Genomic DNA, 57,671 nt, shown 5'->3' on the forward strand with positions numbered 1-57,671 from the left:
GCAATAGCCAAGTGGTTAAACTCAGCTTTTTTCAAAACTTCAGTCGGTTGTTCGGCAACTGAGTATTTCGCACTGTAAAGAGCAATCTGTCCTTGCGCATAGACAAAATAACTGGCTTCAATCCCCAAACCGTCTTCAATGGTTTTCAAAGGCCGACGTTCATCCGCGCCAAAAAATGCATCAAAAGGCGCGCCATTTTTGATTTGTGCATAGAGCTTTCCGGTCGGCCCAAACGAAAACTTTACTGTGTGACCAGTTTCCTGTTCAAACTTCTCGCCAATCTGCTCAATCGTTTTGGTAAAGTTCGCAGCCACCGCTATAGTCGCGGTTTCTGCCAAAGCTACTCCCGAAATGGCAACTCCTAACCACATTGCGAACGCGCTACTGAATATCTTTTTCATCACTCTCTCCTAAATAAATATATAGTAATATGTAAATTGGTATATATCGATAACTATAAAAAAACCGGACTTTACCGGCCGGTCAAGTTAGTTATGCTTTGCATAATTCTTTAACACGCGCCTTCTCATTCTTGAAAAGGAGCTTATTTTCATCAATTAATCAGCCACCGCTAACAGTACATGCGAGGCCTTAACCAGAGCACAGGCTCGGCCGCCTTTTTTCAAGCCCATCGCTTCCACAGAACCATTCGTCACAATAGCAGAAATTTTATTTCCGCCTTCTAAAGCAATCGTCACATCACTATTCACAGCACCGGCATCTAGCTGAACGATCTCTCCGCAAAATTGATTGCGTGCAGACGTTTTACAACCTTCCATTTCTTCAGCTAGCAACACCCAACTCGCTTTAATCAACGCATAAACATCAGAACCTGCTTCTAAATTTAAACGCTCCAAACTTGAAGGGGTTATTTGTGCAACCACTTCAGTCGACTTACCGACGGATAACACCACTTCACAATTAACTGAACCGGCCTGTATGCTTTTCACGGTGCCATGAAATAAATTACGAGCACTGGTTTTCATTGAAATCTTCCTCATGACATCTAATTGAGATAACACTCCCGGAGAGAGTTCTTCCAAATGACGCATCCAATGTTGCATTTGGTCTTGAAATAAAATGTAAGCATTCATTAACTGCTTGCCGGCATCCGTCAACAACATTCCCCCACCGCCAGCACCACCTTTTGAGGCATTGACTAACTTTACACCGGCAGCTTCATTCATAGCCTCAACCGCTTGCCATGCTCCCTTATAAGTCATTCCACAGGCTTTAGCCGCTTTGGACAGTGAACCCAAAGAATCAACTTTTTTGAGCAACTCTAAACGACGCTGTCCTGAGCGCGTCTGTTTGGAACCCAGTAAAAAAGATTGGACTAAATGTTCAGGAGAATCATTCACAAGCGTTATTCCATAAGATACACAACGAGATTATAGAGAGGCTTTGTATTGCTTTCAAGCCTTTTTCGGAACATCAACACCCACAATTTGGCAAAAACTTCGCATTACCAACTCCAGAAGGTGATCATTAAACTGATAATTGGGATGATGACAAGCATATTGATAGGCTTGGGCTTCTGAATCAGCCATGCCAATTAAAGCAAAAGCCCCCGGTCTTTCACGCAGATAATAACTGAAATCCTCAGAGGCCATAATCGGTACTGCCATATCGACATTTGAGAAACCTTCGCCCAATTCATTTTGTAACACTTTCCGAAAATGACCGGCCGGTAAAGCGTGATTAATCGTCGCTGGATAGTAAGGCTTAATTTTAACCTGTGCATGCACACCATAGGTTTTGGCTGTATCTTCTGCGATTTGTTCAATTAATTGCGTTAAAGGCTCATACCATTGGGGCTCTGAAAATCGTAAGCTTCCAGCCAAACGGGCTGTTTGAGGCGTAACATTGGACGCTGAGCTGTCTGTTTCAAACTGAGTAACACTCACCACTGTCGCAGCTTGCGGCGGCATTCGTCGACTAACAATCTGTTGCAAATTCAAACTAATCGCTGCACCTGCCAGCAGTGGATCACGGCAGGTTTCAGGCTGTGAAGCATGACCTCCAATTCCCTCAAGTTGAATTTCAAAAGCACCGTTACCCGACATGACCGCGCCATCGGGACAAACCGCAGTACCAAATTCCATTGCTGGCCAATTGTGCCAGCCGTAAACTTCATCGACTCCCTCCAAAGCACCGTCTTCAATCATTTTCAAGGCACCATGGCCACCTTCTTCTGCCGGTTGAAAAAGAAGCGTAACGGAGTTTGTAAGCTGTGATTCATTCTGTTTAAGCCATAATGCTGTACCAAGCAAAGCGGCCATATGTCCGTCATGGCCGCATGCATGCATTTTCCCTTCAACAGTGGAAGCGAACTCTACCTCTGATGTTTCCTCAATTGGAAGCGCATCCATATCTGCACGAAGCGCAATATTCTTCCCACCTTCTTGTTTCATATTGGGCGCAATGACACCAACTGTTCCAAACGTTGCACAAGCTCGCCATTCAATACCCCAGTCGGTTAAGACCTGACGAATACGCTCTGCGGTATTTTCTTCTTGCCAAGTCAACTCAGGGTGCTGATGAAACCAATGACGCATCTGGGTTGCAACTTTTATTATTTCCTGCCACTGCATAACTCTTCCTTAAACGATTGCTTTTCCAATACTTGCCATTGTAAAGCCTTTCTCTAAATTGAAGAACGCCATCTCAATTCAATAAACCTAAATATTAAACGAACAAAACGAATAAAACGCTTGATACATCCAGAAAAACCTTTATAATTCGCTCAAAAATAGATTAAATACTTATAAATCGAACAAAACGATTTAATTTTAAGAAAGACTTCCTTTGAGTCTGCTAGAATCTCATCAAATTACTTTGAAGCGAGTTTCTCATGAACCCTACTCATCAAAACGAGTACGTCAGCACTCAAAAAGCTTGTGAAATTCTTGGGGTTTCGAAAACCATTGTTAAACGCCTTGCGGATAGTGGTGAACTCGAAACTTGGAAAACGCCGGGGGGGCACCGTCGAATTCGTTTGGATTCGATTAAGAAAACGTTGGAAGAAAAACATGGTGTCGAAGAACATCTCTCTTCCAAAAACGCCAAACTGAGCTCTGCGCAGAAAAAAGCGGTATCAGTAATGGTGATTGATGACGATCCCGTCATCCAACAGCTGTTTATCAGCTATGAAAAAAACTTTGGGATTCCTATGCACTTGACTCAAGCATTCAATGGATACGAAGGGTTGATTAAGGCCGGAGAAAAATCGCTGTCGATTATTTTTGTCGACATCAATATGCCTTATATGAATGGCTATGAAGCAATACACGCTTTACGCCGTTTCAAAAATTTAGAGCAAGCGACACTGATAGCAATAACGGCTGAACCGATTCAAAGTATTGATCGAAATCAATTGCCTGATGACATTGTGTTACTTGATAAACCACTAAATCCTGATGTGATTAAAAAGTTTATAGATTACGAGTTTCAATTGATAAACCAGAAAAATGGTGCATAACCTACTCTAAATAGAGTGGGAGCTTGCCAGTCGAAATTCATGGTTCTGACTTTTTAAGCACACAACTTACGAATAAACAGTCATGACTCACCTTTCGACAAAAAGTTTTATGCAATCTGCTGCGCTAATCATGCTCATCTATAGCGCGCTTTTCGTAGTTTTACTCTTTATTACTCAAAACTTTAAACAACAAAATAATGTATTTAACATTTCACAACTACACTTCGAAAGCAAAGCCTCAGAACGGTTAGAAACCATCTACCGTTTTTTTAACGGTTTTAAGCCGACTTTAAAAAGCATTGAATCTAATTCTCTATTCCAAAACTACATTGTTAAGGGAACAGATAAAGCGGCTGTAACCGAAACATTTTTATCAATACAGAAATCATTAAATTGTGTCTCCCGAATTAGCTTTATTGATGCATCAGGCAACGAGCAAATCTCAGTCGTTGGGCCTGCAACTCGATACACACCCAAATTACTCAACCACTCCTATTCTATTCCTAAGTCAGAAATGAGGAACCTTGCAGACCAACCTTTTTTTCAAGAGTTCATCAAATTACCCTCAGGCGAAATTGGTATCTATAAAATAGAGAACTCGCAAGCCCCTACGAAAGGAAAAGCATCCAAACCTCCAATGACTCGGTACGGCATGCCGGTCTACTCACAACAAAAATTAAAAGGCATTTTAATCATTGATGTCTGTCTAAAAGACTTCTTAAACTTGTTTTCAAAGACGACGCTTTATCATATTTATTTAATGAATAATAAAGGTACGTTTATTCTTCACCCAGAGAACCTGCATTCTTTGAGCAAGAGTCCTAACCACCCTCTCAATGTGACCGATGTATTCGAAGAGGATATCGCCAATCAAATTCTTAAAAGCCAACAATACTTTGACAATGCAATCTATTCCCAAGCCTTTCATATCAACGATAATCAACAAGATCAATACTATTTGCTATTAAAGGCTAAGTACTCAAATGCAAGCAATTTCAGTCTTCAGTCTTACGAAGCGGTTGCGATTAGTCTGGTTTTAGCCTTATTGCTCACTCTGCCCGTCGCTTACCGCCTTACTCGTTCACAACAAACGGTCATCGAAAAATTAGACCAGTTTGCACATGTCGATCAACTGACACAACTACCTAATAAAAACAGTTTGCTTGAAGACCTTCAACACCATCAGCAAGCCGATATCATTTTGATCTCAATTGATCACTTTTTTGAACTCACCAAAGTTTACGGCTACAGCAAGATCGACGAACTAATAAAATGTTTTGCGATGCATTTGAACAATTACTGTGCCCCAAACCATTGTCATAGCTACCACATAGGCAGTGAGCAGTTTGTATTATTATTTGAATCAAAAACAGAAGTAGATGTCAGTGAAACGCTCAACTCAATAAAAATGATTCTAGAGTCAAAGCCTCTACTTGCCTCAAAGCATACTGAGCTCGATATTACACTCTCCATGGGCATTGCGCATTTTGATCATAAACACAACACCCCACTAGATACTCTGCTAGATGCTGAACGATCGCTTTTTGACGCACGAAAAATGCAATATGCATTTCTACCACCAGATAACAACTCATTATTAACCGAACAAAATGACCAGAAAAACATATGGTTGCTACAGCAAATCCGTTTAGCGGTAAAAGATAGTTCTGTAGAAGTGCATTATCAGCCGATGCAAAACGCACAAACCGGAGAGGTTTATAAATTTGAAGCATTAATGCGTCTTCGTGACGATCAAGGGAAACTGCTAATGCCATCAGAATTTATGGCATTCGCAAAAGCGACTCAATATTATCCACAACTCAGTCAACAGTTGATTTGTAAGACGATTGAAACTCTGTCACGTTTGCCAAAGTCCGTAAATATCTCAATCAACCTCTCTGCTATTGATATCAAACATCCAGAGGTGATGAATACCTTAATTGCAGAAGCAACCAATAAACAAGTGATCCAACAATTGGTACTTGAAGTTGTGGAATCAGAAGATTTAGGAGACCTTCAAGAAATACTACAAATCGCTAAGACGCTTCACAATCTTGGCTTCCAACTTGCCATTGATGATTTTGGTTCTGGTTACGCCAACTTCCAAAATATTATTCAGCTAGCCCCTTATTTCAGTTTTTTAAAACTGGATGGAACCATTGTCACACCTTGTTTGCATGACACACACTACCATCAACTCATTCAATCTATTATAAAAATGGCAAAAACTTTACAGCTAAAAACTATTGCCGAATTTGTTGAAAATGAAGCCATTCAAGATGAGTTAACGAAATTGGGAATTGATTACCATCAGGGCTACCATATTGGCAAACCCAATGCATTGATTAAAAGCACTCATGACATCTAGATAATTAAAATATGCTACCGGCCGGTAACATATTTTAATGTCATTGGAACTCTGGCAAGTGGAATCCAGTTATTTCTGAGCCTTTATCCATGCTTGCAAAGCTTCAGCATTATCAAAATACTCAACCGATTCAACATATAAGTTATTCAGTTTCATTGCAGTCACATGGTCTTCTTTTTTCGGCCAACCTTGCAACTGTGTTTCATCATTCACGACCGCCATGCGGAAGCTGTAATCTTGCATTTTCGGAATCGCGAATAATTTGGTAATGAATCCAGGCATAGCGGAGACATCGGCAATGTAAAGTCCACCAACGGCTTCTACATCGGTAATTTCCAAGGCTTCAAGCGATTCTTTTACCGCTTTACCAGCCGCTTTTTCACTGGATAACAGCACCCATTTGGTTTGTGGGGTTAGCTCAATCGTTTGCTCATTGGCGTCTTGAAACTGAGTCGCAGGTAAAGTTTGTATTTGTGCTTGTACCGCAAAAGCACTCAAACCCAGTGCGACGCCTAAAAATAAAGAACGTAATTTCATAAATACTCCAACCTTTCTAACTTGAAAACTCGCTAAGACACAGCGAAAAAGATTTTTGTCGAGAAACGTAGCGGAGTTTACTCTCAGTAAATGAACAACGTCTCGCAGAAAAAAGTCTTTTGCAGCCTACACGAGTAGAGTTTGTCTATACAAAAAAACCACAGCCTTATTGAAGACTGTGGTTTTTAATCTGCTCACAAATCCATTTGTGATAACTTTTCTAAAGCATCCAAATCGCTAATTACAGAGATTTTGTGCAGAAGTAGAAGTCTTTACACTCATACTCGCCAGATTCCATACGAGCTTTGGCTTCTTCAGCCGTCGCAGCTGGAGGAACGATGACCTTGTCACCTTTGCGCCAGTTTTCAGGCGTTGCACAAGCATTCGCATCAGAAGTTTGCATCGCTTCTACCAAACGAACAAACTCATCAATTTGACGACCGTTTGACATTGGGTAGTAAACCATTGCACGTAGAATACCTTCTGGGTCAATAATGAACGTTGCACGAACGGCTGAAGTATCTGCTGCACCAGGGTGAACCATACCGTATGCTGTTGCAACTTTCATATCAAGGTCAGCAATAATTGGGAATTCGATTTCAACACCGAAGTTTTGCTTAATGTTTAGTTCCCAAGCAATGTGAGAGTGGTGAGAATCAATTGAAAGACCTAAAAGTTCACAATTCATTGCATCAAAATCCGCTTTACGGTTTTGGAAACCAATGAATTCAGTTGTACAAACTGGAGTGAAATCCGCTGGGTGAGAGAAAAGCACTAACCACTTCCCTTTGTAATCTTCTAGTGTTTTACGACCGTGAGTAGTCACTGCGTCGAACGCTGGAGCTGGTGCATTTAATTGTGGTAGACCTGTGTTTGTCGTAACTTCCATTTATTTTCTCCTAAGAAAGATGATGGGATAAATCAAACTTCAATTGTGACTAAGCTCGCTAGTCATTGAATTAATTAAGTAATGCATAGAATAACCAAATAGCCAACTATCGTCTAATTGAACTTTTACAAGACAGTAATAGCAATTTTCTATCACACTTAAAAAATCAAAAGTTTATAACTATTTAAAAACCCTGTTTATTTACCGGCCGGTAAATTATTCGCTGGCGTGCTTGCTTAACAGTGCTTTGGAAACTTGTGGATGGACAAACTCTGAAATATCCCCCCCCAAAGCCGAAATTTCTCGAACTAAAGAGGACGAAATAAACGAATACTGTTCGGCCGGTGTCATAAACATGGTTTCCACTTCAGGCGCCAGTTTGCGATTCATCGACGCTAGTTGAAACTCATACTCAAAATCCGAGACCGCACGCAAACCACGCAACAACACGTTGCCCTTCACTTCACGTACAAAATCTACCAACAAGCCATCAAAGCCGACCACAACCACATTCGGCATATGTGCCACGACAGTACTAGCTAATGCTACTCTCTCTTCCAGAGAAAACAAAGAAGTTTTATTACGATTATTTGCCACTGCAATAATTAATTTATCGTAGAACCGCGCAGCACGTTCAATCAAATCAAAATGCCCACACGTAATCGGGTCAAAAGTTCCTGGGTAAACCGCAGTAATCGACATTTTTTCTCCTACTTAATCTTCTCTTCTTTTGAAAAACAATGACAAATTGTCACCGGCCGGTAAAAAACTAATCACTCGCTTTACAAACAAAATATCCATAGCGCACTTGCGAGGTGGTTTTCTCTTTTTGAATTTCCCAACCGGCCGGTAAACTAGGTAACTCTTGAGATTTTTCTTGTTCTAAATACAAAATACTCTTCGAATCCACATAGCCATTTTCAAACAGTTTTTGCAAAATTGAGGGCAAAAAATCTTTATGAAATGGAGGATCTAAAAAAACCAGATCAAATGCTTTAGCTATCGGCTGCTCAAGCCAATCAAGCGCATCAGCTTGGAGCATATTTACTCGTTCACCAGACACATTTAAAGTGTGTAAATTTTGCTCTAGCTGGCTGGCAACCTTCGGTGAAAACTCCACAAACTGCACAAAAGCAGCTCCTCTTGATAAAGCTTCGAGTCCCAAAGCCCCCGTGCCTGCAAACAAATCTAAACAGCGTGCGCCGGGGACATCGAATTGAAACCAGTTGAAAATCGTTTCTCGTACACGATCTGATGTCGGACGCAAGCCTTCAGACACCAGTACTGGCAATTTCCGGCCGCGCCAATCGCCACCAATCACCCTTACCTGTCCCTGAGATGAGTGAACACCCAAAACATTTTTAGTCGACCGTTTACTTTTCGATTGAGAAACCTGTTTGCTGTTGCGAGTATTCTGCCGGTTTTTTTTTCGATTCATAATCATTTAACTTATTAATTTCAAAGAGCTTATTACGACAATCGTAAAAGCATACTATTAACCTTAGCGACTCAATTTACTGCGTTTTAAGTCAGTAGCTGTCGAAAATTCTAACTCGATTCGGTATCAACTTAAAAACTCCACCGTTCAGCGGCGCCGAACCTGTTTAAGCGATTTCGAACCTAAACACCACTCTTGATTCCAGTGAATTTCTCTAAATTAAGTTTTACACCAACAAAAATTGTGTGATATTTTGTCTTAAGCTTTTAAACCCGAGATAGATTGTGACGCACTTTAACTCAGAACTTGAAAAACTCGCTCAACTTGAGACGGAAATTAAATCCAGTCAAATTCAGATAGTGTTACACAACGCAGTTCAAAGTGCTTTCGGAAATATTTTTGTTGGCCTTGTTTTTGCGCTCTTCTACACACACTATACCAACCAGTCCGTTAATATTTGGCTCTACACTTGGCTAGCAGCAATGATTGGTGTTTCCGTCACACGCTGGTTACACAGCGAACATTTACAATCCAAGTTTAGTGATCTCAAATCTGAACACGATGTGGATATAGAAACACAAACCGCTTTCCAGACACAACACAAGGCGCACCAATACCTGATTGATTCGTCTTCAAAACATTATTTGCTCATTCTGTTGACTGCTGGCCTGTGGGGTTTTGCCAGCGTTGCTTTCTTTTCAGAACATCCCATAGGGCAAACCGTTTTGATGGTCTCTATCGCAGGAATTGCTGCGGGAAGTCTCTCATCACTTTCTTCTATTAAAGAACTCTTATTCACCTTTATCGCCTTAATTCTAATTCCTTTAGAATTCCAGCTCTTTTTCTCTCATGGCGAACAGAGTCTAGCGTTTGCCATTATGTTACTGTTATTCATGGCATTTATTATTAAAACCGGATTGCAACAACATCAATTAATTCTCGAAACGCTCACGACAAACTTTGAAAATAACCAATTAATTACCGAACTGACCATTGCCAAAAACGTCGCAGAAGAAGCAGTCACCGTAAAATCGAATTTTCTGGCTACGATTTCACATGAACTACGAACACCTTTGAATGCCATTCTTGGCTTTACCAATATCCTCAAACAAAAAGAAACTGATCCACAAAAATTGTATTTTCATGAAGTCGTTGATGAATCAGGTCATCATTTGTTGAGCATTATTAATGATATTCTTGACTTAAGCAGAATTGAAAACCATCAAATCCAAACACAGCAGCAAACGTGTGATATTACTGAAGTCATCAAATCTGTACTGGATAAACACCGTAAACAATACGAACAAAAATCTATTGAGGTGTTGGTGCACAAAAACACTTCTATCCCATCAAATTTAGAATTGGATGTTGCACATTGGAAGCAGATTCTCAATAATTTGCTGTCAAATGCCCTAAAATTTTCTCACCAAAATACCAAAGTACGAATCGAATTGGAGTATATCCCAAGCACCCAAATGCTCGTCACACACGTAGTAGACCAAGGAATAGGGATTTCTAACGACCAACAAAAAAAGATTTTTGATGCTTTCACGCAAGCTGATTCAAGTTCTACTCGCCAATACGGTGGCTTGGGTCTAGGGTTAACAATTTGTCATCACCTAACTCGCTTACTTGGCGGCCACTTCTCTCTCCAGAGCCAAATCGGTCAAGGTAGCACTTTTACCTTTGATGTTCAGGCCAACGCAACTTCTGATGCACCAGAACCAGAGAAAAAACCACTTCCAAATTCAAAAATATCAGGCCACGTTCTCATCGTAGAAGACAATCTTACTAATCAACTACTTATGAAAAGTCTGATCGGTAAATTAGGCTTAACATTTGATATTGCTAATGACGGTATTGAAGCTGTCGAATATTTTGAGAACAACCACTACGATGCCATTTTAATGGATGAGAATATGCCTCGCTTGAGCGGAACTGGAGCAACCGAACAAATTCGGCAGATTGAAGCGCAAAAGTTTCTGAAACGAACGCCTGTCATTGCCGTCACCGCAAACGCCAGCGACTTGGACCGAGAACGTTTCTTCAAAGCCGATATGGATGATTTTATTGCCAAGCCTATCAATATTCCTAAATTATGTGAATCCCTTCGTGGCTTTTTAACTCCAAGTGAAGAACTTACAAACAGTAAGTCTTAAACACTCACAGCTGCACCACAAAACTCAGATTAAAATACACCACCAATTTTATTTACTGAAATCAAACGCCCCTCATCCTTACATCTATTATTGCCTGCAAGCTCGACCTCAGATTTTGTCACTTGGGTGTCAAAAGAGTTTCATGCTTCTTTCACCTAAGTTTTCAACGAATTATTGATAATCGCTAGAAATAATAAGTCAAAAACCAGAGCGTGAAAAATGATTCATATTCAAAATGCAATTGATGAAAAGTGGCCTAACCTAAAAAACAAGCCAATTTACCCGCTACTCATCAAGCTGCTTAAATCGCTCATGCATGAAAATGAAATTAACGAATTTATGCTCACACATCAACATCTGAATGGCTTTGCGTTTTTAGACCAAGTTCTCGAACATTTTGATTTCAGTTATCAGGTCAATTACAAGCAATTGCAATCCATTCCAGCAGAAGGCCGAGTAATTATCGTAGCAAACCACCCGATTGGCTCACTTGATGGACTGGCATTATTAAAACTCGTTCGCTCAGTACGCCCTGATGTCAAAATCGTTGCCAATGATTTACTGTCCAAGATTACCCCTTTGCAAGAAGTATTTTTGTCGGTCGACAATATGGGAGAGAAAGGCTATAAAAGCCAACTTAAGGCAATGCTTAGTGCCTTGCAGTCTGAAGAAGCCGTGATTATTTTCCCAGCCGGTGAAGTTTCACGAATCCGCCCAAATGGCGTTCGTGATGGCAAATGGAAAGCAGGGTTCTTAAAACTTGCTGAAAAATCCAATGCACCGATTTTACCCATCCTGATTGATGCGAAAAACTCTCAGATGTTTTATGCCCTTTCCATGCTATACAAACCGCTTGGCACCTTAATGCTGGTGCAAGAGATGTTTAATAAAAAAGCCCAGCAAATCGAGTTTCATATTGGCAAGCCAATTCCACAAAGTGCGATTGCTACTTGGCCAACGAAGGGCAAAACCCTAGCGAACCAATTTCGAAAATATCTCTATCGTTTAGCCAAACCGAAAAAACTGGCCAAAAAACCCTTTATTGCAACACTTGAAACCATTGCACACCCTGTCGAGCGAAAAGCCCTAAAGAATGCCATTCAACTGGGTCAAAAGCTTGGTGAAACTTCAGATGGGAAAATGATTTATCTATTTGACTATGATGCCCAATCGCCGGTCATGCAAGAAATTGGCCGTCTGCGCGAATTCACATTTCGCAGTGTGGAAGAAGGTACTGGAAAGCGCTTAGATTTAGACGCATTTGATGTGTTCTATCAACATTTAGTGCTTTGGGATGCACAGGATTGGGAAATCGTTGGTGCTTATCGTTTAGGTAACTGTGCAAAAATTTTACAACAACATACCCCACCTATCTCCACCGAAGAATCTTTACCGGCCGGTAGTCTTTCTTCCAATCAAGCCTTACCGTTCTACAGTGCAACACTGTTTGAGTTTCAAGAAGAGCTCCTAAAATATCTTCCAAACTCCATTGAACTCGGTCGCAGCTTTGTGCAACCCAAATATTGGGGCAAACGCAGCTTGGACTATTTATGGTACGGTATTGGCGCTTATCTAAAACAACACCCAGAAATTCACTATTTATTCGGTCCTGTCACTCTAAGCAACGCTTATCCCGTCATGGCAAAAGAGATGATTGCCAGCTTTTATTTAAAACAATTTGGTGACTACCAATCTTTGGTCAAAGCAACACGTCCATTCGATATATCAGCGAACACACATGAAATTGCAGATGCAGAATTTATTCAGGATTACAAAGAAAGTTACAAAAAGCTGAATGCCCTACTCAACTTGCAAGGCGTAAAAGTACCCACTTTATTTAAGCAGTATTCAGAATTGTGTGAAGACAAAGGTTGCCGTTTTATTGATTTTAATATCGACCCTGACTTTTCCGATTGCATTGATGCCTTTATTTTTGTTGAACTCGACAAAATCAAAGCGAAAAAACGCGAACGCTACATGGGAGAAATTTCGGTCGGTGTAGCGTAAAGAACCGTGATATGTAACTGTATTAATTCTCTGCTAAATTCACTTTCAAAAGTCGCAGAGAATTTGTTCAGCTCTACCAATAGTGCACAACTATTCTGGTTCTCCCACCATAACCGTTAGCATTTTTTCAGGTTGAATATGCTTGCGCCAAGCTTTCAAGACCTGTTCCTTGGTAACCTTTTCAACTTGTTTCGGGAACCATTCCAAATAATCCAACGGCAAATCGTAAAAACCAATCATCGAAATATAACCGATGATTTTCCCATTGGAATCAAAACGAAGCGGCCATCCACCAATAATGTTTTCTTTAATGGCCGCAAAACGCTCATTGTCAAAATCTTTTAAAAAGTTTTCCAGGGTCTCTTCAACTACTTTTCTCGCCTCAAAAGCACGAGCATTCTGCGTGGATAGCCCGATAATAAACGGGCCATTTTGTTTCATTGGTGCAAAGTAACTGTAAACACTGTACACCAAACCTCGTTTTTCACGCACTTCTTCCATTAAATAAGATCCGAAACCACTGCCACCAAACAATTGATTTCCAACAAACAGTGGAATGTAGTCTTCATTGCCACGTTCAATTCCTAGTTGCGCCAAATGATAATACGTTTGTGTCGACTTAAAATCTTTCTTTGCAAGAACCGGTTTGGATAACCCTTTAGGTTTTGGAATTGGTTGCAGTACCTTATTCGACTTTGGCAAAGCAGCACTTAACTGCTCTGCAATCTGCTGCGCCTGCGATTTGGAAATTTTACCGACAATCGCAATCACTGCATTTTTCGCGTTGTAGTGATCTTGATAAAACTGCTTAAGCTGCGCAACGTTGAGTGCTTGCAAGGATTCAGGTTTGCCGACCGTAGGATGTGCGTATGGATGATCACCATAAAGCGCCTCCCACAATAGATCGGAAGCCATACTTTGCGGCTTAACGGCCTTCTGTTTTAAAGAGGTTAAGAGGCGCTGACGCTCGCGTTCAAAAATTTTCGCATCAAACTTTGGCTTAGCGAGGACTTCCATCAGAGTGCTAACCGCTTTTTGCTGAATTTCTGGTCGAGTCAAAGTTCGTAAACTGACCGTAGCGCTGTCTCGATTAGCAGAAACAGAAAACTGTGCACCAAGTGCGTTGAAGGCTTCAGCAAGCTGGTCTTCATTCATGGTTTGAGTTTCAGTTCCCAATAAATCACTGGTAAAACTCGCCAGCCCCAAAGCCGTTCCATCACGTGCAGACCCAGCTTCAAAGGTCATTTGAATATCTAGAATCGGTAGTTGCTGCGACTCTACGAACATCACTTTTGCACCTGCTTTGGTCTGCCAAGATTCGATATTCAAACCAGCAAACGCTGAACTGGAAAACAAAAAAACTGCCACAAACGAAACATGACCGATAAATGGCGCAAAGGTTTTTTTAAGTAAACTCATTTACAGCGCTCCTTTATCAGAATTGTTTTCATCAAGCAGAGCAACCTTACCGGCCGGTGGGCTTTCAGTCTTCGGAAATAAAACGGCTACCGTTTGCTTGTCACGATGCAGGTATTTTTTTGCCACCGCTTGGACTTGTTCAGGGGTGACCTTTCTTAAATTTTCCACCCAGTTGTCCAATAAATCCGCAGGCAAACCGACACTTAACAATGATCCAAGAACCGTCGCTTGTGATTGAATTGAATCCTGATGATAGATATATTGCGCCTCACTTTGCGCCAAAACTCGCTCTAACTCTAGCTTGGTAACGGGTTGCTGTTTCAACTTCTCAATTTCGGCCCAAATCGCTTCTTCAACATCTTTCGGGGATTTACCTTCTGCTGCCGTAGCAGAAAATGTAAACAAGGTGGTTAAACGATCCGTACCGTCATAACCTGCGCCTGCACCCACAACAACGTTGGCTTTTCGAACTAGGTTCTTAGCAATACGTGACGAATCATCACCATCCAAAATAGAGGCCAAGACACTCAATGCATAGACTTCTTGTTTTTCAGTATCCGTTTTGGCTGTCACCAAGGTTGGCGTATGGAAGCCCATGTAAACTTTAGTTAATTCAGTTTTCGCTTTTAAGGTGATCCGACGTTCGCCTTCTTGAGCAATCTCTATTTGAGGCTTTGGTGGAGTAATGGCTTCGGGCTCATAAACACCATAATATTGTTTGGCCAACTCATACACTTTGTCGGGTTGCACATCTCCAACCACAACTAAAATCGCATTATTGGGTGCATACCATTTTTGATACCAAGCACGAGCATCCTCTGCCTTCCAGTTTTCGACATCACTCATCCAACCAATAATAGGATGATGTGCTGGCGAGTTCATAAAAGCGGTCGCCTTGAATTGTTCATAAAGCTTACTACCGGGCTTATCTTCCACTCGCCAGCGTCGCTCTTCTGCAACAACATCCCGCTCCTTATAAAACTCCTCATCAGAGACTACGACGTTGCGCATACGGTCAGCTTCCAACTCCATCACACGCTCAAGGTGCTGTTTACCAACGACTTGGTAGTACGCCGTATAATCGGTTGAAGTGAAGGCATTTTCCTTCCCCCCCAAACGAGCAACAATTTTTGAGAACTCTCCAGGCTCATGGGTTTCAGTGCCTTTGAACATCATGTGTTCAAGCATGTGAGAAATTCCTGTATTGCCATTTTGTTCAAAATTCGAACCGATTTTATACCAGACCTGATGCACTACAACCGGTGAGCGATGATCTTGCTTTACCACCACTTGCATGCCATTATCCAATTGGTATTGTGTGACAACTGTTTCGGCGATGTGCTGACCAGTTTTTTGTGATGCCGTCCCCGAATGAGCCATTTGCCACGGCAAACAAACCGCCGCACACATCAACGCTACCTTTGCGATCATATTGGACTCCTAATTTCTTTTATATTGGTTTGATACTTCAAAACTTTCGATGAATTCTATTTTCTACCGGCCGGTTAATTCCGATTAAATTGCTTTATAATAACCGGCATTAATTTTTTCAATATCTGTCGTGTATTGTCATTATTGTGAATTCAATACACCACAGTATTAATAAAGACTGGAATAGGATAACGGAATGTTTGGTTTTTTTCGCCGAAATAAGAAGCAAGATGAAGCAACACAAGCAGAACAGCAAGAGTCACAAGAGCTAAATGAAGCGGTAACCGAAGCACCAACGTCTGCCCCGACTGAAACCGTTACCAAAGCCCCAACACCTCCTCCGACTGAAACCGTTACTGAAGCGCCAACACCTGCGCCGACTGAAACCGTTACCGAAGCCCCAACACCTGCGCCGACTGAAACCGTTACCGAAGCGCCAACACCAGCCCCAACTGAAACCGTTACTGAAGCGCCAACACCTGCGCGGACTCAAATCGTTCCCGAAGAAGAACCAAAGAAAAAAGGCTTTTTCGCTCGTTTAAAAGAAGGCCTAAGTAAGACTCGTAAAACTTTTACCGACAGCCTTGCAAACCTAGTGCTTGGTAAAAAAGAAATCGATGACGAGTTACTCGAAGATTTAGAAATGATTCTTTTAACTGCGGATGTGGGGATTGATGCAACCGACCGCATTATTCAAAACCTGACCGATCAAGTTTCTCGCAAAGAATTAAGCGACCCTCAAACATTAATTGCCTCCCTTAAAGTACAATTAAATCAAATTCTGGAGCCAATCAATCGCCCATTGGAAATTGACGAATTCCTAAAAACGACTGGTGGCCCGTACGTGATTCTTATGGTTGGCATTAATGGCGTCGGAAAAACCACAACAATTGGTAAACTCGCCAAAAAATTCCAGAATGAAGGAAAGTCAATCATGCTAGCCGCGGGTGATACTTTCCGTGCAGCAGCGGTCGAACAATTAGAAACTTGGGGCGAACGCAACAATGTTCCAGTGATCGCTCAAAAAACCGGAGCGGATTCTGCTGCGGTAATCTTCGATGCAATGCAATCTGCCAAAGCGAAAAACATCGATGTTTTAATCGCTGACACAGCCGGCCGACTGCATACACAATCGAATTTAATGGAAGAATTGAAAAAAGTGAAGCGCGTGATTGCAAAAGTGGATGACACAGCACCGCATGAAGTGATGCTTGTCATTGATGCAGGAACGGGGCAAAACGCATTGAACCAAACCAAGCAGTTCCATGAAGCCGTTGGCGTCTCAGGAATAACCCTAACCAAACTTGATGGTACCGCGAAAGGCGGCATTGTATATGCATTAGCGGAACAGACACAGGTTCCGATTCGTTATATTGGTATTGGTGAGCAAATTGATGATTTGCGCCCATTCAACAGTGAGGACTTTACCAATGCCCTTTTCACTCAAAATGAGACGGCTTCCAAAACATAGCCGGCCGGTAAAGATGTATGCGATTGCCTGAAATTGAAAATCCGCATTATCAACACGCTTTCAAGCGTGGCTACCGTCACGCGTTGAACGGTAAAGCTGTGTTTGATATGCCAACAGATTTTCGTCAAGATCAAAAAATGCGACACTATTTTGAAATGGGTTGGCAGCAGGCAAATGACCATTTAGCAATCCAACAAAAAGCTCAAGGCAAACCGAACTGGAAAAACCGAAGTATCTGGCTCGCCTTTATGGTGATTAGCGGACTTTTAACCGCCAAGCTAATGATTGATAGCTATCAACAAGAACGAGAAGAACTTCAAGCTAGAATATCCCCTCAGACAACCGACTTCTCCTCTGAAACACCAGCCAATACTCGAGATTTAAGACTGCTCAATGAAGAAGCCTATTCTGACCTGAAAAAAACAGCAAAAACCTTCGCGCAAACGCAAACGCTCAAGCTTCAACCAATCGTTGACAGTGAATTAATCATTGAAAAATTTGAACTCACAAGCTTGGCAAACGGCAAGAGCTATCCAGAAAGTAGCCTGATTCCTAAATTTGAACGACAACTAAAAGCGAATAGCCAAATCAAATCCCCTAACGAAGCAGAAATTTTAGTGCGCTGGATTTATGGCAATCAGTTGATTGACTCTCAAACTTTTGAGCTAGTGAAAGGCCTAAATCTTATACAAACTCAACAAGCAATGAGCAGTGCTCGACAAGGTAAATGGTTTATTGAATTTCTCACAAACAATCGCGTCATTCATCGACAGGAATTCAACTATGGTTTCAATGAAATCACTCATAAAAAAGTCCAAAATGAAAACTCTTAATCGACTAATTTTGATGGTTCTAACGGTTGGAATAGGGCTACTCAGTGGCTGTACCTCTAAACCACCGGGACAATCGTCTTTTTCTACAAAACATCCTCACAAAGCCTATTCAGAAGTGAGCCGTGAAAATTATGATAACTTATGTCTAATTTATCAACGACACCCTGACTGGAAGATTGCGGCTGAAACCTCTTATAAAAACTGGGGAACGCCAGCTTGGAGTCTACTGGCAATTATTCACCAAGAATCACGTTTTAAAGCGAATGCACGTCCGTCAGATACTTCTTCAGGTGCATTTGGTTATGCACAAGCCACAGATGCCGCTTGGTACGACTATCAGAAGCACACAAAAAATTGGGGCGCCAAACGGAATAATCTAATGCATGCCATGGATTTCATCGGATGGTACAACCATCAATCTTACAAACGTTTACGCATTTCCAAACACGACCCTTTTAAGCAATATTTGGCTTATCATGAGGGGCATACAGGTTATCAAAATCGAAGTTATTTAAACGAAAAATGGTTACCTGCGGTTGCGAAAAAAGTGGCCGTACGTGCTCGAATGTATGCAAAGCAAATTTCACAATGTCGTTAATCGATTAAAAATGCACCGGCCGGTATAAATTACAGGCATAAAAAAACCGGAAGGATTTTACAATCACTTCCGGTCTCATTAAAACGCGTTTGATTTAGCAGAGATCCTTACGCTTTGTACTTTTCAAATACGACTGATGCGTTCGTTCCACCAAAACCAAAACTATTACTCATAATTCGGTTCAGTCCAGCGTTATCAATACGTTCTGTCACAATCGGCATACCTTCACACTCAGGATCAAGCGTGTCGATATTAATGGACGGCGCAATGAAATCATTTTCTAACATCATCAAACTATAAATAAATTCATGAACACCAGCAGCACCTAGAGAATGGCCTGACATTGATTTTGTCGAACTGATTTTTGGAACCTTGTCACCAAAAACATTACGAATCGCAGCGGCTTCTTTGGTATCACCAACCGGTGTAGAAGTCCCATGAGGGTTAATATAGTCAATTGTTCCGTTAACTGTAGACAAAGCCATTTGCATGCAACGTTCTGCGCCTTCACCACTCGGAGCAACCATATCGTAACCATCAGAATTAGCACCATAGCCAGTGATTTCTGCATAGATTTTTGCACCACGGGCAAGAGCATGCTCCAACTCTTCAACAACAACCATTCCACCACCGCCGGCAATTACAAAACCGTCGCGGTCAGCATCGTAGGCACGAGAGGCCTTTTCAGGTGTGTCATTGTATTTCGTCGATAAAGCACCCATGGCATCGAATAAAACAGACATCGTCCAGTGAAGTTCTTCTCCCCCACCTGCGAAAACCACATCCTGCTTACCAAGCTGGATTTGTTCAACCGCAGTGCCAATACAATGAGCAGAAGTAGAACATGCGGAGCTAATGGAATAGTTAATACCTTTAATTTTAAAAGGTGTTGCCAAACAAGCGGATACAGTTGATCCCATAGTACGGGTCACCATATAAGGGCCAACGCGACGAACCCCTCTTTCTCTTGCAGTTTCCACAGCACCGGTTGAGTTCGAATTAGAACCACCACCAGAACCAGCAATCAAACCGGTACGAGGATTAGAAATTTGCTCATCAGTTAAACCTGAGTCTTCAATTGCCTGTTTCATTGCAATGTAAGAGTATGCGGCAGCATCACCCATAAAACGCAATTGCTTACGGTCAATGTGGTCTTTAAAGTCAAGGTTCTTAACGGCACCATGAACCTGTGAACGCAGGCCATTTTCGGCATATTCTGGCGCAGAAACAATACCAGACTGTCCATTTCGTAAAGACTCTGTCACTTCCTCTTTATTGTTCCCGATACTCGAAACAATTCCAACACCTGTAATGACAACTCTTTTCATAACTTAAAAACTTTCCGTATTGGTGAACAAGCCAACTTTTAAGTCAGCAGCACTGTAAATTTCACGACCATCAACAAATAGCTTGGCATCAGCCATACCCATGTATAGTTTGCGCTTAATGACACGCTTCATATCAATGACATATTCAACTTTTTTAGCAGTTGGTAAAACTTGACCATAGAATTTAACTTCACCAGAACCCAATGCACGACCACGGCCTGGGCCACCCGTCCAGCCAAGATAGAAACCGATCAACTGCCACATAGCATCTAGCCCTAAACATCCAGGCATAACAGGGTCTTCATTAAAGTGACATTCAAAGAACCACAAATCTTGAGTGATATCTAATTCTGCTTTAATTTGTCCTTTTCCATAAGCACCACCTTCTTCAGAGATGTGTGTAATTCGATCAAACATCAACATAGGTGGTAATGGTAATTGTGCATTACCTGGACCAAATAATTCGCCACGACCACAGGCCAACAGCTCTTCACGAGTATAACTAGATTGTTGTTCCATTCGGATTCCGATTTTTTTCAAATAAACTTTTGCATTATATCAGCTTGCATTCAATCAATACAATCCGAGCTTTAGATACAAAAAAAGCCTGTAACCCAAGAGTTACAAGCTTTTAGAAACTGGTGCCGACATCAAGACTTGAACTTGAAACCTACTGATTACAAATCAGTTGCACTACCAATTGTGCTATGTCGGCGACATGTCAAAATAGACATATAAAATGGTGCCGACATCAAGACTTGAACTTGAAACCTACTGATTACAAATCAGTTGCACTACCAATTGTGCTATGTCGGCATCTGGAGGCGTATTATAGGCAAAAATTTTAACCTGTCAAACGCTTTGCAAAAAAAAATTAAAAAATTTAAGATTTCACAGAGTCAACGATTCTTAGCATCCCTTTTAGAACTAAATCTTCTTCTAAAATCACATTGGAATCGATTAAATTCACAAAGGTTTTAGCATCACCTCCGGTTAAAAAGACTTTAAACTCAGTTTGCAGTTGAGCATTTAAATCTATAATAATTTGGTTGATAAATGCCGCTGTCATATATAAGGTGCCACCAAGAATTCCAGACTCTGTATTGGTGGCTAACAATGTTGACTGTGCATCGAATTCATCACTGGACTGATTAGGTTCCAAAAATAAATTCAAATCAGCTGTGTCTTTGGCCAATGCATTTCGAAGACTTGTTAATCCCGGAACAATAAAGCCGCCTAGATGCTTACCATCCCGAACCGCATCAACGGTAACAGCCGTACCAAAATCAATGACAATAAATGGAGAGGGGTTGCTTGTAGAGGTCAAAGACATTCCACCCTGCATAGCCATCCAACGATCAGAGCCTAGCAAGTGAAAGTCATCGTAACCACACTCTAAAGAGCAGCACGATTGTTGTGAACATAATTCAATAGGAAACAATTGCCATTTCGACTGGATAATATTCTTAATCGAATCTAGATTTTTTGCGTTGGCAACACAGCAATAATAAACTTGATCTACAGAACTCTCGAAATGGGCAAAGAAATGGCTTTCAGGATCTGCTAAAAAATCCGTCAGTAAAACACCACCATAAAATTGATAATCACTATTATCAACAACTGCCCATTTAATGCGCGAGTTGCCAATATCTAAAAATACTTTTTTCATAATCTAATTCGGTCTAATTGATACCGAGCCGGAACAATAGGTCTTTATGTTTCCACCTAGCTCTATTTCGACTTCTCCGCGCATGTTAACGCCTCGGTATACACCCTTAATTGGAGTGCCGCTATCATACACAATTACCGATTGGCCATCCTTGAATTTATCAAGTTTTTTGAAACTCTCCATAAAATACTGAAAGCCGTTGCTTTCAAAATTTTGAATATAGTCAAAGATGTTTTCCAATACAGAGATAAATACCAATTCTTCTGAACGCTTACATAACTGAATCGATGAAAAGGGATAATCTTTACCGGCCGGTAACCATTTAGTTTTTTGGTAAGAAATATTCATTCCAATACCAAACACCATCCAAGTTTTATTTTTTTCAATCTTTACGGATTCTATGAGAATACCAGCCACTTTACCATCGGTATTCCAGATATCATTGGGCCACTTTATCAGTAAACCCTGCTGAATTTGTTTGGATAAAGCCTCAATAACCGCTAAACCTATTACAGAACTTAAGCCAGCACAACGTTGAATAGGAAGCTGAATCGGCAAACAAAAGCTGAATGTCCAGGATTCATTATCGGATTCCCAAGCTCGTTGTTGTTGACCATAGCCTGCAGTTTGATGCTGTGTTATACAAACACTCCGTTCGGGTAGTTTTGCGTTGAATTTTGTTTTCAGAAACCGATTGGTCGAGTCAATTTCGTCCAATAAGTATGTCTTAAATTCTGGACATGAACGCGTAAGAAGGCGCTTTAAATCGTAAAATCGCATTGTGTGTCAGACACTTAATTTATATTGATTTTATTATATGTCCCGTCCTGAAATAAGTTGACACTTTTTTCAGGTAAAAAACGCTCGATGAACTTCATCGGGCGTTTTGTATTTTAACGCCAAGTGTGGACGTTGAGTATTGTAGATTTCAATCGACTCTTTCACCATTTGTCGAGCCTGATCAACATCCTTTGGCTTGGTTAATAAAAACTCATTCTTCAGAATCCCGTTCACTCTCTCCGCCAAAGCGTTTTGATAGCAATCATAACCATCCGTCATCGAACAGATAATGCCATGTTTTTCATGGAACACTTGATAAGGTTTTGAACAGTACTGAATCCCTCTATCCGAGTGATGAATGAGTGCCCCTTTTCCTAATCTATTTTTCACTGCGTTCTTTAATGCCTGAAGGACTGGTTGAGCATGCAAAGTGTCGTGCACATGGTAGCCAACGATCTTACGAGAACAGGCATCGGTGACTAAGCTGAGATAGGCCTGGCCGTGTTGTACTGGTAAATAGGTAATGTCTGCAACCCAGAGTTTCTCTGGCGCTTTGGCTAAACGCCTTTGCCCCTGCTCTTTGATGAGATTGGGGTGCTTATAAAACCGATGATGACTGTGCGTGGTTTTATGATAGGCTCGCTTATTAGGCACTAATAAACGCTGCCAACGTAACAAGTCAAACAACTTGTCTCGTCCAATCTTCAATCCTTCTTGGGCTTTAGCTAATAGCAAGTTGTGTAGCTTTCGGGTACCAATCCGCGGCTGGCTGATACGTATCGCTTGTACAAAATCCAGAATCATCCGGTATTGCTTTTCTTTGAGCCGCTGCCTTTGTAATCCTTGGTAGTAAGCCTGACGGCTTATCTGTAAGAATCGACAAGCATTGCTTATGTTGAGCCCTTGGATCTGTTTTTGATCGATAACTCGGCTAACCGCTTTTTTGTCAAGCTAACTCCAAAGTCCTCTTTCATGACTTTGACGACGCCTTCAAAGAATTGGGCTTTGAGTTTTTCTTCGGCGAGTTCTTGTTCAAGCTCTTTAATGCGCTGCTCTGGCGTCTTTTCAGCTTTAGTCGTCGGCATAATGATTCCTCGAAGATGTCGGTTAATGGCGTTGGCGTCAGACCAATTTAACTTACCATGCTTTCTAAGCCAAACTAAAACGGTAGATCGTCCTTGGATACCATAATGTGCTTGCGCTTGTTTATAAGTCATTTCGCCTTTTTCGACTTGGTCTACAACGGACAATTTAAAAGCGAGGGAATAATCGCGCTGTGTGCGCTTAGTGTTTGAAGACATTACTTTTTCCTTTTCGGTTCAGAAAAAGTGTCAATCTTATTTAGGACGGGTCAATATGCAAAAAAAAAGCTGCTTACCCAACGAAGGATAAGCAGCTTTTAGGATATAAGCTTGGCGATGACCTACTCTCACATGGGAACTCCCACACTACCATCGGCGCTAAGACGTTTCACTTCTGAGTTCGAGAAGGGATCAGGTGGTTCCATCTTGCTATTGTCACCAAGCAATTCGGTGTGCTGTGCTGGTTCACCTAGGTGTTCCAACACTGCAAATTTGGATAACGATTTTTTATGCTTTGTATTCGGTAATACTTAATTGCGCTTACTCAAGGTATTTGCGTCTTTGCTCTGACTTTGCTTTCACTCAAAGTTCACTTTGAGTTGTATAGTTAAGCCTCACGGGTAATTAGTACTGATTAGCTTCATACATTACTGCACTTCCACACTCAGCCTATCAACGTCGTAGTCTCCAACGGCCCTTCAGAAGACTTATAGTCTAGGGAGAACTTATCTTGATGCAGGTTTCCCGCTTAGATGCTTTCAGCGGTTATCCTTTCCGATCATAGCTACCCAGCAATGCCATTGGCATGACAACTGGAACACCAGCGGATCGTCCACTCCGGTCCTCTCGTACTAGGAGCAGCCCATCTCAATTCTCCAACGCCCACGGCAGATAGGGACCGAACTGTCTCACGACGTTCTAAACCCAGCTCGCGTACCACTTTAAATGGCGAACAGCCATACCCTTGGGACCGACTTCAGCCCCAGGATGTGATGAGCCGACATCGAGGTGCCAAACACCGCCGTCGATATGAACTCTTGGGCGGTATCAGCCTGTTATCCCCGGAGTACCTTTTATCCGTTGAGCGATGGCCCTTCCACACAGAACCACCGGATCACTAGAACCTACTTTCGTACCTGCTCGACGTGTCTGTCTCGCAGTCAATCACCCTTATACTCTTGCGCTCAATGCACGATGTCCGACCGTGCTGAGGGTAACTTCGCGCTCCTCCGTTACACTTTGGGAGGAGACCGCCCCAGTCAAACTACCCACCATACACTGTCCCTGACCAGGATTCACTGGTCGAGGTTAGAACCTCAACATTACCAGGGTGGTATTTCAAGGATGGCTCCACTGCAACTGGCGTCACAGTTTCAAAGCCTCCCACCTATCCTACACAAGTAAGGTCAAAGTCCAGTGCAAAGCTGTAGTAAAGGTTCACGGGGTCTTTCCGTCTAGCCGCGGGTACGCAGCATCTTAACTGCGAGTTCAATTTCGCTGAGTCTCGGGTGGAGACAGTGTGGCCATCATTACGCCATTCGTGCAGGTCGGAACTTACCCGACAAGGAATTTCGCTACCTTAGGACCGTTATAGTTACGGCCGCCGTTTACCGGGGCTTCGATCAAGAGCTTCGCATAAGCTAACCCCATCAATTAACCTTCCGGCACCGGGCAGGCGTCACACCGTATACGTCATCTTTCGATTTTGCACAGTGCTATGTTTTTAGTAAACAGTTGCAGCCACCTGGTCTCTGCGACCCTCAACAGCTATTCACCGTCGAGGGCATACCTTCTCCCGAAGTTACGGTATCATTTTGCCTAGTTCCTTCACCCGAGTTCTCTCAAGCGCCTTGGAATTCTCATCCTGACCACCTGTGTTGGTTTGGGGTACGATTCTTTATGACCTGAAGCTTAGAAGCTTTTCTTGGAAGCATGGCATCAACCACTTCGTCCAAAAGAGGACTCGTCGTCACGTTTCAGAATTAAGAGTCCGGATTTACCTAAACTCTCTTCCTAAGCGCTTAAACTTGCAACCATCAGCAAGCTGGCCTAGCCTTCTCCGTCCCTCCATCGCAGTCATAAAAAGTGCAGGAATATTAACCTGCTTCCCATCGATTACGCCTATCGGCCTCATCTTAGGGGTCGACTAACCCTACGTCGATTAGCGTTGCGTAGGAAACCTTGGTCTTTCGGCGAGGGAGCTTTTCACTCCCTTTATCGCTACTTATGTCAGCATTCGCACTTCTGATACCTCCAGGACACTTTACAATGCCCCTTCGCAGGCTTACAGAACGCTCCTCTACCATGCGTAAAAACGCATCCGCAGCTTCGGTATACTACTTAGCCCCGTTAAATCTTCGGCGCAGGCCGACTCGAACAGTGAGCTATTACGCTTTCTTTAAAGGGTGGCTGCTTCTAAGCCAACCTCCTGTCTGTCTGTGCCTTCCCACATCCTTTCCCACTGAGTAGTATTTAGGGACCTTAGCTGGCGGTCTGGGTTGTTTCCCTCTTGACTACGGACGTTAGCACCCGCAGTCTGTCTCCCATGATTGTACTTGCTGGTATTCGGAGTTTGCAATGGGCTGCTAACCCTTGACGGGCCGCTAGACCATAACAGTGCTCTACCCCCAGCAGTAAGACATGAGGCTCTACCTAAATAGATTTCGAGGAGAACCAGCTATCTCCGGGCTTGATTAGCCTTTCACTCCGATCCACAACTCATCCCCGCATTTTTCAACATACGTGGGTTCGGTCCTCCAGTACCTGTTACGGCACCTTCAACCTGGCCATGGATAGATCGCCCGGTTTCGGGTCTACGCCCTGCAACTATTCGCCCAGTTAAGACTCGGTTTCCCTACGGCTCCCCTATTCGGTTAACCTTGCTACAGAACGTAAGTCGCTGACCCATTATACAAAAGGTACGCAGTCACCCCTAAGGGCTCCCACTGCTTGTACGTACACGGTTTCAGGTTCTATTTCACTCCCCTCCAGGGGTTCTTTTCGCCTTTCCCTCACGGTACTGGTTCACTATCGGTCGGTAGAGAGTATTTAGCCTTGGAGGGTGGTCCCCCCATGTTCAGACAGAATTTCACGTGTTCCGTCCTACTCGATTTCACAATGAATACATTTTCGTATACGGGACTATCACCCTGTATCGTTAGACTTTCCAGACTATTCTACTAATGTAATCATTGCTTAAGGGCTGGTCCCATTTCGCTCGCCGCTACTTTGGAAATCTCGGTTGATTTCTTTTCCTCCGGGTACTTAGATGTTTCAGTTCTCCGGGTTAGCTTCCTGCAAGCAGGATATCCATAAAGGATGGGTTTTCCCATTCGGAAATCGACGGGTCATAGGGTATTTGCCACCTCACCGTCGCTTATCGCAGGCTATCACGTCCTTCATCGCCTTCTACCGCCTAGGCATCCACCGTGTACGCTTAGTCACTTAACTATACAACTCAAAATATACTCTGAGTGTATGCAACTAAAATCATTTACGCTGACACAAATACGCTTGAGTAATCTCAATTAAGTATTGCGTTACCTATTACTTGAAGTGTTTAAAACACTCCAGCAATGCGAGTTGATATTGAAGTTGTATCAACTCTTATTGATATGACAAGTCGGCGTCATATCAATCGTTATCCAATTTTTTAAAGAACTTCAGTTTCGAAAAACTTAGAAGCGGAATTATATCATCTGCTTCAAAATTTCAAAATAAAACTGTTAATAAATTTTCATTTAAAAACAACTTGTCATTTTTAAACAAAACCTATTAACAGGTTTACTTTAAAGTGGTGGGTCTGGGTGGATTTGAACCACCGACCTCACCCTTATCAGGGGTGCGCTCTAACCAACTGAGCTACAGACCCAATATATGAATATGTCTCAATGAAAGTTTAAAACTTAACTCAAACACATTCAGTAATTGGTGGAGCTATGCGGGATCGAACCGCAGACCTCCTGCGTGCAAAGCAGGCGCTCTCCCAGCTGAGCTATAGCCCCTAATAGTGTAATTCAGAAAGAATTTATGTGAAAACTAACTTAAGCTCGTAACGCTTTTATCTTAAAGGAGGTGATCCAGCCCCAGCTTCCGCTAGGGCTACCTTGTTACGACTTCACCCCAGTCATGAACCACAAAGTGGTAAGCGCCCTCCGAAGTTAGGCTACCTACTTCTTTTGCAATCCACTCCCATGGTGTGACGGGCGGTGTGTACAAGGCCCGGGAACGTATTCACCGCGACATTCTGATTCGCGATTACTAGCGATTCCGACTTCATGGAGTCGAGTTGCAGACTCCAATCCGGACTACGAGAGGTTTTTTGAGATTCGCGCACTATTGCTAGCTGGCTGCTCTTTGTACCCCCCATTGTAGCACGTGTGTAGCCCATCCCATAAGGGCCATGATGACTTGACGTCGTCCCCGCCTTCCTCCGGTTTATCACCGGCAGTCTCATTAGAGTTCTCAACTAAATGGTAGCAACTAATGATAAGGGTTGCGCTCGTTGCGGGACTTAACCCAACATCTCACGACACGAGCTGACGACAGCCATGCAGCACCTGTCACTGCGTTCCCGAAGGCACCAATCTATCTCTAGAAAGTTCGCAGGATGTCAAGGGATGGTAAGGTTCTTCGCGTTGCATCGAATTAAACCACATGCTCCACCGCTTGTGCGGGCCCCCGTCAATTCCTTTGAGTTTTAATCTTGCGACCGTACTCCCCAGGCGGTCAACTTATCGCGTTAGCTACGTTACGAAACATTTTAATATGCCCCACAACTAGTTGACATCGTTTACGGCGTGGACTACCGGGGTATCTAATCCCGTTCGCTACCCACGCTTTCGCACCTCAGCGTCAGTTTTAAGCCAGGAAGGCGCCTTCGCCACTGATGTTCCTCCTAATATCTACGCATTTCACTGCTACACTAGGAATTCCCCTTCCCTCTCTTAAACTCTAGATTGCCAGTATCGGATGCAGTTCCCAGGTTGAGCCCAGGGCTTTCACAACCGACTTAACAGTCCGCCTACGCGCGCTTTACGCCCAGTAATTCCGAATAACGCTTGCACCCTCTGTATTACCGCGGCTGCTGGCACAGAGTTAGCCGGTGCTTCTTCTAAAGGTAACGTCAAGCAATATCGATATTAGCGATACTACCTTCCTCCCAATTGAAAGTGCTTTACAACCCTCGGGCCTTCTTCACACACGCGGCATGGCTGCATCAAGGTTTCCCTCATTGTGCAATATTCCCCACTGCTGCCTCCCGTAGGAGTCTGGGCCGTGTCTCAGTCCCAGTGTGGCTGATCATCCTCTCAAACCAGCTAGAGATCGTCGCCTTGGTAAGCTTTTACCTTACCAACAAGCTAATCTCACTTAGGCTCATCCAATAGCGATAGCTTACAAGTAGAGGCCACCTTTACTCCGTAGAGCACATTCGGTATTAGCATGCGTTTCCACATGTTGTCCCCAACTATTGGGTAGATTCCTAAGCATTACTCACCCGTCCGCCACTCGACGCCTAGAGAGCAAGCTCTCTATCGTTTCCGTCCGACTTGCATGTGTTAGGCCTGCCGCCAGCGTTCATTCTGAGCCAGGATCAAACTCTTCAGTTTAATCTTGCTAGATATATTTAAATTCCGTCTCCGGATATAAACACTCGGAATTGACAAGTTTGCATGATAAATAAATAAATTTATTACCAGTTACATATTTGTCAGTTTTCGAGATTTTTTATGCGTACTCACTTAAGAAGTTTCCACATAAATTATCTCTGAATTACCATATTTTTAAAGAACTTATCCACAACTTAGTCACTGTTGATTTCAAACCGTGACTCGTTGGTAGGCCGCGTATTCTAGAGAAGCTAAAATCTTTTGTCAAATGTTTTTTCAAACTTTTTTCAAAAAATTTTCATCACATTCAAACCAGAATCGCGATGGTTAACTGCTTGCTTTTAAAATTCAACCAAGAAACAAAATCCTCAATCAAATCAAACAATTAACACCAAATTTTTTTCATCTCTGAGAAGGCTTTGTTTCCGCTGCCCCTCAAGACAGGTGCGTATTCTAGGGATTTCTAAAATGAACGCAAGTCTTTTTTTACAAAAAATTGAAAAAAGTTTAAATTAATTTCAACTCCATTACTTACCCACAAAAACATCCTCTTTATACAAACTTATCCACAGATTTATTCACAAAATACGCTTTAAACTCTTTTTATTCCCCTAACCAATCCGGACCGGCCGGTAAATGAATCTATTCATTAGACTTCCATAAACCAAAAAAACCCGTTTTGAATGTTTTCAAAACGGGTTTTCTTTACATATATGACAAAAACTAAACTTAGTTAACCGTTACTCGAGCAAACTTACGCTTACCAACTTGATAAACCGAAGTTGTACCGGCCGGTATAGTTTGACGAGAATCAGAAACTTTCTCACCATTAATTTTCACAGCGCCTTGTTTTGTCATTCGATGACCATCAGAAGTGGATCCAACCAAGCCCGCTTCTTTTAATAAATTCGCAAGTGGCATTTCACCTTCTAATGAAACTTCTGGCATTTCATCCGGAATAGCGTTTTTAGAAAATTTTGTCTCAAAGTCTTTTAATGCAGATTCTGCGGCTTCTTTATTATGGAAACGCTCAATCAATTCCATTGCCAACTTCACTTTGACATTACGAGGATTTTCTCCCTCGGCTACCGCTTGCTTTAACCCTTCAATGGTTTCTAGCGATTCAAATGACAATAACTCATAGTAACGCCACATCAATTCATCTGAAACAGACATAACCTTACCAAACATGTCATTGGGTTCATCTTTAATACCGATGTAGTTCCCTAGTGATTTTGACATTTTTTGCACGCCATCTAACCCTTCAAGAATTGGCATGGTCAAAGTGCACTGTGCAGGCTTACCATAATGCTGTTGTAGTGTACGCCCCATTAGCAAGTTAAACTTCTGATCCGTTCCACCTAATTCAATATCTGCCTCCATTGCAACTGAGTCATACCCCTGAACTAATGGGTATAAAAACTCATGAATCGCAATCGGGGTATTAGAAGCATAACGATCGCCAAAATCATTTCGCTCTAGCATTCGCGCTACTGTCGTAGTTCCAGCCAATTGAATCATATCTGCTGCGGAAAGCTTGGACATCCATTCCGAATTGAAAACCACTTTGGTTTTAGCTGGATCAAGAATCTTAAACACTTGCTCTTTATAAGTTTCAGCATTACGCAGTACATCTTCTTTAGATAAAGGCGGACGTGTAACACTTTTACCTGTCGGATCACCAATCATCGCGGTGAAATCACCAATTAGAAATAAAATTTCGTGACCCAAATCTTGAAATTGTTTTAACTTATTAATTAAGACAGTATGTCCCAAATGTAGATCTGGCGCTGTTGGATCAAACCCAGCCTTCACTTTTAAAGGCTTACCCGTCTCTAGTTTTTCGATTAATTCTTTTTCGACTAGAATTTCTTCTGCACCACGTTTAATGATGGCTAATTGCTCATTTACTGTTTTCATCGTTTCTTAATAATCACTTAGTTTTTTAAATTCTAAATTATTTTTAGAAAAGAGATTTTTTGATTCAAGTTCAAGACGTAAAGTTTTTTCGAAAATCGAAGTGTATAGACAATACATAAGATTTGAGAAAAAGCCGACAACGCAGAAATTGGACAAAAAAGACTTTTCTAACCGCATAAAACGGTATCTGTATGTAACTTTAACCGGCCGGTCAACTCTGCAACGGAATTCACATTATGCTGCTTCATATATTTCGCAACACCCTTATTAACCTTTTTAACAATCAAAGGGTCTTTAGCAATTGCGGTTCCTATCGCAACCATCGAAGCACCTGCTAAGAAAAATTCAATCGCATCTTCAGCAGAGGCAATACCACCCAGCCCAATAATTGGAATATCATGCTGTTTGGCCACTTGATAGACCTGATGCACTTTTAGCAAAGCAACCGGCTTAATAGCAGGACCAGACAATCCACCTTGATTATTCCCTAAAGTAGGCATCTGTGAATGGATATCGATCTGCATACCCATTAAAGTGTTAATTGCAGACAATGCATCCGCACCCGCATCAATCACTCGACGCGCGCCTTCCGCAATATCAGTCTGATTCGGTGACAATTTAACAATTAATGGCTTTGAAGTTGCCGCACGACAAGCTTCTACAACTTTTGCGGCCATGTCAGGATCATTACCAAAAGCTGCACCACCTTTTTTCACATTCGGACACGAAATATTAATTTCAATCGCAGGCAGTGCAGTTTGATCAAACATCTCAACAACTTGAGCGTATTCTTCAATGGAAGATCCCGATACATTAATGATGTAGCGAGTGTCTTCCATATTCAGTCTTGAAATATATTGTTCGATGACTTCTTTCGCCCCTGGATTTTGCAAACCGACAGAGTTTAATAAACCACTCGGCGACTCCATGACTCGTTCAGGCTTATTCCCTAACTTAGGCTGCAAAGTTGTGCCTTTCAAAAACACCGCACCAACATCTTTATTGGAAAAGCCAGAGACTGCTTGGTATTCTATGCCGTACCCCGCATTACCCGATGCCATCGCCACCGGCGACTGAAACGTAATGCCACACAAATTAACTGACAAATCCATAAACGACTACCTATTCATTACTTTTATTTAGTCCAACTTTAATTTGGAACTTATTTATATGATTCATATTATTCTTTACGAACCTGAGATCCCTCAAAATACTGGCGCATTAATTCGCTTAAGCGCAAACATGGGGGCACACCTTCACTTAATTCACCCTATCATGTTTGATTTGAGCGAGAAAAAGGTTCGCCGAGCGGGACTTGATTATAAAGAACTCGCCAAGGTCCATGAACATGAAAACCTACAAGCTTGCTTGGATACAATAAAACCGAATCGTGTTTTTGCACTGACCACTAAAACCACACGCTATTATACCGAAGAGACATTTGAAAACGGTGACGCGTTTTTATTTGGTCCAGAAAGCCGCGGCTTACCGATGGACATTATTGAAAGCTTACCCTTTGAGCAACGCTTGACCATCCCAATGGTACCTGGCGGTCGCAGTTTAAACCTTGCCAATGCTGTATCAGTAATGGCCTATGAAGCGTGGCGCCAACTCGATTTTAATATGGAACTGAACTAAGCCAAATCGAGCACATCAAATGCTGTGCTCAGCTCGACTCCGCTTTTCCATCTCTTGCCAATAAAGCCACAGCCGCTTGTTGCGGAGTAATTTTGGCTTCAACTAAGTCATATACTTGCTGCATAATCGGCAAGTCCAACGCTAAATTATCCGCAATCTTCTTCACTGAGCGAACCGCTTTTACACCCTCAACGACCTGACCGATTTTTTCAATCACTTGATTAACTTCAGCGCCCTTCTGCGCAAGCTGATAACCAAAGCGACGATTACGAGACAAGTCATCCGTACACGTTAAAACCAAATCACCTAATCCAGCCAACCCCATCATAGTTTCAGCCTGCCCACCAAGCGCCTGACTCAAACGCATCATTTCAACTAAACCACGGGAAATTAATGCTGCACGAGCGTTCGCCCCAAGCTCCAAACCATCAGACACTCCAGTCGCTATAGCCATGATATTTTTATAGGCGCCACCTATTTCAACGCCGACCATGTCTGTTTGAGTGTACATGCGAAAGCTTTGATGATGGAATATTTGAGCCCAAAACTCCGCTTGCTTGGCATCTTTTGAAGCACTCACCATTGCTGTCGGCTTCCCCAATGCAACTTCCGCTGCAAAGGTAGGTCCTGATAATACAGAAAGATTAGCATTCTCGCCCAGAACCTGCTTGGCCACTTTATGAAGCAATAACAAAGAATCAGGTTCAAACCCTTTCGTCGCCCAAGCAACCGGAAGCTCATCAAAAACACCGGCCGGTATACTTTGTTTCAACTTTTCAAGCACTTCTCGAAAGACATGGCTTGGAACGACAACCAAAACAGCATCCACACAGGAAACCAAACTCTTCAAATTACTCGACACCTGTAAATTCTCAGGAAACTTAACTCCAGGCAAATAACGAGCATTCTCTTGTTCTGACCGCATACGGAGAACGCTCGATTCTGCATGCGCCCAAAGTCTAACGTCATGACCAACCCTAGCAAGATGAATTGCCAAAGCAGTCCCCCAAGCACCCGCTCCTAAAACAGCAATCTTGCAAACACCACCGGCCGGTAAATGCTCTGAGGATATTGCCGTTTGCAGTTGAGTATTTTCAGACATATCTTTTCACCAAAAGAAAAGGCGGTAAAACCGCCTTTTAATCTCTTCTAACTAAATCAACTCTTTTACTGAGCGGTTTCTGACGGTTGCTGAGCTTGAAGATGCTCCATATACATCGCATCGAAATTGACTGGTTCCAATAGCAACTGAGGAAAGCCTCCTTTCGTTACTAGATCTGAAATCGCTTCACGAACATAAGGGAACAACGTATTTGGACATTGAGAACCAAGCATGTAACCCATTTCTTCTTCCGTAAAACCAACCAACGTAAAGATTCCTGCTTGCTCAACTTCACACAAGAAAGCAGTTTTATCTTCAACTTTAGTCGTCGCTGTAACTCTTAGCAGTACATGATAGACACCTTCCTGCAAGCCTTTGCTTTCAACATTCAAGTCAACATTTAATTGCGGCTGAAATTCGGTCGTGAATAACTCAGGGGTATTCGGTGACTCGAATGATACATTTTTGGTGTAGATTTTTTGGATTTGAAAGGTTTTTTGAGCTTGTTCAGACATTCTTCTATCCTGACATGTAAATTTAAATTATCTATTTGAGAAATTAGCCGTTTAAAAGCTGATCCAGTTGACCACTTTTATCCGCCGCTGACAAATCATCAAAACCGCCAACATGATGTTCACCGACATAAATTTGTGGCACAGTATTACGACCTGTTCTAGCTTCCATTGCCGCCCAGTCATCCTTGGAATTACCCACATCAATCACATCGTAGCTGACACCCTTTCCGTCTAAAAGGCGTTTTGCCATAGTACAAAATGGGCAGTAATTCGTTAGATAAATCGTGACGTTTTGCATGCTTGATTCCTTTTGCGGCGAAGTTTGTTTTTTAGTGTTCGACTTCGCCGAAGTTACTTTTTTCGGCTTTTCTTTGATTTTTGTTTGTTCAATGGCAAGTTCGCAGCCTTCCACGCTGTAATTCCACCACGCAGATTGCTTACTTCTGTATATCCATTTTTAACCAATGTACCCGCAGCTCGTGCAGACCGCCCACCACTTAAACAATACACCAAAATCGGTTTTGATTTATCACTTGGTAACTTGTTTAAGTTATTTGCTAAATCACCCACCGCAACATTCGTTGCTTCGCCGATGAACCCGTCTTTAAATTCACTGCTTGAGCGAACATCCAAGACAAACGCATCATCATTATATAAACGAATCGCTTCATCCGCGCTGACCGTTTTGAAACCCGCTAACTTGTCACCCACGTAACTGTAAATCAGCATTAATACAACAACCACTAAAGCAACAAACAGTAGAAATTGTTCTTCGACAAATTCACCAAACATTCATATTCCCTTGATACGCTTAATTAAACCCGATGATTTTAACAGCGAAAATCGCTACAATAAACGGAATTTATAAACTTTTAAAATGGTGTAGTACACATGGGCCAAGATTTAAAGCCAAAAATCAAAATTAAAAACCGACCAACTGGACTGATTATCCTTGATGGATGGGGACATCGCGAAGAAGAAGCTCACAATGCGATTGCACAAGCCAACACACCAAACTTTGACAAGTTAATGGCTAAAAACCCAAACACGTTAATTAGTACCTCAGGTATGGATGTAGGTTTGCCAACCGGTCAAATGGGAAATTCAGAAGTCGGGCACACTAACTTAGGTGCCGGAAGAGTGGTTTACCAAGAACTGACCCGAATTCAAAAAGACATTGACGATGGTCGATTTTTTAACAACAACGCTCTGAACAAAGCTGTTTTAGAAGCTGTCAAGCGCGATCGTACCGTTCACATTATGGGACTGCTATCCGATGGAGGTGTTCACTCTCATCTTAACCATATCAAAGCCGCGCTAAAATTATGTGCTGACAATAATGCCAAAACAGTTTTACACATTTTTTCAGACGGACGTGACGTTGCACCGCAAAGCACCTTGAAATACATTGAACAAATTGAAAACCATATTAGTGACCTGAACGCCAACATCTCCATTGGTTCAATTATTGGCCGCTTCTATGCAATGGATCGCGACACTCGCTGGGACCGAACTGAAGCGGCCTATTCACTGATTGCTTGCGGCAAAGGTGAATTCAAAGCAGATAACGCAAAACAAGCGGTTGAAATGGCTTATGAACGCGGCGAAACAGATGAATTCATCCAACCGACAGTCATCCTAAACAAAAAAGGCAAAAAAACTAAAGTCAAAGATGGTGACTCAATCATCTTTATGAATTTCCGCGCAGACCGAACTCGACAACTGACGCGTGCATTTATCTTAAGCGACTTTGCGGAATTCCACCGTTGCAACACACCTTTACTGGCGGCATTTGTTACTTTGACCGAATATCACAAAAACTTTGAAAACTTCGGTGCAACTATTGCCTATCGCCCAACCAGTCTGAAAAACACCTTCGGTGAAGTGATATCAAACCTAAAACTTCGTCAACTGAGAATTGCTGAAACCGAAAAATACGCGCATGTCACCTTTTTCTTGAATGGCGGTGTTGAACAGCCTTATCGTGGTGAAGATCGTATTTTAATTCCGTCACCAAAGGTTCGCACCTACGACTTACAGCCAGAAATGAGCGTCGGTGAATTGACTGAAAAGTTAGTGGATGCAATTGAATCTGGGGCTTACGATACTTTTGTTTGCAATATCGCCAACCCGGATATGGTTGGACACTCTGGCATTCTAGAAGCCTGTATCAAAGCCGTTGAAGCGGTGGATGAAGCACTAGGAAAAATTTTAGATGCAATTGAAAAAGCCAATGGTCAAGTCATTGTTACGGCCGACCACGGCAATATTGAAATGTTGCAAGATCCAGAAACCGGAGAACCCTTCACCTCGCACACAACTTTCCCTGTGCCACTTGCGTATTTTGGGCCAAAGAAACTAGAGCTGCGTGAAGGTGGCCGTCTTCCAGACGTGATGCCAACCATTTTAGATTTGATGGAAATTCCACAACCTGAAGAAATGGATGGCGTCAGCCTAATAAAGAAATAACCTTTCTATCTTAAAAATTAGACCAGCGCATTTTTTTTGCGTTGGTCTTTTGCGCTTTAAGACTATAAAAAACATCACCACTTATTCAAATTCAGTCTTAGTTGCAGTAAAGGTTTTCTACCGGCCGGTCACATTTTCAAAAGATGACAACACTCTGTCACTTGAAAATCTACGTCGTTAGCTCGATTTGCTTTAAAGGCAGGAATTACAGTATAATTCCGCGCCCTATTTTTATATAGAAACGCGTCTTGATAAATAAAACGCTTAAAAATCAATGTATTAAATTGAGTTTAAGCATGAAATGACAAACAGGAAACTGATTATGAATCCATTACAATCGCACGCAGGCTTGGATTTAACAGGCCTCTACTCTCCAGAGTTTGAGAAGGAGAACTGTGGATTTGGTTTGATCGCCAATATGGACGACAAACCGAGTCACTGGGTCGTACAAACCGCCATTGAATCTCTCGCGAACATGACTCACCGCGGTGGTGTCGCCGCTGACTGTTGTACAGGTGATGGTTGTGGACTTCTAATCAAAAAACCACAGGCGTTTTTAGAAAGCGTTGCCGCAGATGCTGGCTTCAGCCTTTCAAGTATCTATGCCGCTGGGATGATTTTCCTAAACCAAGATTCAGCGAAAGCAGATTTGGCACGTTCAACACTGGAAGCCAAACTAACCGCAAAAGGTCTAAATGTTGCTGGATGGCGTAAAGTTCCAGTTCGTTCAGAGGTTTTAGGGGCACAAGCAGCAGGTATGGAGCCGTTAATTGAGCAGGTGTTTGTGAATGCACCAGACTCAATGAACGAAGCAGAATTCAATCGCTGTCTATTCACTGCTCGTCGCCAAACAGAAATGGAAATCGAACCACAAGACGCAACTTTTTATGTGGCTTCTCTAAATAGTCAACTGTTGGCCTATAAAGGCTTGGTTATGCCTCGTGAACTTCCAAAGTTCTATGCTGACCTAGAAAACGATGCATTTGCCTCGTCCGTCATTTCATATCACCAGCGTTTCTCAACTAACACGACACCACAATGGCGCCTAGCTCAACCTTTCCGTTTCCTAGCGCACAACGGTGAGTTGAATACCATTAAAGGTAACCGTAATTGGGCCTTAGCACGTCAACAGAAATTCGAAACTCCCTTACTGCCAGAGCTCGGCGAGCTAAAACCGTTGGTTGCTCAAACTGGCTCTGACTCCAACTCGCTGGATAACATGTTGGAAGTATTGATGATGGGTGACATGCACATCTTCCAAGCATTGCGCTTGTTAGTGCCGCCTGCGTGGCAGAACATTCCACACATGGATCCTGATAAAAAAGCCTTCCTAGAATATAACTCTATGCACATGGAGCCTTGGGATGGTCCGGCCGGCATGGTTCTTAACACGGGCAAATATGCGATTTGTGGTGTTGACCGAAATGGTCTGCGTCCAACGCGTTATGTCATTACCAAAGACCGCCACATCACTTTTGCATCTGAAATCGGTGTTTATAACTATGCGCCTGAAGATGTGGTTGAAAAAGGCCGCCTTAAGCCAGGCCAAATGATTGCGGTTGACCTTGAAAGCGGAACCCTATTAAAACCTGAAATCATTGATGACCAACTGAAAAACCAAAAGCCATACCGTGAATGGATGGACAAAGGTTACATGCATCTAGAAGAGAAACTGGATGACATCCAAGAAACCTTCAGTTGGGATGACAAAACTGCCGATATTTATCAGAAGTACTTCCAAGTGACTTTTGAAGAGCGTGATGCAGTCATTCGTGTGCTTGCAGAAGACGGTCAAGAAGCGACCGTTTCAATGGGTGACGATGCCCCACTTCCTGTGTTCTCACACAAAGCACGTTCAGTATTTGACTACTTCCGCCAAATGTTTGCTCAGGTCACTAACCCGCCAATCGATCCATTGCGTGAAAATATTGTTATGTCTCTAAATACCTGTTTCGGTAAAGAGCTAAACATGTTTGAAGAAGGCCCTGATCACGCACGTCGTTTGGAAGCTAGCTCGCCAATTCTTAGCCCAGCTATGATGCAACAATTGCTAAACTTGGAAGATGCTGATTATCAACATGAAGTCATTTCACTGCACTACAACCATGAAGAAAAAGGTTTAGAGCAAGCGATTAATGATGTTTGTTCTGCGGCTGAAAAAGCCTCTGCGGCTGGTAAAACTTTGTTAATCCTGAGTGATAACAATATTAAAAACGGTCAAGTCTCTATCCCTGCAATTATGGCGACAGGGGCGGTTCACCATCACTTGATCAATGTCGGCTTGCGTACAGAATCGAACATTATTGTCGAAACAGCAACCGCTCGTGACCCACATCATTTTGCGGTGCTATTCGGTTATGGTGCAACAGCAGTATTCCCTTACATGGCATATCAAGTGATTGACGACATGCGTCGCACCAAAGAGTTGGATCAAGAAATCACTCTAAATAAGTTTATTGCGAACTACCGTAAAGGGATTAACAAAGGGCTGTTCAAAATCCTTTCGAAAATGGGGATTTCAACGATTACCTCTTACCGTGGTTCCCAATTATTTGAAGCCGTTGGCTTGAGTTCTGAAATCGTAGACCTTTGTTTCACAGGAACACCTTCTCGTATCCAAGGGACAAACTTTGAACACCTTGAAATGGATCAACGTCGTTTAGCGTGGACAGCATTCAACCCTCGCAAGCCACTTGATCAAGGTGGGATTTTCAAATACGTTCACGGTGGTGAGTACCATGCATTCAATCCAGAAGTAGTGAACTCGATCCGTGAAGCGGTTCAGAAAAATGACCAAGCGTCTTATGACAAATTCCGTGAATTGGTTAATAACCGCCCTGCGATGACGATTCGAGACCTTTTCACCTTCAAAGAAGATACCAATGCTATTGATATCTCAGAAGTTGAACCTAAAGAGTCTATTTTCAAACGCTTTGATTCGGCTGGTATCTCTCTGGGAGCACTTTCTCCAGAAGCACACGAAGCATTGGCAACTGCTATGAATCGCTTAGGAGCACGTTCAAACTCGGGTGAAGGTGCAGAAGATCCTTCACGTTACGGCACAGAAAAAATGTCGAAGATTAAGCAGATTGCCTCTGGCCGTTTTGGAGTCACCGCTCACTACCTACGTAACGCGGAAGTGCTACAAATTAAAGTAGCGCAAGGTGCAAAACCAGGTGAAGGTGGTCAACTACCGGGCCACAAAGTTGATTTAACGATTGCAAAACTTCGTCATTCGGTTCCGGGCGTGACACTGATTTCTCCGCCTCCGCATCACGATATTTATTCGATTGAGGATTTGGCGCAGCTGATTTTCGACCTGAAGCAAATCAACCCGAATGCACTGGTTTCCGTCAAGCTGGTTGCTGAGCCAGGTGTCGGTACGATTGCAGCCGGTGTTGCAAAAGCGTACGCTGACTTAATCACTATCTCTGGTTACGACGGTGGTACCGGTGCCTCTCCAATGACCTCGGTAAAATATGCTGGTAACCCATTTGAAATGGGTCTTGCCGAAGCGCATCAAGTGCTTCGTGCCAACGATCTTCGTGGACAAGTCATCCTTCAGGCGGATGGTGGTCTGAAAACTGGTCTTGACGTGATTAAAGCAGCCATCCTAGGTGCCGAATCTTTTGGCTTCGGAACCGTGCCAATGATTGCACTAGGTTGTAAGTACCTACGTATCTGTCACTTGAATACTTGTGCAGTAGGTGTTGCGACACAAAACGAACGTCTGCGAAAAGAACACTTTGTTGGGCTACCTGAAATGGTCATGAACTACTTCCATTTTGTTGCTGAAGAAACTCGCGAATGGATGGCAAAATTAGGAGTACGCTCACTAGGTGAACTTGTTGGTCGTGTCGATTTATTGAAGATGATTGATGAGCCTCTGACAGAGAAACAGAAAAACATCGATCTATCTGCATTCATGACTGATGGTGGCGTTCCTGCGGATAAACCACAAACGGTTCAAGTGAATAAGAACAATCCATGGGATCACGGCCATATTGCTGAAGAAATGGTTCAAGCAACCTTGCCAGCAATTGAGGCGAAATCTGGTGGAACTTTCGAGTTTAACTTGGTGAATACAGGCCGCTCTATCGGTGCACGTGTTGCGGGTGAAATCGCTCAGCGTTACGGTAACAATGGCATGAAAAACCAGCCAATTACGCTAAAACTGACGGGGATTGCTGGTCAGTCATTTGGTGTGTTTAACGTTGATGGTTTAAATCTTCATCTTGAAGGCGATGCCAATGACTACGTCGGTAAAGGAATGGCAGGCGGTGAAATCGTGATTCGCCCACCGGCCGGTAGTGTTTTCGATGCACGCAACACGCCAATCGTCGGTAATACCTGTCTTTACGGTGCAACAGGCGGTAAATTATTTGCCAATGGTACCGGTGGTGAGCGCTTCGGCGTTCGTAACTCGGGTGCTGTTGCCGTCACAGAAGGTCTTGGGGATCACGGTTGTGAATACATGACCGGTGGTACAGTGGTTTCTCTTGGACAGGTCGGTGTCAACTTCGGTGCCGGTATGTCAGGAGGGATGGCGTTCATCTTAGATCAAGACCGTACACTACCAGACCGCATTAACCCTGAAATGGTTGAAGCCATTCGTATTGATACGGAACAGACTGAAGCCTACCGCTTATACCTGAAAGACCTATTGACTGAATACGTTGAAAAAACCAACAGCCCATGGGGAACAGAAGTACTGAATAACTTCAGCCGCATGATTGGTGATTTCTGGTTAGTGAAATCTCGTTCAATTGATATCGAACACTTATTTGAACTGTTCGCTAAGCAAGCTGATTAAGGAAGTGGAAGGAATTTAAAAATGCCAAATGTAAGACAATTTTTAGAATTAAACCGCCAGCTTCCTGAAAAGAAGCCGGCTCAAGAACGCAAGGTCGAATTCAAAGAAATTTACGCACCTTTCGAAATGAAAGATGCAATGGCACAGGCAGATCGTTGTCTGCACTGTGGTAATCCATACTGCGAATTTGCCTGCCCTGTTCATAACTATATCCCAAACTGGTTGAAACTGGTTGCAGAGGGCAACATTATGGAAGCGGTTGAGATTTCCCATAAATCGAACTCTCTGCCAGAAATGTGTGGCCGTATCTGTCCACAAGACCGTTTGTGTGAACAAGCTTGTACTCTTGAAGACACCAACTTTGGTGCAGTCACTATCGGTCAGGTTGAGAAGTTCATTACTGATACCGCATTTGCAATGGGCTGGAAGCCTGATTTATCTGATGTGCAAATGACCGACAAAAAAGTTGCCATCGTAGGTGCAGGACCAGCTGGGATTGCTGCTGCAGACATTCTAATCCGTAATGGGGTTAAGCCGATTGTGTATGAGAAACAACCACAAATCGGTGGCCTACTCACTTTCGGTATTCCACAATTCAAATTGGATAAAGAAGTCGTACAAAAACGTCGAGAAATTCTTGAGTCCATGGGAATTGAATTCCATTGTGGCGTGGAAGTCGGTAAAGACATTCAGTTCCAAGAGCTGATCGATAACCATGATGCGGTTTTCCTTGGAATGGGTACCTACAAGCCAATGGCCGGTCGTTTTCCAGGTGAAGATCTTCCAGGTGTTTATAAAGCACTAGATTTCCTAATCGGCAATGTGAAAAACGTGCTCGGTTACGAAAACACACCAGAGCCTTACGTCTCAATGGAAGGCAAACGTGTCGTCGTTCTTGGTGGTGGTGACACCACGATGGACTGTACTCGTACTTCTATTCGTCAAGGTGCCGATGAAGTGTATTGTGTGTACCGTCGTGATGAAGAGAACATGCCTGGTTCGCGTGCTGAAGTGAAAAATGCGAAAGAGGAAGGTGTTCAATTCAAATTTAACCTATCGCCGGTTGAAGTCATCGGTGATGGTAAGGTCGAAGGCATCAAAGTTGTTCAAACTAAGATGGGTGAACCCGACGAAAACGGACGTCGCCGTGCAGAAATCGTTGAAGGATCTGAAGAAATCATTCCATGTGACGCTGTCATCGTGGCATTTGGTTTCCAACCAAACCCACCGGAATGGTTTAAAGATTTCAACATTGAACTGAATAACTGGAACGGTGTTATCGCTTCAGAAGATAGCCTATACCAATTCCAAACCTCAAACCCGAAAGTGTTTGCAGGTGGTGATATGGTTCGAGGTTCTTCACTAGTAGTAAATGCTATTGCAGAAGGTCGTAAAGCTGCAGAAGGTATGCTGGACTTTATGGAAGTGTAACACCCGTCTTAATGCTTAAGACCTATTACCCCAAAGCCCACTATGGTTTCCCCTTAGTGGGCTTTTTACATTCCTAATTTCTCCAATAAACATAAAGCTTCTTGGAAATCATCACGCAAAATTGAAAACTCACAATGACACAAAAAAACAACACCTCAACAAACATCAAAAACTTCTTTGAAGTACAAGTCGAAAATGGCTTCGCGACTCTAGTAAAAGCCGTGCGCCTTTTCTTTATCGCTTTTATGATTATTTATCTAATTGCATGCCTCTTTAGTATTTCGAACAAACTGTATGAGTTTATTTTGATGCAAGGCACCTTAGACTTTCCATCAATGAAAATTCTTCTCACTGACGCCCTATTTACGCTTATCGTGCTTGCCATTGTAAAAGCACTTTTTATAAACGATAGCTTTGTCTACGCATTAACGTTTCTTGAAATTGCCTTTGTGGTCGTCATTCGAAAACTTATTCTTCTTGACACTATTCCTGAAGAAAACTGGACATTATTGATACTCGGTTTAATTTCAACGTCGTTTTTTATTTTGATAATTTATATCCATAATTTAAAACGACGCTGGCAGGAATAATTTTTTAAGCAAATTTTCAAACACTTAAAAAATACAACCTAACATCAAGGCGATAAAAATTTAGTCATACACGGGCACAAGACTATACCCTTGCGCCTGCCACCCCATCACGGATAAAAAACCTGAACGAACAGCTTTAATACCTGGCAACAAGGTATCGTTATCAACGTTAAAGGCACGCGTCGCGGCAGAACACACTTCCATCTTCACGCCTAGACTAACCAGCTTTTCGATTTGCGCTGCAACATCATCTAAAACTGGCCCATATTCCAACTCAACGTCTTCAGCTGGCTTTGTCGTAATAAACTTGACTGCACTCGCAATAAAAATAATTCGTTGATGAGGTTCAACACCTTCTTTAATTAAGTTAGCACGGTTTGACTCTATTCCCTTTAGGTAAACCAACATGGCCTTTGGATTGGACTTCCTAATATCATAAATAACATGCATCGTTTTTAAGCCATTCATGGCTTCTTCGTTATTCAATTCTTTTGCTACTACCTGCTGTGAAAAAAAGCCCGATAGCAAAATAAAGAACGCTAGTAAAGGCAACCCCATATATCTAGTCATTAACATCACTTACTCCTTTAAATAAAACCATAAAATGACTTAATTAATACTCAATTAATTATATCTCTTTCATTATGGTGCAAATTTTCTATCGTCGCCAATCAGCTTTTTTTATCAGACAAATATATAAACCTCTCTAAAAATCATTTATAGCACCACTTTATAGAAGCAGATTCATAGACATCTAAAATACATTGCCTACTAATCCAATTTAAATTAATTTGTTAAGTCACTCTGAGGTCATTTGATAAAATTGATATAAGTACAGCCCCAATTTCAAATATTACTACCTTCACATACAGGGCTCTAAACGAATACAAATATCGTCAAATTAAGAGATAATAAGACTTCTTTTTGTAGATTCTAATTCCTGTAAATTAACCTATTCAAGTAAAAATACTTCCTGAAGCTAAAAATAATTTACGATGAGATAAGAACACAGGTCTTATGCAGATAGACTGCTGCATAGACATTCGAATTTTAGGAAAAGCATGCATTCATTTCTTTTCATTTCAGTGGCTGCATTGATTGGAATATTAGCGCCTTTCAGCATTGACACCTACCTCCCTTCTTTTCCTGCGATTGAAGCCAGTTTGGATATAAGTCGCGAGCTATTAACGCAATCTTTGTCGATTTACCTTCTAAGTTTTGCCATCGCAACTTTAATATGGGGGCCTTTAAGTGACCGTTTTGGCCGACAACCGATTATTCTCGTCAGTTTAACCGGCTATTTTCTTGCCTCGGTGTTATGCGCGTTAGCCAATGATTTTCAACATTTACTGCTGGGTCGTGCTTTACAAGGAATTATGGCTGCGGGAAGTCTAATTGCTAGTCGTGCAATGGTTCGGGACTATTTTGATAGCATTGAAGCTCAGAGAGCAATGGCGCTTATGATGATGCTATTTTCAGCCGCACCAGCTGTAGCTCCAATAATCGGTGGTTATTTAGAAGTGAATTTTGGATGGCGGTCGGTGTTTGTATTTTTGGCACTTTATGGATTACTACTATTCTGCCTTGTAGGACTTAAAGTCTCTGAAACTCAGCTTAAAGGAACCACTCATTCACTTCATCCAAAAATAGTCGCTCAAAGCTACTGGTTAAGTTTGAAACATCCAACATTTTTAAAAATCGTGTTGGCTCAAGGCTGTTTAATGGGAGGATTTTTTTTATATGTTGCCGGTTCAACAAGCATCCTTTACGATCACCTCCACTTAGGAGAACAAGATTTTGGACAGTTCTTTGTTCCAATGGTCAGCGGAATTTTATTAGGTTCCTGGGTCGTTCACAGGTTCAGCCATACATTACCAGCCGGCAAACTGCTACAAATTGCCTTTGGAGTCAGTGTCTTTGCAGTCAGCTTAAATCTGTTTTTACAAACATCAGCGACTCCAAACATTTTCAGTGTCATGTTGCCAATTGCGCTCTATGCAATAGGTTTTTCAATGGCTAATCCTAGCCTAAGTATCTCTGGACTAGACTGTTTTCCAGAAAAACGGGGACTCGCCAGTGCCATGCAAAGCCTCTTTCAAATGGGTATTTCAGGCTTAGTCACCGCATTAGTTTTACCTTTTGTGCATCACAGCTTATTTCAAATGGCTTTCGCACAAGCACTACTTTTAGCCCTCGCCTTGCTTTTATGCAGACAAACCAATACAGAAGAAAGCGAACAATAAGCCTTTGAAACGAAATTTAGAATAAAAAAATTGAGGGCGTTTTCCATCACGAATAGAACATGACTATTTTTTTACTCATTTGTAGGTTTAAGTTTTTTTGTCCAAAAAAAAAGCAGCCCAGATTGCTCCAGACTGCCTTTTCTTGTTTAAGCGAAATTTTTAAAATAATTAAAGACCTTCAGATTGCTCTTTCAGTCTTATCTCATTTTCAGCAATAAAATCACACTTTAACTCTAGGGTATTGAAGTAAATAACCTAGCTAACTTGGAAGCGTTAACACCTCAAGCTGCTGCAAATGATAAACTGCTTTTGCTTTTGTCGCCAATAAAATCTGGCAATTTTGTTAATAGTTCCAGACTTCCTCATAAGTTCCACACTCAGCCAAATACTTTTTGAACTATTTAAAAATAGTTAACTACTCATAAAAACCAAAGTTAACCGCTTAGTTTCAGCCAAAAATACTTTTTTCCATCATTATCTTTCACCTAAATAAGAAAGGCTTTAGAAATTACCCTTTTAATATCAACACATTAGCATGTAACATTTTTGTAAATAAATTTTAATTATCCTTAATAAGTTTTTCTTATAAATTAATTGACAAGCGCTTCACGGACCAATACAATCATTAACAAATCTTATGGTTAATTAATTTTATTTATCTGGAGTTCATTATGAAACAGAATCGCGCACAACTTAAATCAATCGCTAAAAAAGGTTCAGACTTTCACGGCCTAAAAGAAGTCGCACTTTTATCCTCATTTTTACCAGTGGCTTTTTTAAGCTCACTTAGCTTTGTCTTCACAGGTGCAAGCCTGTAAGTCCGTTTGACCACTAAAAGTCAAACACAAGATGAAATTCACCGGCCGGTATTCTTTTCAAGTTCTACCGGCCGGTGAATTTTCACTTTATTGACAAACTTCTGATCGCATAAGCTTTAAAATCTTTAGACACTTAAGATTTTAGGAATGAGACTATGCGGTTACTCAAGTTCTTATCAGCCACAACCCTTTTCACAGCATTATTTGGCTGCCAAAACCAGCCCATTCATCACTCGCCACCCGAAAGCCAGTCTTTAAAAGACATTAATCTCACGCACGCCTATAGCCGAATAATTATCGATAGCCAATCGAACCGGCCGGTAAATATTTCTAAACTTGCCCAAAGCCTTAAAGACTATGATGTCGTGTTTATTGGCGAATACCACGGCAATCACGCGTCCCACCTTTTACAAATGCAACTGCAAAGCGAACTGTTTCAGTTAAGACCCAAACAAATACTCAGCATGGAAATGTTTGAACGCGATCAACAAACCATTCTAAATCGCTACCTGGACAGTGAAGTGGGTGAAAAATTTCTAATTAATGAAGCGCCTGCATGGCAGAACTATTCTGCGTCATACCGACCAATGGTTGAATTTGCCAAAGAGCATTTTATTCCAGTCGTTGCCGCAAACGCGCCAGGAGATATTGTTCGCTGCATTGGCCTGTATGGGAAAAGCTATATTGATTTATTACCGGCCGGTGAAAAAGCGTCAATTGCGCAACAATCTTTCTTAAATAATGAAGCTTACCAAACCAAGTTCTACGAATTTATGAAAGAAATGCGTCATGGAAAAATGGATGAAAAACGTAAAGCCAATAGTTTTGCCGCGCAACTCGCACGCGACAATACTATGGCAGAATCTATTTTAAGAGCCTTACAAGAAAATCCAATGCATCAAGTCATTCATCTGAATGGCAGCTTCCATAGCGAGGCTCACCTCGGCACAGTGGCACTCCTAAAACAACGAGACCCTAAGCTGAGGGTTGCTGTGATTACGCCAATTCGCATCGACGATCCTTTAGACCCTAAATGGTCTATAAACGACCTTACTAAAGGTGACTACATTTATCTCGTCCGCTCTCAGCCTGAAGAATATATTGATGCCAGCTACCGTCGAAAAGCCATGAAAAACATGTTTTCCAATGCCAAGGAAAAAGCGAAAAGCTGTTACATAAGTCAACCCTCAAATCAGACACCCGATTAACTTATTATCATAAATACAGATATAGATTAAATACTATAGGTAACCCAAAAACCTTCAATCCAACAGCCCTAAAATTTGCGTATGATGAAAATCGTTGAAATTAACAGCGTTGATTATTAACGAATTATGCACGCAAATCTGGCAACTGCCCTGTTTTGTAAAATCAAACGACAACAGTTTTTGGAGCTTGCTTCAAAAGATTGAACGGAGAAGTATCATGGGATTAGATAGTCTATTAATACCGGCAGTACTGTTTTTCGCGCTTGGGGTCTTTGCCAAGTTAATCAATTCAGATTTAAAGTTCCCTGAGGGAATGACTAAGGGGATAGGGATTTACCTCCTACTCGCCATTGGTCTTAAAGGGGGAATCGCCCTAAATGGAGCAGACCTAGGCTTAGCACTATCCAGTATTCTTTGGGGTGTGATTCTTGGTTTTGGTTTACCGTTAATCGGTTACTTTATTCTGCGCTTCAGAAACAAAATCAGTAAATTCGATGCTGCTGCCATTGCAGCTCACTATGGTTCCGTTAGTGCGGCAACGTTCTTAACCGCGGTCGCCTTTCTTGAAGTTTCAGGCGTCACTTACGAAACCTATCCGATTATCATGATGGTCATTATGGAGTCACCTGCGATTATCTTTGGTTTGGTGATTGCCGCCATGGTTCGCAAACAAATGGCAGCTGAAAATGTTCAAGGCGGACAAGCCGAACAGGTTAAAACCGAATGGGGACCACTGCTAAAAGAAGCCTTTACCAACGGTAGTGTGGTGGTTCTATTAGGAGCCATGGTCATCGGTGCGATTGCTTCACCTGAAGCCTTAGACAAAGTTAAGCCATTCACGCAAGAGATTTTCATGGGGGTGCTTTGTCTATTCTTACTCGACATGGGGATGGAAGCGGCGAAAAAAGCCGACACCCTTAAACAGGCAGGTGTGACTCTAGTGTCATTCGGTATTATCATGCCGTTAGTCGGCGGAACCATTGGGATGATGGTAGGAATTTCAATTCTTGGTTTCTCAGTTGGCGGCGCTTTCTTATTGGCTATTTTATCGGCCAGTGCGTCTTATATCGCCGTGCCACCGGTTATGCGTTATGGAGTGCCAGAGGCCAATTCCTCTTACTACCTAACTTTGTCTTTAGGGATTACCTTCCCATTCAATGTGGTCGTAGGGATTCCACTGTTCTATCAAATGACAACTATGTACGCTGCACTTTAAAAGGAGTTGAGTTATGCCACAGATGACGAAAGGAAAATCCGTTCATATTATCGTTAACGCTACTTTTGAAAGAGAGCTTATTAAGGTTCTAAAAGAAGCTGGCGCAACAGGTTACACACAAGTCGATGCAAGAGGGTTTGGCTACTCGGGAGTGCAGGATGGGCATTCCGAAGGTGAGTCGAATGTGCTGTTTATCGTCTTAACCACAGAAGAGAAGGCTCAAACCATTGAGAAAAAACTGGTGAGCTATATCAACCGTGGCTATCCGATCGTATCTTATATTACCGATGCGGATGTGTTAATGAACAACCGTTACAATAAACCCACACTTTAAAAAATATCGATCTAAACTAAATAAAACCGCGTTCACCAAGGTGTTCGCGGCTTTTTCATTTTAAATGCCAAGTCTTAAAACTATACCGGCCGGTAGATTAACCACGAACCACATTCACCAATTCTTTATCATCCATCAACGCCTGAATATTATCGCGCGTAGTTTCGGCGATATGGCGCAATGCTTCTTGGGTGAAGTACGCTTGATGCCCAGTAACCAGTACATTAGGAAAGGTCAGTAGGCGTTCAAAAATATCGTCTTGGATAATCTCGCAGGAATGATCTTCAAAAAACAACGCGCCTTCTTTTTCATACACATCCATCCCTAAATAACCGATTTGACCAGATTTTAGGTTTTCAACCAGCGACTCGGGCTCCATTAAAGCTCCTCGACCGGTATTGATTAACATGACACCCTTTTTCATTTTGGCAATGGAATCATTGTTAATCAGATGATTGGTTTCAGGAGTTAACGGGCAGTGCAAGCTAATCACATCCGCTTGAGCATAAATCTCATCCAGTTCAACTTGTTTTAATCCTAACTCGTCACAGGCTTCACATAAATATGGGTCGTATACCAACACATCGCAACCAAACGCTTTCATACGCTCGCCGACTAAACGACCAATTTTACCGGCTCCTATAATGCCGACTGTTTTACTGTGAAAATCAAAACCCAGCATACCGTTCAGTGCAAAATTACCCTCACGCACTCGGTTATAGGCTTTATAGAGCTTACGATTAAGCGCCAACATCAAGCCGATGGAGTGTTCTGCAACCGCATAGGGTGAATAGGCTGGCACTCTCGTAACCGCAACACCAAGTTTTTGGGCAGCCTCAAGATCCACATTGTTAAACCCAGCACAGCGCAACGCGACCATTTTGACACCATAACCAGCTAAAGTTTCCAAAATACTGGCATCAAGCTGATCGTTGACAAAAGCGGTAATCACATCTGCTTCTTGGGCATAAACAACGGTATGTTTATCCAAAACTGGCTCAACATATTCACTTTGCCAATCGGCCGGTAACGTTTTGCATAACTGTTGACGATCATAAATCTTGCAGCTAAACGACACCACTTTCATAACATTCTCCAGATTACTGAAATTAACTTCTTATATGACACTGCTATTAAAGCTATGACAACATTGAACATGGTAAAACTTTATTTTTGCCATCTCGCTTACCTTGATACAAGGCTTTATCGGCCTCAGCAATCAAATGATTCAAATCATGCCCTTTAACATATTCGCAAACCCCGATACAGGTCGTCACTGAATCCAAATCTTCAAAGTCCATTTCTTCAAGCATTTGATTTAACTTTTGGCACACCTGCAAGGCCTCATCTAATTTCGTATTGGGGAATAAAATTAAAAACTCCTCACCACCCCATCGACCAATATGTTCTGTTTTACGCAAGTGACTTTGTAGGCATTTGGAAACTTTTTGCAAAACCTTGTCGCCAACGTTGTGGCCATAGGTATCGTTGATTTTCTTAAAATCATCCAAATCTAAAACCGCCAAGCTAAAGGTTGAATCATACCTCTGTGCACGCTCAAACTCATCCTGCAAAATCTGCGTAATATGGCCGCGATTATGCAAACCAGTTAAAAAATCTTGCGTCGACAAAACTTTGAGTTTTTTAAGATGTTCCTCTTCCCTTTGCCGGTACAAAAACAGAGAGTGTTCATAAAAATAGATAATAATAATCAGGGCAGCCAATGCGATAGAAAGACGAGTCGCTGACTGAAATCCCCAATCACCTTCTTGCCAAATACCTATTCCCCAAAAGCTGATACTGACAATATAAACATAGTAGATGACACTGAGCATCAGTCCGCGACGCACACCAACTAGCGTCATCACAAATATTGGCAGAAAAACTACCCAAATAGCTCCAAAATTAATATTTTGGTTTATGGTGATAAAACTGGTTGTGACAAAGAAAATGCTCAGAGCCCCTACCCAAGAGGCCCATTCAATATTCTGGTGCTTCTTTAATCGGTAATAGGTATAGATAGGAACACCTGCTGCGAAAGCGTCAAAGGCAGCTAAGGGGTATTCTTTAAAGACAAAAATATTCAACACACACATGACCGCCATAGACGTTGCCATAATAATGAGTAGAGCATTGGTCATCTGTACCCGTCGTCGCTCATAAAAAGGTAATTCAGCCGACTGGGGATTAATCAGTTTAAAAAAGAAACGGTTCATTTTGATAGCTTAAAAATCTAGGTTTCGTTAATTTATCACATCAGTAGACAATCTAACTGTAAAAACAATACCTTAAAACTTGTCATGCATTAAGAATGAAGTCGCTAACCACTGATTGAATTTAACAAATGTGATTGAGCTGACAAAACACAATCAAACAGCTGAATTAATGAATTTTTCTACACATAAGAAATTTAAGGGACAAATCCCCATTAAAACCACAGGGTTTTTATACAATCTATTCTGAATTTGTTGAGGATGATTTTTAGGAACACGCTTCAACAATAGATACAACACATGGATATTAATCCGTATGCTCTTATCAAACCAGCAGAGCCTTGCGTAAGTACTTACACTAACGACAGATTGAAACCAATGCAAGCTCTCTAAAGGAATGAACGAATGAAACAAATTTCAGTACTGATGATTGGCCTTGGTAGAATCGGAGGAAAGTTTTTTGAACAGTTCTCACAAATCAGTGACAGTCGCATCAAAATCGTTGCCGTCAGTGAATCAAATATGTCCAATGGCCTGATTGATGAAGCAAACGATTTAGGAATACCTAATTACCCAGATTTTGAAGAAGCGATTAGGGAATTCGGTGAAGAAATCGACATTATTATGGACACGTCTAATCGACCAGAACTGAAAGCACAAATGCGTAAACTTCTTCAAGAAACCGAAAACAACCATACCGTCATCGTTCCAATGGTTGTTGATTACTTAATGTGGTATTTGTTACCCGATGCAGAAGATATTCCGCAAGAACATCATAAAAATATTGGTTATTAATCCTCGTCATACTCTTTGCCAAACTGCCTGAAAATGGATGACAACCACGATCGGGCAGTTTTACTTCCTGAAAAGAGTGACCCGCCTCATTATTGTTAATACCTAACAAAGCCTTTAAGATATAAGGATATTCAACTTCTATTTAGAGTTCGAACATTAATGGCTAATCTCCCAGTGTTTAAAAGAAAAATCATGACCCATTCGACCGACTTGTCTAGTCAATCGGAAATGGTTCAATCACTCGATGTTGACGGTAATGTACTGGAGGTCAGTCCACAATGGCTAGCCTATACTGGCTACAAACAAGAAGAGGTCATTGGTAAACACTTTACAGAATTCATAGATAAAACCTCTTTAGAGCAGGTCAAACTCAACTTCCCCCACCTAAAAGACTACGGATTTGTCGATAATGTTCCTCTTACATTAATCCACAACGATGGCGTGAATGAAGCCACTATTTTGAACGGATCTTCCAGCTATGATGAAAATGGACAATTCCTTCAAACGTTTTGTGAACTCCGCACGCTAGATTATTTCAAAAATTCCAATATCGCCCTGATTACCCTATTAGAAAAAGAACGTTTCTTTAAAATCATTCTGAACCTTAAAGCCAATATTGCTGGTCTAATTGCTCAAGATTGGGAGTACACAGAGTTTTTAAGAGAACTAGAGTTAATCTTTCAAGAACCGGCTGAGATCAAAACAACCTGCACTGGTATTCATATATCAAAACAGGCATTAAGAGAAAAAATTGAGCTTGAACTCAAATCATTTGAACAAAAAAACCAAATCAGCGATAAGATTTATACCTATGATTGCCAGCAACTCTCAGAAAAATTTGCCATTGAAGCCGCAGACTTTTTGATTGTCATGAATCTCAAAAACCCAATGGTTGAAGAAAATCAATCAACGATTTTATTAGCAATAAAATCCAATATTGAACAAATGACTTGGGTAGCAGCTTTTCAAGGCATTGTGAATACTCTTGAAAGTGCTTTTTCAGCCTTTAAAAACCGAATTGAAAAAGCGCAATTAATTGAAGAACTTAAATCGCTGGCATCAACAGACTCACTCACCGGACTCTACAACCGCCAAAAACTGAAAAATGTGCTAACAAACGCGCAAGATATTTTTGAGCGTTACCATCGCCCGTTTAGTTGCATTATGCTGGATATTGACAACTTTAAGCAGATTAACGACCAACTGGGACACTCAAAAGGTGACGAAGTACTAGTCTCCATTGCTCAAACGCTACAAATTCACTCTCGTAAAACGGACACTGTTGCCCGTTGGGGTGGGGAAGAGTTTTTGATTGTGCTGCCTGAAACCCAAGCAGACCAAGCATCTATACTCGCAAACACCTTATGTAAACAAATACAGGATCTTAAAATCGATAAACTTAAAACATGCAGTGCAAGTTTTGGAGTTACCGAATTCACGCAATCGGATTCCATCGACACGATGCTCATTCGCGTTGATAAAGCCCTATACCAAGCTAAATACCAAGGAAAACACCAGGTGGTTACCCTCTAAGCTTTCCTCGTCAAACGTACCCAACCTATTGAATTCACGGTTATTGGAACCATTGATGCAGATGTCACCAGCTTTAGTGACGATGTCAGCTCTTTGAGTGGTAATTACGCTTACCGTATCATAGCTTTTAAAGGCGATGATACTTCGGATTACAGCAACACGGCTGAGCTTCGAATTAAATAAACAACATTCGCTCTTAACAAAAAGCCCCGACGATTAAATAACCGATCGGGGCTTTTTTCATTTTGAAACCTTACCGGCCGGTAAGATTTCAAATCCGCTCAAATTTTATAGTGCGCGTGCTTGTAAAAACGCCCCTTCTGAGACTGCTGTCCATCGAGAAACCTGGTCTCTAAACGCTTTTTGGGAGGCCCAGACTTTTGCTGAAAGTTTATCTGCCGCTGCTGACTCTTCCACTACTTTTTCAGAAATCGATTTAAGTTCCTTCAACACCTCCTCTGGGAAGTGTCGTAATTGCACATTATGCTTTTCAATCAGGGTTTGCAAAGCTTGCTGGTTACGCGCCGTATATTCCGCCAACATATCCGCATTGGCGGCCTTAATGGCATTACGAACAATGCTTTGCAGATCGGCAGGCAACTCATTAAAAGCCTTCTCGTTAATCATACATTCCATAGTCGTACCCGGTTCATGCCAACCCGGTGTATAGTAATATTTCGCTGCTTTATAAAGCCCAAATGCCAAATCGTTATAAGGACCTACCCACTCCGTTGCATCTAATGCACCTGACTTTAAAGATGGGAAAATCTCACCACCGGGAAGAGTGACAGGAACACCACCGGCTCGCTTAAACACCTCTCCACCAAAACCTGGAATACGCATTTTCAAACCTTTAAGGTCTTCCAACGAGTTGATTTCTTTATTAAACCAACCACCCATTTGCGTTCCCGAGTTTCCTCCTGGGTTTGGAATCAAACCAAATGGTTTATAGGCTTCTTCCCAAAGCTCCATACCACCACCGTAATACAACCAAGCATTCATTTCTTGTGCGGTTAAACCGAATGGCACCGATGAGAAAAACGGTGCCGCTGGAATTTTGCCTTTCCAATAGTAAGCGCCAGCGTGACCTAGTTGAGCATTCCCAGCTGAAACTGCATCAAACACCTCAAAGGCACCAACAAGCTCACCTGCGCCGTAGACTTTTACATCAATCCGACCGCCAGACATTTCAGTAATAAGCTTGGCAATATTATTCGCGCCGGTTCCAAGGCCTGGGAAGTTTTTTGGCCAAGTGGTGACCATTTTCCATTGATAAGTTTGTTGCGGCTGCATCGCTGCTGCCGCTTGCTCATTTTGTTCACCAGAACCACACGCTGTCAAAGCCGTTGCAGCCGTAGCCCCTGCAATTGCGCCCAATAATTCACGACGTTTCATCTAACTCTTACCTTCATCCAAAAAATTAACGCCCACCATTTTAAGCAAAAAAATGCCTTTAAATAAGTTTTTTACCCTTGTTAGAGCAGTCGAAAACCATAGCTTTTATAATGATTCCTTATAAAAAATAAAACACATACTCTTGGATTTGTGGGGAGACAAAGCGATGCGATTATTTCCGAAACTCATATTAAGCTTCTTATTAATCGGGCTCGTTCCTATGCTTGTGTTTGCAACCATTGCGATTCAACAAGCCGATCACGGATTAAAAGTGCTTGCTTCACAACAACTGGAATCCATCCGTGATTCTAAAAAAGCCTCCATTGAACGCTATTTTGAAACCGTGCAACGCGAAGTCATCACCTTGGCTGACACCCAAGTCATTCTGCAAGCGATGTTTTATCTTCCTACTCAAATCAAAACTTACGATGCTCTAGCGGCGAATCTGACGACTGAAAACAAACAGACGATTCGCAATCAACTTTTTGACACACTTAAACCCTCACTCTCTTCGAATGATCAAGCCCAACTGCAAACCAAGCTGCAACAACTTGATGATATGAGCTTGCTGATGCAGAAAGACTATATTCAAGACAACCCACACCCAATCAAAGAAAAATGGAAACTACTCAAAGGCCAAAGTAAATCTGCTTACCATGCGATTCATGCCTCCATGCAACCGGTTGTTCATAAGTTCATTAATAACAGCAACTTCAACGATCTGTACTTAATTGATAACACTACCGGCCGGGTACTTTATTCGGTGCAAAAAAATGCAGATTTTGGTGTCGACCTTTCTCAAACCAATTGGAAGAGTACCGCGCTTGCCAAAGCTTGGCAATCAGGCAAGCAACTGTCACAAGATGAAACCGCTTTTATCGACTTTTCGCATTATTTACCGGCCGGTCAAGAGCCTGTGGCATTTATGTCGGTTCCAGTGATGTTTGAAGGCAAAAAACTGGGGCTTTTAGTCGTGCAATTTTCATATGACGGTTTGAATGAAATTATGACCGATCGTTCAGGAATGAGTTCGACAGGAAATACGTTCTTGGTCGGCAGTGACTTTCGTCTGCGTTCAGATTCCGCACTCGACCTAAATCACAGCGTGTTGAAAAACTTTAATGAAGAAAAGAATAACAATGTCGAACATCATGCGATTCAAGCTGCTTTAAACGGAGATTCTGGCATTGCACAAGGTAAAGGCTTTGACCAACAAAAAGTTTTCAGTGCCTTTGCGCCATTAACCATTAACAACACCCAATGGGCACTCATCGCTGAAATGTCCGAAGAAGAAGCCTTTAGCACCTCAGCTTCACTCTGGAACTGGAGTCTGAGTTTATTGCTGATCGGACTATTGATCATTTCAGCGATTGCATTCAGGGTCTCCAAAGGAATAGCCAACCCGATTCACGCCTTGGTCGACACGATGAAATCCGTTCAACAAAGTAGCCGATTTAACCTTCGCCATCCCGAGGCAAACGGCAAAGATGAAATTGCCGAAGCCGCTCAAGCACTTAACCAACTACTTGAAAGCCTTGATAACTCCTTCAAAGAGATTCGCCAAGTGATGCACGCAATTCGTGAGGGTAATTTTAATCACCGGATTACAGGAGATTTGCACGGTGATTTGGAAGAACTCAAACAAGACGTCAATGGTTCCGCACAAAGTGTTGCCACAACGATGAATGCGCTTTCCGAGGTGATGAAAGGCATTGCTCAAGGAGATTTTTCTGTTCGATTAGATCGAAGCGTGCAAGGTGATTTAAAAATGCAAGTTGACCAAGCCATGCAACAAATGGATATTGCGGTGCATACCATTGCCGATGCAATGGAATATGCCGCTAAAGGTGTTTTCTCACACCGAGTCACCGGAGAACTTCACGGCGATATGGCTAAACTCAAAACTTCGGTTAACCAGTCTTTGGAAGAAATCGAAAATGCGATTGATGAGATAACCAAATCAGCACAAGCCATGTCTCAAGGGGATTTAACACGTTTAATCGATGGCCGCCATGAAGGTGAACTGAACGACCTGCAACAAGCCCTGAATCGTTCAATTCATCATTTAGCCGAAATGGTGCAAGCCATTCGTCAATCCGCAACAACCGTTACCCATGGCGCTAATGAAATTTCAGCCGGATCAAATGATCTAAACCAGCGAACACAAACCCAAACGCAATCACTCATCCAAACCGCAGCATCCATGGAACAGATGACCGCATCGGTTCAAAGTAATGCCCAAAACGCAACTCGTGCGTCAGAACTGGCAGAAAATGCCAAACAGAAAACCCTGAATGGTGTGGAAATCATGCAACAAACCATCGAAGCTATGGAAGATA

At 42.1% G+C, this 57,671-nt stretch carries 44 protein-coding genes, 4 tRNA genes and 3 rRNA genes (2 of these 51 running past the window's edge); 20 read left to right on the forward strand and 31 right to left on the reverse strand.

What is annotated here, in order from left to right:
- The 3 genes from modA to doeB2 form a co-directional block, all read right to left on the reverse strand.
- A protein-coding gene (gene modA / locus D9T12_RS10835; RefSeq protein ID WP_130538189.1) for a molybdate ABC transporter substrate-binding protein crosses the window boundary here: on the reverse strand, positions 1-401 show its 5' portion. The gene continues 364 nt to the left of window position 1, outside the view; 401 of the gene's 765 nt are visible here — the first part of the coding sequence; it begins with the start codon at positions 399-401; its stop codon lies beyond the left edge, outside the window.
- Between the two features lie 156 nt (positions 402-557).
- Positions 558-1,361 carry a TOBE domain-containing protein gene (locus D9T12_RS10840; protein WP_130538190.1) on the reverse strand — a complete coding sequence of 268 codons (804 nt, stop codon included), beginning with the start codon at positions 1,359-1,361 and terminating at the stop codon, positions 558-560.
- 54 nt (positions 1,362-1,415) lie between these two features.
- Positions 1,416-2,594 carry a N(2)-acetyl-L-2,4-diaminobutanoate deacetylase DoeB2 gene (doeB2, locus tag D9T12_RS10845; protein WP_130538191.1) on the reverse strand — a complete coding sequence of 393 codons (1,179 nt, stop codon included), beginning with the start codon at positions 2,592-2,594 and terminating at the stop codon, positions 1,416-1,418.
- Positions 2,595-2,854: 260 nt separating this feature from the next.
- Here doeB2 and D9T12_RS10850 point away from each other — a divergent pair, with 260 nt between their 5' ends.
- Positions 2,855-3,481 carry a response regulator gene (locus D9T12_RS10850; RefSeq protein WP_130538192.1) on the forward strand — a complete coding sequence of 209 codons (627 nt, stop codon included), beginning with the start codon at positions 2,855-2,857 and terminating at the stop codon, positions 3,479-3,481.
- A gap of 109 nt (positions 3,482-3,590) precedes the next feature.
- Positions 3,591-5,849 (forward strand): EAL domain-containing protein, encoded by a 2,259-nt coding sequence (locus D9T12_RS10855; protein ID WP_165395100.1) that lies wholly within the window; start codon positions 3,591-3,593, stop codon positions 5,847-5,849.
- 69 nt (positions 5,850-5,918) lie between these two features.
- Here D9T12_RS10855 and D9T12_RS10860 read toward each other — a convergent pair whose 3' ends face one another.
- From D9T12_RS10860 to rsmD, 4 genes are all read right to left on the reverse strand, one after another.
- On the reverse strand, positions 5,919-6,386 hold the full coding sequence (locus D9T12_RS10860; protein ID WP_130538194.1) for a hypothetical protein: 468 nt from the start codon (positions 6,384-6,386) through the stop codon (positions 5,919-5,921).
- 241 nt (positions 6,387-6,627) lie between these two features.
- Positions 6,628-7,275, reverse strand: a complete 648-nt coding sequence (locus D9T12_RS10865) for a peroxiredoxin (protein ID WP_130538195.1) — start codon at positions 7,273-7,275, stop codon at positions 6,628-6,630.
- A gap of 216 nt (positions 7,276-7,491) precedes the next feature.
- Positions 7,492-7,977, reverse strand: a complete 486-nt coding sequence (coaD, locus tag D9T12_RS10870; RefSeq protein ID WP_130538196.1) for a pantetheine-phosphate adenylyltransferase — start codon at positions 7,975-7,977, stop codon at positions 7,492-7,494.
- Positions 7,978-8,044: 67 nt separating this feature from the next.
- Positions 8,045-8,713 (reverse strand): 16S rRNA (guanine(966)-N(2))-methyltransferase RsmD, encoded by a 669-nt coding sequence (gene rsmD, locus D9T12_RS10875; protein WP_130538197.1) that lies wholly within the window; start codon positions 8,711-8,713, stop codon positions 8,045-8,047.
- Between the two features lie 284 nt (positions 8,714-8,997).
- On the opposite strand from rsmD, the gene D9T12_RS10880 reads away from it, so the two are divergent.
- Both D9T12_RS10880 and olsF read left to right on the forward strand, forming a co-directional pair.
- Positions 8,998-10,872: an ATP-binding protein gene (locus D9T12_RS10880; RefSeq protein WP_130538198.1), complete on the forward strand. Its 1,875-nt coding sequence runs from the start codon at positions 8,998-9,000 to the stop codon at positions 10,870-10,872.
- A gap of 219 nt (positions 10,873-11,091) precedes the next feature.
- Positions 11,092-12,879, forward strand: coding sequence for a bifunctional ornithine lipid synthase OlsF (olsF, locus tag D9T12_RS10885; protein WP_130538199.1), 1,788 nt, complete (start codon positions 11,092-11,094; stop codon positions 12,877-12,879).
- A gap of 90 nt (positions 12,880-12,969) precedes the next feature.
- Here olsF and D9T12_RS10890 read toward each other — a convergent pair whose 3' ends face one another.
- Both D9T12_RS10890 and D9T12_RS10895 read right to left on the reverse strand, forming a co-directional pair.
- Positions 12,970-14,298 (reverse strand): M16 family metallopeptidase, encoded by a 1,329-nt coding sequence (locus tag D9T12_RS10890; RefSeq protein ID WP_130538200.1) that lies wholly within the window; start codon positions 14,296-14,298, stop codon positions 12,970-12,972.
- Positions 14,299-15,729 carry a M16 family metallopeptidase gene (locus tag D9T12_RS10895; protein WP_240693182.1) on the reverse strand — a complete coding sequence of 477 codons (1,431 nt, stop codon included), beginning with the start codon at positions 15,727-15,729 and terminating at the stop codon, positions 14,299-14,301. It lies immediately after the preceding gene.
- 196 nt (positions 15,730-15,925) lie between these two features.
- Here D9T12_RS10895 and ftsY point away from each other — a divergent pair, with 196 nt between their 5' ends.
- The 3 genes from ftsY to D9T12_RS10910 are packed head-to-tail and all read left to right on the forward strand — an operon-like array spanning position 15,926 to position 18,631.
- Positions 15,926-17,200 carry a signal recognition particle-docking protein FtsY gene (ftsY, locus tag D9T12_RS10900; protein WP_130538201.1) on the forward strand — a complete coding sequence of 425 codons (1,275 nt, stop codon included), beginning with the start codon at positions 15,926-15,928 and terminating at the stop codon, positions 17,198-17,200.
- Between the two features lie 17 nt (positions 17,201-17,217).
- Complete coding sequence (locus tag D9T12_RS10905) at positions 17,218-18,033, forward strand: hypothetical protein (protein ID WP_130538202.1); 816 nt, start codon at positions 17,218-17,220, stop codon at positions 18,031-18,033.
- On the forward strand, positions 18,020-18,631 hold the full coding sequence (locus D9T12_RS10910) for a transglycosylase SLT domain-containing protein (RefSeq protein WP_130538203.1): 612 nt from the start codon (positions 18,020-18,022) through the stop codon (positions 18,629-18,631). The genes D9T12_RS10905 and D9T12_RS10910 overlap by 14 nt, the downstream gene beginning before the upstream one ends.
- A gap of 107 nt (positions 18,632-18,738) precedes the next feature.
- Here D9T12_RS10910 and fabB read toward each other — a convergent pair whose 3' ends face one another.
- The 14 genes from fabB to D9T12_RS10980 all read right to left on the reverse strand — a co-directional run bounded on the left by fabB (position 18,739) and on the right by D9T12_RS10980 (position 32,131).
- Positions 18,739-19,959 (reverse strand): beta-ketoacyl-ACP synthase I, encoded by a 1,221-nt coding sequence (fabB, locus tag D9T12_RS10915; RefSeq protein WP_130538204.1) that lies wholly within the window; start codon positions 19,957-19,959, stop codon positions 18,739-18,741.
- A 3-nt stretch (positions 19,960-19,962) separates the two neighbouring features.
- Positions 19,963-20,478: a 3-hydroxyacyl-[acyl-carrier-protein] dehydratase FabA gene (gene fabA, locus D9T12_RS10920; RefSeq protein ID WP_130538205.1), complete on the reverse strand. Its 516-nt coding sequence runs from the start codon at positions 20,476-20,478 to the stop codon at positions 19,963-19,965.
- Positions 20,479-20,598: 120 nt separating this feature from the next.
- A tRNA-Thr gene (locus tag D9T12_RS10925) sits at positions 20,599-20,674 on the reverse strand.
- A 25-nt stretch (positions 20,675-20,699) separates the two neighbouring features.
- Positions 20,700-20,775 (reverse strand) — tRNA-Thr (locus D9T12_RS10930).
- A gap of 67 nt (positions 20,776-20,842) precedes the next feature.
- Entirely contained in the window at positions 20,843-21,628 is a 786-nt protein-coding gene (locus tag D9T12_RS10935; RefSeq protein WP_130538206.1) for a type III pantothenate kinase, read from the reverse strand.
- Between the two features lie 3 nt (positions 21,629-21,631).
- Positions 21,632-22,345, reverse strand: a complete 714-nt coding sequence (locus D9T12_RS10940) for a biotin--[acetyl-CoA-carboxylase] ligase (protein ID WP_165395101.1) — start codon at positions 22,343-22,345, stop codon at positions 21,632-21,634.
- Positions 22,346-22,477: 132 nt separating this feature from the next.
- Positions 22,478-23,709, reverse strand: a protein-coding gene (locus D9T12_RS10945) for an IS3 family transposase (protein ID WP_130536334.1) whose coding sequence is annotated in 2 segments (ribosomal slippage) — positions 22,478-23,355 and positions 23,355-23,709 — 1,233 coding nt in all. Because the reading frame shifts where the segments join, the coding sequence is not laid out codon by codon here.
- Positions 23,710-23,818: 109 nt separating this feature from the next.
- Positions 23,819-23,933 (reverse strand): 5S ribosomal RNA (gene rrf / locus D9T12_RS10950).
- 160 nt (positions 23,934-24,093) lie between these two features.
- Positions 24,094-26,940, reverse strand: a 23S ribosomal RNA gene (locus tag D9T12_RS10955).
- 344 nt (positions 26,941-27,284) lie between these two features.
- Positions 27,285-27,361 (reverse strand) — tRNA-Ile (locus D9T12_RS10960).
- 57 nt (positions 27,362-27,418) lie between these two features.
- Positions 27,419-27,494, reverse strand: a tRNA-Ala gene (locus D9T12_RS10965).
- Between the two features lie 63 nt (positions 27,495-27,557).
- A 16S ribosomal RNA gene (locus tag D9T12_RS10970) occupies positions 27,558-29,099 on the reverse strand.
- Together the 16S, 23S and 5S rRNA genes with 2 tRNA genes alongside form the textbook arrangement of a ribosomal RNA operon.
- Positions 29,100-29,828: 729 nt before the next feature.
- Positions 29,829-31,019, reverse strand: coding sequence for a tyrosine--tRNA ligase (gene tyrS, locus D9T12_RS10975; RefSeq protein ID WP_130538208.1), 1,191 nt, complete (start codon positions 31,017-31,019; stop codon positions 29,829-29,831).
- A 167-nt stretch (positions 31,020-31,186) separates the two neighbouring features.
- Positions 31,187-32,131, reverse strand: coding sequence for a dihydroorotate dehydrogenase (locus tag D9T12_RS10980; RefSeq protein ID WP_130538209.1), 945 nt, complete (start codon positions 32,129-32,131; stop codon positions 31,187-31,189).
- A 58-nt stretch (positions 32,132-32,189) separates the two neighbouring features.
- Here D9T12_RS10980 and D9T12_RS10985 point away from each other — a divergent pair, with 58 nt between their 5' ends.
- Positions 32,190-32,657, forward strand: coding sequence for a tRNA (cytidine(34)-2'-O)-methyltransferase (locus D9T12_RS10985; RefSeq protein ID WP_130538210.1), 468 nt, complete (start codon positions 32,190-32,192; stop codon positions 32,655-32,657).
- Positions 32,658-32,685: 28 nt separating this feature from the next.
- Here the strand turns inward: D9T12_RS10985 and D9T12_RS10990 are convergent, their stop codons facing one another.
- The 4 genes from D9T12_RS10990 to D9T12_RS11005 all read right to left on the reverse strand — a co-directional run bounded on the left by D9T12_RS10990 (position 32,686) and on the right by D9T12_RS11005 (position 35,066).
- Complete coding sequence (locus D9T12_RS10990; RefSeq protein ID WP_130538211.1) at positions 32,686-33,759, reverse strand: NAD(P)H-dependent glycerol-3-phosphate dehydrogenase; 1,074 nt, start codon at positions 33,757-33,759, stop codon at positions 32,686-32,688.
- A gap of 65 nt (positions 33,760-33,824) precedes the next feature.
- Positions 33,825-34,274 (reverse strand): protein-export chaperone SecB, encoded by a 450-nt coding sequence (gene secB / locus D9T12_RS10995; RefSeq protein ID WP_130538212.1) that lies wholly within the window; start codon positions 34,272-34,274, stop codon positions 33,825-33,827.
- A 43-nt stretch (positions 34,275-34,317) separates the two neighbouring features.
- The gene (gene grxC / locus D9T12_RS11000) at positions 34,318-34,572 is read right to left on the reverse strand and encodes a glutaredoxin 3 (protein ID WP_130538213.1); all 255 of its coding nucleotides are present in this window, start codon (positions 34,570-34,572) and stop codon (positions 34,318-34,320) included.
- Positions 34,573-34,625: 53 nt separating this feature from the next.
- A complete protein-coding gene (locus D9T12_RS11005) occupies positions 34,626-35,066 on the reverse strand; it encodes a rhodanese-like domain-containing protein (RefSeq protein WP_130538214.1) in 441 nt (146 codons plus the stop codon).
- A gap of 99 nt (positions 35,067-35,165) precedes the next feature.
- Between D9T12_RS11005 and gpmI the strand changes: the two genes are divergently transcribed.
- From gpmI to D9T12_RS11025, 4 genes are all read left to right on the forward strand, one after another.
- The gene (gpmI, locus tag D9T12_RS11010) at positions 35,166-36,743 is read left to right on the forward strand and encodes a 2,3-bisphosphoglycerate-independent phosphoglycerate mutase (RefSeq protein ID WP_130538215.1); all 1,578 of its coding nucleotides are present in this window, start codon (positions 35,166-35,168) and stop codon (positions 36,741-36,743) included.
- A 322-nt stretch (positions 36,744-37,065) separates the two neighbouring features.
- On the forward strand, positions 37,066-41,556 hold the full coding sequence (gltB, locus tag D9T12_RS11015; protein WP_130538216.1) for a glutamate synthase large subunit: 4,491 nt from the start codon (positions 37,066-37,068) through the stop codon (positions 41,554-41,556).
- 21 nt (positions 41,557-41,577) lie between these two features.
- Entirely contained in the window at positions 41,578-42,987 is a 1,410-nt protein-coding gene (locus tag D9T12_RS11020) for an FAD-dependent oxidoreductase (RefSeq protein WP_130538217.1), read from the forward strand.
- Positions 42,988-43,121: 134 nt separating this feature from the next.
- A complete protein-coding gene (locus tag D9T12_RS11025; protein ID WP_130538218.1) occupies positions 43,122-43,577 on the forward strand; it encodes a hypothetical protein in 456 nt (151 codons plus the stop codon).
- Between the two features lie 60 nt (positions 43,578-43,637).
- Here the strand turns inward: D9T12_RS11025 and D9T12_RS11030 are convergent, their stop codons facing one another.
- Positions 43,638-44,153, reverse strand: coding sequence for a DsrE family protein (locus D9T12_RS11030; RefSeq protein WP_240693183.1), 516 nt, complete (start codon positions 44,151-44,153; stop codon positions 43,638-43,640).
- Positions 44,154-44,638: 485 nt separating this feature from the next.
- On the opposite strand from D9T12_RS11030, the gene D9T12_RS11035 reads away from it, so the two are divergent.
- From D9T12_RS11035 to D9T12_RS11050, 5 genes are all read left to right on the forward strand, one after another.
- On the forward strand, positions 44,639-45,820 hold the full coding sequence (locus D9T12_RS11035; RefSeq protein WP_130538219.1) for a multidrug effflux MFS transporter: 1,182 nt from the start codon (positions 44,639-44,641) through the stop codon (positions 45,818-45,820).
- Positions 45,821-46,491: 671 nt separating this feature from the next.
- Entirely contained in the window at positions 46,492-46,638 is a 147-nt protein-coding gene (locus D9T12_RS12440; protein ID WP_165395102.1) for a hypothetical protein, read from the forward strand.
- A 155-nt stretch (positions 46,639-46,793) separates the two neighbouring features.
- Positions 46,794-47,846, forward strand: coding sequence for a ChaN family lipoprotein (locus tag D9T12_RS11040; protein ID WP_130538220.1), 1,053 nt, complete (start codon positions 46,794-46,796; stop codon positions 47,844-47,846).
- Positions 47,847-48,063: 217 nt separating this feature from the next.
- Entirely contained in the window at positions 48,064-49,062 is a 999-nt protein-coding gene (locus D9T12_RS11045; RefSeq protein WP_130538221.1) for a sodium-dependent bicarbonate transport family permease, read from the forward strand.
- 13 nt (positions 49,063-49,075) lie between these two features.
- The gene (locus D9T12_RS11050; RefSeq protein ID WP_130538222.1) at positions 49,076-49,396 is read left to right on the forward strand and encodes a P-II family nitrogen regulator; all 321 of its coding nucleotides are present in this window, start codon (positions 49,076-49,078) and stop codon (positions 49,394-49,396) included.
- 97 nt (positions 49,397-49,493) lie between these two features.
- Here D9T12_RS11050 and D9T12_RS11055 read toward each other — a convergent pair whose 3' ends face one another.
- Together D9T12_RS11055 and D9T12_RS11060 are read right to left on the reverse strand one after the other, a co-directional pair.
- Positions 49,494-50,483 (reverse strand): 2-hydroxyacid dehydrogenase, encoded by a 990-nt coding sequence (locus tag D9T12_RS11055; protein WP_130538223.1) that lies wholly within the window; start codon positions 50,481-50,483, stop codon positions 49,494-49,496.
- Positions 50,484-50,535: 52 nt separating this feature from the next.
- Complete coding sequence (locus tag D9T12_RS11060) at positions 50,536-51,612, reverse strand: GGDEF domain-containing protein (RefSeq protein ID WP_130538224.1); 1,077 nt, start codon at positions 51,610-51,612, stop codon at positions 50,536-50,538.
- Positions 51,613-52,014: 402 nt separating this feature from the next.
- On the opposite strand from D9T12_RS11060, the gene D9T12_RS11065 reads away from it, so the two are divergent.
- Positions 52,015-52,404: a Gfo/Idh/MocA family oxidoreductase gene (locus D9T12_RS11065; protein ID WP_130538225.1), complete on the forward strand. Its 390-nt coding sequence runs from the start codon at positions 52,015-52,017 to the stop codon at positions 52,402-52,404.
- Positions 52,405-52,596: 192 nt separating this feature from the next.
- Positions 52,597-53,937: a sensor domain-containing diguanylate cyclase gene (locus D9T12_RS11070; RefSeq protein ID WP_165395103.1), complete on the forward strand. Its 1,341-nt coding sequence runs from the start codon at positions 52,597-52,599 to the stop codon at positions 53,935-53,937.
- 288 nt (positions 53,938-54,225) lie between these two features.
- Here the strand turns inward: D9T12_RS11070 and D9T12_RS11075 are convergent, their stop codons facing one another.
- Positions 54,226-55,332: a TRAP transporter substrate-binding protein gene (locus tag D9T12_RS11075; RefSeq protein ID WP_130538227.1), complete on the reverse strand. Its 1,107-nt coding sequence runs from the start codon at positions 55,330-55,332 to the stop codon at positions 54,226-54,228.
- 220 nt (positions 55,333-55,552) lie between these two features.
- Here D9T12_RS11075 and D9T12_RS11080 point away from each other — a divergent pair, with 220 nt between their 5' ends.
- Positions 55,553-57,671: the 5' portion of a methyl-accepting chemotaxis protein gene (locus tag D9T12_RS11080; RefSeq protein ID WP_165395104.1), read on the forward strand. Its footprint extends 515 nt past the window's final position; only the first 2,119 of its 2,634 coding nucleotides appear in the window; the start codon lies at positions 55,553-55,555; its stop codon lies off the right edge, out of view.

It is taken from the genome of Thiomicrorhabdus indica (assembly GCF_004293625.1).
Lineage (GTDB): Bacteria > Pseudomonadota > Gammaproteobacteria > Thiomicrospirales > Thiomicrospiraceae > Thiomicrorhabdus > Thiomicrorhabdus indica.

Coding starts and splice junctions, on each gene's coding strand:
- D9T12_RS10890 (WP_130538200.1), bottom strand. CDS start 14,298: ATGAGTTTACTTAAAAAAACCTTTGCGCCATTTATCGGTCATGTTTCG.
- D9T12_RS11045 (WP_130538221.1), top strand. CDS start 48,064: ATGGGATTAGATAGTCTATTAATACCGGCAGTACTGTTTTTCGCGCTT.
- fabB (WP_130538204.1), bottom strand. CDS start 19,959: ATGAAAAGAGTTGTCATTACAGGTGTTGGAATTGTTTCGAGTATCGGG.
- D9T12_RS11025 (WP_130538218.1), top strand. CDS start 43,122: ATGACACAAAAAAACAACACCTCAACAAACATCAAAAACTTCTTTGAA.
- D9T12_RS11050 (WP_130538222.1), top strand. CDS start 49,076: ATGCCACAGATGACGAAAGGAAAATCCGTTCATATTATCGTTAACGCT.
- olsF (WP_130538199.1), top strand. CDS start 11,092: ATGATTCATATTCAAAATGCAATTGATGAAAAGTGGCCTAACCTAAAA.
- D9T12_RS11040 (WP_130538220.1), top strand. CDS start 46,794: ATGCGGTTACTCAAGTTCTTATCAGCCACAACCCTTTTCACAGCATTA.
- D9T12_RS10910 (WP_130538203.1), top strand. CDS start 18,020: ATGAAAACTCTTAATCGACTAATTTTGATGGTTCTAACGGTTGGAATA.
- D9T12_RS11030 (WP_240693183.1), bottom strand. CDS start 44,153: ATGTTAATGACTAGATATATGGGGTTGCCTTTACTAGCGTTCTTTATT.
- D9T12_RS10865 (WP_130538195.1), bottom strand. CDS start 7,275: ATGGAAGTTACGACAAACACAGGTCTACCACAATTAAATGCACCAGCT.
- ftsY (WP_130538201.1), top strand. CDS start 15,926: ATGTTTGGTTTTTTTCGCCGAAATAAGAAGCAAGATGAAGCAACACAA.
- D9T12_RS10985 (WP_130538210.1), top strand. CDS start 32,190: ATGATTCATATTATTCTTTACGAACCTGAGATCCCTCAAAATACTGGC.
- gpmI (WP_130538215.1), top strand. CDS start 35,166: ATGGGCCAAGATTTAAAGCCAAAAATCAAAATTAAAAACCGACCAACT.
- D9T12_RS11055 (WP_130538223.1), bottom strand. CDS start 50,483: ATGAAAGTGGTGTCGTTTAGCTGCAAGATTTATGATCGTCAACAGTTA.
- D9T12_RS11035 (WP_130538219.1), top strand. CDS start 44,639: ATGCATTCATTTCTTTTCATTTCAGTGGCTGCATTGATTGGAATATTA.
- D9T12_RS10860 (WP_130538194.1), bottom strand. CDS start 6,386: ATGAAATTACGTTCTTTATTTTTAGGCGTCGCACTGGGTTTGAGTGCT.
- D9T12_RS10850 (WP_130538192.1), top strand. CDS start 2,855: ATGAACCCTACTCATCAAAACGAGTACGTCAGCACTCAAAAAGCTTGT.
- D9T12_RS11005 (WP_130538214.1), bottom strand. CDS start 35,066: ATGTTTGGTGAATTTGTCGAAGAACAATTTCTACTGTTTGTTGCTTTA.
- D9T12_RS11060 (WP_130538224.1), bottom strand. CDS start 51,612: ATGAACCGTTTCTTTTTTAAACTGATTAATCCCCAGTCGGCTGAATTA.
- D9T12_RS10895 (WP_240693182.1), bottom strand. CDS start 15,729: ATGATCGCAAAGGTAGCGTTGATGTGTGCGGCGGTTTGTTTGCCGTGG.
- D9T12_RS10935 (WP_130538206.1), bottom strand. CDS start 21,628: ATGAAAAAAGTATTTTTAGATATTGGCAACTCGCGCATTAAATGGGCA.
- coaD (WP_130538196.1), bottom strand. CDS start 7,977: ATGTCGATTACTGCGGTTTACCCAGGAACTTTTGACCCGATTACGTGT.
- D9T12_RS12440 (WP_165395102.1), top strand. CDS start 46,492: ATGAAACAGAATCGCGCACAACTTAAATCAATCGCTAAAAAAGGTTCA.
- grxC (WP_130538213.1), bottom strand. CDS start 34,572: ATGCAAAACGTCACGATTTATCTAACGAATTACTGCCCATTTTGTACT.
- gltB (WP_130538216.1), top strand. CDS start 37,066: ATGAATCCATTACAATCGCACGCAGGCTTGGATTTAACAGGCCTCTAC.
- rsmD (WP_130538197.1), bottom strand. CDS start 8,713: ATGAATCGAAAAAAAAACCGGCAGAATACTCGCAACAGCAAACAGGTT.
- D9T12_RS10855 (WP_165395100.1), top strand. CDS start 3,591: ATGCAATCTGCTGCGCTAATCATGCTCATCTATAGCGCGCTTTTCGTA.
- doeB2 (WP_130538191.1), bottom strand. CDS start 2,594: ATGCAGTGGCAGGAAATAATAAAAGTTGCAACCCAGATGCGTCATTGG.
- D9T12_RS11070 (WP_165395103.1), top strand. CDS start 52,597: ATGACCCATTCGACCGACTTGTCTAGTCAATCGGAAATGGTTCAATCA.
- D9T12_RS10905 (WP_130538202.1), top strand. CDS start 17,218: ATGCGATTGCCTGAAATTGAAAATCCGCATTATCAACACGCTTTCAAG.
- secB (WP_130538212.1), bottom strand. CDS start 34,274: ATGTCTGAACAAGCTCAAAAAACCTTTCAAATCCAAAAAATCTACACC.
- D9T12_RS11075 (WP_130538227.1), bottom strand. CDS start 55,332: ATGAAACGTCGTGAATTATTGGGCGCAATTGCAGGGGCTACGGCTGCA.
- D9T12_RS10980 (WP_130538209.1), bottom strand. CDS start 32,131: ATGGATTTGTCAGTTAATTTGTGTGGCATTACGTTTCAGTCGCCGGTG.
- fabA (WP_130538205.1), bottom strand. CDS start 20,478: ATGGAACAACAATCTAGTTATACTCGTGAAGAGCTGTTGGCCTGTGGT.
- D9T12_RS10990 (WP_130538211.1), bottom strand. CDS start 33,759: ATGTCTGAAAATACTCAACTGCAAACGGCAATATCCTCAGAGCATTTA.
- D9T12_RS11020 (WP_130538217.1), top strand. CDS start 41,578: ATGCCAAATGTAAGACAATTTTTAGAATTAAACCGCCAGCTTCCTGAA.
- tyrS (WP_130538208.1), bottom strand. CDS start 31,019: ATGAAAACAGTAAATGAGCAATTAGCCATCATTAAACGTGGTGCAGAA.
- D9T12_RS11065 (WP_130538225.1), top strand. CDS start 52,015: ATGAAACAAATTTCAGTACTGATGATTGGCCTTGGTAGAATCGGAGGA.